Raw genomic sequence first — 55,817 nt, 5'->3', positions numbered from 1 at the left:
TTCACACGAAAGACCATCCTGATCGGGGGCACCGCTTACGCCGGCGAGATGAAGAAGGCCGTGTTCTCGATCCTCAACTATGTCCTGCCGCCGCTTGGCGTCATGCCGATGCATTGTTCCGCAAATATCGGCTCCGATGGCGATACGGCGATCTTCTTTGGCTTGTCGGGGACCGGCAAGACCACGCTCTCAGCCGACGCCAGCCGCATTTTGATCGGTGATGATGAACATGGGTGGTCGGACACCGCTGTGTTCAACTTCGAAGGCGGTTGCTATGCCAAGATGATCCGGCTGTCGGCCGAGGCCGAGCCCGAGATCTTCGCAACGACAAAACGGTTTGGGACCATTCTCGAAAATGTCGTGATGGATGCCGACACGCGCCAACTCGACCTCGACGATGCGACGCTCGCCGAAAACACGCGCGGAGCCTATCCGATCGATTTCATCCCCAATGCGTCGCACGACAATATGGGGCCGGTGCCGCGCAATCTCGTGATGCTGACCGCCGATGCGTTCGGCGTTTTGCCCCCGATCGCCAAGCTCACGCCCGCGCAAGCGATGTATCACTTCCTGTCGGGGTACACCGCCAAGGTCGCCGGGACCGAAATTGGCGTCACGGAACCCGAAGCCACCTTCTCGACCTGTTTCGGCGCGCCGTTCATGCCCCGTCACCCCTCGGTCTACGGCAATCTCCTGCGAGATCGCATCGCCAAGGGCGCTGTCGACTGCTGGCTCGTCAACACGGGCTGGACCGGCGGGCAATATGGCACGGGCCGGCGGATGCCGATCAAAGTCACGCGGACCTTGCTCAATGCTGCTCTCGATGGGAGCCTGAACGATGTTGAATTCCGCCAGGATCCCAATTTCGGTTTCAAGGTCCCGGTAGCAGTCCCCGGCGTTGACGATGCCATCCTCGACCCGCGGTCGACCTGGGCGGATCCGGCAGCCTATGATGCGACGGCCGCTAAGCTCGTCTCGCTGTTCGTTGAGAATTTCGGCCAATTCGCCGATGCCGTCGATCAATCCGTTCGGGACGCTGCGCCAGCCGTCGCTGCCTAAGCGTGACAGCCGCTCAATTCCCTTCTGGAGCCGATCGCCCGTCGCACATCATCTGCCGATCGCGTGATCGACGCGCGTTGCGTCTCGATCACGACAATTCTCGCGGTCCCTTGTTTCGGGAGCAGCTGAAGTCTTGGGCCACTGGCTATCGATTCCACAGCGGCTTTAGACGAAGCATCGTACCTGTTCGTGATGTTGCTTGGCGTAGCGCGAATGGCGAGGGTTCCTCGCGCCAAAAGGCGGTTGGCCGGTGCGATCGCCGTGAACCACAATGTGGCGATCGGTCTCGGCACGGCTCGTGGTGATGGCCTCGATCCTCAAGATTCGAAGGGTCGTGGCCGCAGAGCTTCAGGCCGTCATCGCGCTGTGGTGGGTCACCGACCACATTCGTCCGTGGAATAATCCGCAATCCGATGCCGAGCGCGCGCTGGCCACACCGACCTCGACGATCCTTGGCGGTTTTTTGGGCGAGACCCTGATCGCGACAGCAATGGTTGGAAGCGACGGTCATCGCGGTTGGGTGTATTATCTGGCTGTTGCTCCGAGCCATCAGCGATGTGGCTTTGGCGGGCAGATGATGGCTGCTTGCGAGGCCTGGATCGAAGAACTCGGTATTCCCAAGATCCAGCTGATGGTGCGATCCGAAAATCGCGAAACCGTCCGCTTCTACCAAAAGCTTGGCTACGCGATCGGCAGCGTCGTGCTGCTGTCCAAGCGCTTTGAAAGTGACGAGCCCGACACGCGTCCGCATCACAGTTGATTGTCCGCAGCGCGGCACCGCACGGACCAACAGGAGATATTGCCATGGGCATTGCGTATATTATCGATAGCGTGCGGACGCCGCGCGGCATCGGAAAGCCCGGCAAGGGGTCGCTGGCCCATCTCCATCCCCAGCATCTTGGGGCGACGGTCTTGCGCGCGCTCGCCGAACGCAACGATCTCGATACCGCGGAGGTCGACGTTCATCTGCTCGACCAGCACGCAGAAGGGCAAGCAGGGCGGGGACCTCGGTCGCATGGCGGCTCTGCTGGCAGGGTATGATCCAACAAGCAGCGGGGTGACGCTCGACCGCTTCTGCGGCGGCGGAATCACCGGCGTCAATCTCGCGGCCGGGCAGATCATCTCGGGTCTTGCCGACTGTGTTGTCGCTGGCGGCATCGAGATGATGTCGTATCACGCCCAGATCGCGGCCGAAGAGGCCGCCGGTGGTCTTAAACCAATGGGCATGGGATCGGGCAATCCCGCGCTCCAGCAGATCCATCCGCAGTCCAACCAAGGCGTATGCGCGGACGCCATCGCCGCCCGCGAGGGTATCACCCGACGGGATGTCGATATGCTCGGCCTCGAAAGCCAACGCCGCGCCGATGTTGCCATCCGCGAGGGCCGCTTCGCCAAGAGCCTCGTCACCGTTTTCAACGAAGACGGCAGCGTCGCGCTCGACCATGACGAATATCCGCGCCCCGAGACGACAGCCGAGACACTGGCGGGCCTGAAGCCCAGTTTCGCGGCAATCGCCGACCATGCTCTCGTTGAGGGCGGCCCCACGTTCAGGCAGCTGATCAATCAGAAATATCCCGGTCTGGCTTGGAAACCGCGCGCGCGCATCGTGATGGTGGCGAATATGGGTGATTGCCCGACCTTGATGCTCAACGCGCCGGTTCCCGCTGCACGGCGGGTCCTAGAAAAGGCTCGCTTGCGCAAGGAGGATATCGATCTCTGGGAGGTCAATGAGGCCTTCGCGGTGGTGGCAGAGAAGTTCATGCGCGACCTCGATCTCGATCGCGACACGGTGAACGTCAACGGGGGGGCGTGTGCGCTTGGTCATCCGATCGGCGCGACCGGGCCGATGCTGATCGGCACGCTGCTTGATGAGCTTGAGCGCCGCGATCTCAAACGTGGCCTGGTCACCATGTGCGCGGGGGGTGGCATGGCGCCGGCGATCATCATCGAACGCCTCCAGTAGCAACCGGCAACCCGCCCCATCGCAACAGGAAGGGAGACAACAGCATGATCTACTTCTGGATCGGCCTGATCTGTGTGATCCTGATGATCATCTTCATCATCCCCACATTGGCGGGTGGGCGCTGGCATGACCAGCAGAAGGAACTCCGCGATCGCGCAGAGCAAGCGCGACTGGAGCAACTCAAGCGCACCAGCGCAGCGGATCAGGACAACGAACCCCGCCCCTGAGCTTCTCGGTTCGCCCCCCTGGCAGCGGCAGCTTCAATCGCTAAAATCTAATATGATGTTTTATACCTCATCATTGCTACTTCACATACTATCTAATCTGCTTTATATATCTACTATGAAGTGCGTAGCGATCAAGGCGTGGCAACACCTCTGCAAGGGGGTGTCGAAGGCATCGGGTCGGTCAAACCCTGCGACTTCAGCAATGGGTTGCGAGGGATAGATGACGAAACTGAAGAATCGAGCTGCGATCGTCGGCTGGGGCCACACCCCCTTCGGGAAGCTGTCAGGCGAAACCTTGGAAAGCCTCATCGTCACCGCGGCGCGCGAAGCGATCACGCACGCAGGCGTCGATGCCAAAGACATCGACGCCATTTGGCTTGGTCATTTCAACTCTGGTATGGTTCCGGACGCTTTCTGCTCGTCGATGGTGCTTGGCGCCGACCCGGCGCTGCGCTTCAAGCCTGCAACTCGCTGCGAGAACGCATGTGCGTCCGGCTCCGCCGCGCTCTACTCGGCGCTCGACGCCGTCCAGAGCGGCCGGGTCAGGATCGCGCTCGTGGTCGGCGCGGAGAAGATGACCGGCCTTGATACCGCTGGCGTTACGCGCGCCTTGTCGGGCGCGAGCTATCAGGCAGAAGAGGGCGAACTTTCCTTTCCAGCGATCTTCGCCGAGTTCGCCAAAGCCTATGCCGAACGATACGGCGACCCGACCGAAACGATGGCACGGATCGCCGTTAAAAATCATCACAATGCAATGAGCAACCCGTTGGCGCATCTTCGCAAGGAGATGGCACTCGAGTTTTGCCTGACCGCGTCGGAGCGCAACCCCGTCATCGCGGCACCGCTCAAAGTGACGGATTGCTCGTTGATCTCCGATGGCGCCGCTGCCGTCGTGATCGCGCATGCGGATGTCGTGAAGCAGTTGCAACGCGCGGTTGGGTTCCGCGCGTTCGAGCAGGTCAATGACCTCCTGCCAATGTCGCGCAAGGATCTCGCAGCGTTTGAGGGGCCACGCCATGCCTTCGAGCGCGCCTACCGGGCCGCCGGAATAACGGTTCATGACCTGAATTTCGCCGAGGTGCACGACTGTTTCACCATCGCTGAGCTGCTCACCATGGAGGCGATGGGGCTGTGCGCCCCAGGCGACGCCCGCAAGCTTGTTGCCGAGGGACAAACGGAACGAGGCGGCCGCTTGCCGATCAACCTCTCGGGGGGCCTGAAGGCCAAAGGACATCCCGTCGGGGCAACGGGCGTGTCCATGCACGTCCTTGCCGCGCGTCAGTTGACCGGGACAGCGGGCGATATGCAGGTACCCGGCGCCGAGCTTGGCGTGTGTTTCAATATGGGCGGTGGCGCCGTCGCCAACTGCGTTTCGATCCTTGAACCGCTGCGGGCGTGATGAGGAGGACCAGTCGACGTGTATCCCGTGTGGCACCGGCGTCGCGACGCGGGCGAATGTCCCGAACCCGGATCAGTGGAGCAAAGCGAGCCATGCCGTCACAAGCCACGCGGAGCACCATGACTTACTTCTTTTCAACGCCCTTTGATCGTCGGTCTGACGTGCCGCCCCCCAAGCGCAGGAATGACCCGCCGAAGAAAGGGCCGCTTCCGCAATCGGGTTGGGAGGCGGTCGGGCGTGGCGCGCGTGGTCTCTGCCCCAAATGCGCTGGCGCCAAGCTCTTCCCGCAGTTCTTGAAGCCGCTTCCGCTATGTCCGGCATGCGGTCAGGATTGGAGCCATCAGCGCGCCGACGACTTTCCAGCTTATGTGTCAATCCTGCTGACCGGGCACATCATGGCCCCGATCATCATCCTTCTCGTGCGCGACGCGAATCTCTCCAGTGCGGCGCAGGTCGCGATCATCCTGCCCTTGGCGTTGACCTTGATGCTTGCGCTGCTGCAACCCGCCAAAGGGGGTATCATCGCGTTGCAATGGTGGCTGGGCATGCACGGGTTCGAGAACAAACCGGCGGTTCCTCCCTCACAAGACGAGGACCCAACGCTTCCAAAATGAAGCTGGCCGGTGCGACAGTCACCACCCTCGTGCGGAGACGGCCATCCGTGCTTCACTCCTTGTCGATCTCTCGGGACATCGCTTTGCCATCGCTTAAACTGCTCAACCGATATGACGACGCGATCGCGACGGCCCAGCTCCGACTGGATCCCGCGCAGCGCCAGGTCGTGGAACATCTCGGACGGTTCGTTGCCCAGCTGGAAACGCCTGCTCAACGTGGCGGGCTACTGTCTCGTTTTTCGCGTGCGAAGGCGCCGGTTCCTCGCGGCGCCTACTTGTGGGGAGGCGTAGGCCGCGGAAAGTCGATGCTCATGGATTTGTTTTTCGAGTGCGTCGACATCCCCAACAAGCGCCGTGTGCATTTCCACGAGTTCATGCAGGAAGTGCATGATCGTCTTCGTGTTGAGCGTGCCGCCGCGAAGGGCGATCCCGTCCTTATTGTCGCGGAGGCGATGGCCTCCGAAGTTGCGCTGATCGCGTTCGACGAAATGATCGTCACCAATTCAGCGGACGCAATGATCTTGTCGCGGCTGTTCACGCGGATCATCGAGAGAGGCGTCGCGATTATCGCAACGTCCAATCGCCCACCCGAAGACCTCTATAAAAATGGGCTGAATCGCGAACATTTCTTGCCGTTTATCGCGCTCCTTCGGGAGCGGCTCGATGTACTGACGCTTGATGGTCCTATCGATTATCGGATGCAGCGCCTCGGTGGGTTTCAGACCTGGCATGTCCCGAACGGGCCTGCGGCGACGGAGGCACTCAGCCGCGCCTTCTTCCGTCTGACCGACTTTCCGGTCGAAGATCGGGACAACGTCCCGTCGGAAACGATCACGGTCCGCGGGGGACGGGAGATGTTCGTGCCGAAGGCGCTCAAGGGCGTGGCCGTTTTCTCGTTCAAGCGCCTGTGCGGGGAGCCGCGCGGGATACCGGATTATCTCGCGCTTGCGCATCGCTACCACACGCTCATCCTAGTCGGGATTCCTTTGCTGGGTCCCGACCTTCGCTCCGAGGCCGCGCGCTTCAAGCTTCTGATCGACACGCTGTATGAGAATAGCGTCAAATTGCTGGCGGCGGCCGATGCCGTGCCCGACGCCCTCTATAACGCCGACGACGACGCCTTCGAGTTCGATCGCACCGTGTCACGCCTCAACGAGATGGGCTCGCAAGACTATCTCGCCAAAGGACATGGCGCGTGACCAACTTTTCAAACCAAACAGAAACGATGTCAGCACCAATTGAACGACACCTTTCACATCACATGATCGGAGATCTGTCAGATGCTTCATGAAGCGCCAGTAAAAGCCACATTACGCAATAGTTCTTTGTTTATGTCTCGCGCGGAAGGATGTCGCCGTGACGCCCAGGCCCAAAACCTTCCCAACGTCCGAGACCAGCTCATGCGCGCTGCCGCGGCTTGGCAGGAAATGTACGAAAAAGCGGCAAAGTTCGAAGAAATGCAGGCGATGCGTCATTAATCCCCTGGTCGCCACCTGGGATAGGAAGGTTCGGGCACCTTACGGTGATCGAACGCGCCAGTTTTCCGCCATCCGCCCGGGCCGCATGAAAGGATGATCTCGCGGCGCCAATCTTCAGGCGGATAGGCCTCGACTGCCTGACCCAGCAGACAAGCAGATCCGCGGACGCGCCGCTGGCGTCGTCCCAGTCAAGTGGAACGTCTTCCAACGCCACTTCCCATTCGAATGACGGGTCACCTTGGACCAGAACAGTGAGGAATTTGGTCGCCATGATTTTCCGGTTCGCATACTATAGCAATGCCTGGAACGGCTCAACGGTCAGCACGCTCGTTCGGAGGCGTTCAGCCATCGGGGCGTGTCTCGGGCCGGTTTGGCCTTGTGACCCTGTCGCTGCATGCTCAAGCCCGCGGAACCATCGTGGCGACCGCTGACAAGCCCGGGGTCGTCGCCGCTCTTTTTGGCGCGTGGAACTGCGTGCGCAAACACGCCGACAGCGGGTCCGATCGTCTTTTCGAAGCGATTTTGGTGAAACACATCCAGTCTCTGCGGCGAGAAGGAATATGGCCTGGCCGAGCGACCGTCGGGGATCCAAAAACGGGCAAGCCGTTCGTCTCGGAAAGTGGCGACATCCGGTCGTTGCATTTCGATTGGACCTGCGTCCAAAGCGGGATGAGCATCGCGAATCCGCTCAAGCTGACCCTCGACTACACCAAAGCGATGATGGGCTTTCTGTTCTTCGCGCCCGCGCCCCAACAGGTCGAAATAATAGGGCTCGGAGGCGGGTCGCTTGCAAAATATTGTCGCCATACATTACCGCGAAGCGACATCACGGTCGTTGAGATCGATCCAGACGTGATCGCGTTGCGCGATCATTTCTTCGTCCCCGCAGAGAGTGATAGGTTTCGCACCCTGTGCGATGATGGCGCGCGGCATGTCCGTTCGTCCTCCGACAGGCCGGATGTCATCCTTCTCGACGGGTTTACGGCCGGCGGACAGCCCTCGCAATTGTGCAGCACAGAATTCTACCTTCATTGCTTCAGGCGCCTCCAATTGGGAGGACTTCTGGTTGTCAATCTGTGGGGCGACGATCCGAATTGACTGCTTAATCAGGCGCGGGTCGAACATTGTTTTGCCGGCAACGCGGTCAGCGTGCCATCGATCGGCAGTCTCAACCGGACGGTCATTGCCCGCAAGGGGCAGAGTTTATCTTTATCGAAAGCCGCGCTTGAACAGACCATTTCCGCGTTTAGCGGCCCTAACTCAGGATTTCTGCGATCTATCGGTCGGCGCATTCAACAGCAATTGAGGGCACGCGAGCGATAACCGTGGTCAGCAGGGCTCTTCAACGGGGCAGACGATCTCGTCACGAATGTGCGAAAGCGCGGCTTTGCCTTCGTGCCCGGCTTGCTCGTGTTGGGTCCCGGCGTATCGATGGTGACAGTTCTTGGAGGAATTTTGCCAGCAGCTGGGACAGTCGCGTCGAGGATAGCTACAATAGTGGGATGGGACATTTAAATGGTGCTTACAAAATTCCGGCGCGTTAATAATAGGTATGTTAAGTCGATGAAAACATGTGATTCATCAATATGCACATTTTGATAATACAGTTATCACAGGTCCATATTTGACGGCTCTTTATACGGTGCGCTACACATCGCTCCGATGGATCAGCCCTCACACCTCGACGACAACGCCCTATTGACGGGGGAAGCCGTGCCAGCGCCGACGGCGTCGGCCGACGATCTTTCCTGGGCAATCGTGAAGATGCGCGCCGGCGAGCCCATCGTCGTTAACGAAGCGCTGATCGCCGCATATCAGGCAGCGTCTTCGCCCCACAGCATCCGCGCGCTCAAGTCCGACCTTGAGGCGTTCGATCTCTGGTGCCGGCGTCACAACCGCATATCGCTCCCAGCAACTCCGGAGACCGTGGCGGACTATCTTGACGCCCGCGCGGAGAAGGGCAGCAAGCCGGCCTCGCTTGGCCGCTACAAGGCGTCGATCGCCAGGATCCACCTGCTGCTCGATCTCAAGGATCCGACGCCGGCGTCGCTGGTGAAGCTCCGACTGCAGGCGATCCGTCGCCGGCTTGGAACGGCACAGAAGCAGGCCCGGCCGCTGCGGTTCAAGGGGCCGGTGCGCAATGTCGAGCGCGATGAGCCCCGCGGCCTGAATGTGCGGGCGCTGCTCGAAAGCTGCGCGGACGATCTTCCGGGCCTGCGCGATCGCGCGCTGCTGTCGGCCGGTTACGATACCGGGCTTCGCGCCTCGGAACTCGTGGCGATTCAGGTCGAGCATGTCATTGAGGCGATCGATGCCGAGGCGCGGCTGTTGAGCATCCCGCGCAGCAAAGGCGATCAGGACGGGGAGGGGGCAACCGCCTACCTCAGCCCCCGAACGGTGCGGGCGATCGCAGCCTGGCTGGAGGCGGCCGGGATCGAGAAGGGGGCGGTGTTTCGGCGCGTGAACGTGCGGCGCTACAAAGCCAAGGCGGCAGTGCGGGGCCGGTCGATTGACAGCATCTCCGGGCGTGAGACCTGGGATCTGCGCAAGGCTCTGTCAAAGCGGGCGGTGCCAGCGCGGGTCGAGTACGATGTCGGGGAGGGGGCGCTTCACCCTGCGTCGGTCGGACAGGTCTATCGAGCGATGATCCAGCGGGCCTTCGATGCCGGTGCGCTCGCGGATCTGACGGCGGACGATCTTGCTCGGCTGCTCAAGGGGATCAGCGCGCATTCGACGCGGGTCGGGCTCAATCAGGATCTGTTTACGAGCGGCGAGGATCTTGCCGGCATCATGGACGCACTGCGGTGGAAATCTCCTCGTATGCCGCTTTCCTATAACCGGAATTTGGCTGCGGAGCACGGCGCCGCCGGGCGGCTAATGGCGAAGATCGGGTGACCATCGTTAAGACGACAAGTAGTTCAACCCGCGCATCTCAGTGCTTTGCGCCCATCAGGGTGGCGCGTGGCGTAGCGCCTAGGCCACGGTGAACAAGGAATCAGCGCCGGGAACAAGTTCGGATTGGGTCGCTGCACGCCCGAGATCCCGAATCGTCCCAGAAGGGTGAAAGAAGGCAGCGCGGCATGCGCAACTCGCTCCGCTGCCGACCGTTCCGCTTCGGCGAGAAGGCACCGGGGGCGAGAAAACGAAACGCGGGTAAAGGCGTTGGCAACGGCTCCTTACGCATCGCGGTTAAGCCCCCTGCAGCAGCGGTGTCGCTGCCGCTGCGCGTGCGACAGTAACGCTGAATCCTGCCGGGCTGGTCGTCATCGTGACTTTGGCATCCAACTGCTTAGCGAGCGCCGCCACGATCGTGGTGCCGAGGCCACCATCGGCCTTCGGCGGCTTGTCGGCATCTTTGCCGACACCATTGTCCGAAACGATCATCGTCCAATCGTCCTGATCGATCGCATAGCGCACATCGATCGTTGCTTCGGGGTGATGAATGGGAAAGGCGTATTTGAGCGCATTGATCACGAGCTCGGTGACGATCAACCCTAGGCTCACTGCCTTCGCTGACGGGATCATGCCGGTGTCGGAGCTCACGGTTATCGTTACGGGCTGGCTGTCGCCGATCATCGACGTGCCAAGACCGGTACATAGCTTTTGGAGATAGTTGCCGACCTCGATCTGGTCGATGCCATCGGACATGTCGAGATGCTGCTGCACAGCCGCGACCGACATTACCCGTTGGTGCGCATCCTGGAGATGGAAACGCGTCTCGTCGGAGGAAACCGCCCGCGCCTTCAGCATCAAAATGCTGGCGATGATCTGAAGGCTGTTGGCGACGCGGTGCTTCATCTCCTGCAGCAAAACCTCGTTCTGCCGCCGCAATTCTTCCGAGCGTTTAAGCAGGGCTTCCTTCTCCTGTTCGATCGCGCGCCGTTCGGTCACGTCGCGAAAAGCGAGAAGAATCGCCATGGTATCGCTCTCGTCGTACAGGACTTTGCGGGCGTTAAGCAGCATGATGCGGTGGCCAATCACCGGAAAATCGTGATCGACCTCAAACCCGTCCATTGCTACTCGTTCAGGCAATATCGTCTCGAGCAGCAACCGCAGCGCGGGAATGTCCCATTGCCCATGGCCAAGAGCATAGAGCAGGCAGCCCTGCGTCTGCCCAGGCGCAACCTTGAAAATCTCGTAGAAGGAGCGGCTTGCCTCAAGCACCCGTAGATCGGCGTCGAGGACGAGAAAGGGCTCGGGGATCGTGTTCACAATCGCATGAGCGAGCAGATTCGCCTCTTCGAGGTTCCGCACAGGAAGTGTTGTCGGCACTCCGGTCAGCCCGTTGCGATGTTGAGGGAATCGGCAAACGTCATTGTCCGGCCTTGCACTTGCAGGCGAAGGCACGATGATCCCTCTGTCACAGGACGCCTGCAGAGGAGGTCGGGTGATAAATCAACCTACCACGCTGCCGACGCCTTGCCTATGCTTACCCTATTTTAGGCGACGACATTGGATCTTCGAGCTTGCTATCGGTGGTCCCGCATGCGCGCTCGGTCATCCGATCGGAGCGACTGGCCCCATGCTGATTGGCACGCTTCTCGACGAGCTGGAGCGTCAGGAAGCCAAACGCGTGAGTATCGGACATTCTGGTCGATCATTGCCGTGGCAGTCTTTCGCCAAGTCTAGCAATGCTCCGCGCATGGCGTTGAGCGCATCGGCCTTCCGACCGAGGTCTGCGGCGCGCGATTCCGCCAGCGCCTTGACCTCGGCGCTGGCGCGATCGCGATCGGACCAGAGATCGAGCAACACGCGGATTTCCTCGATCGGAAATCCCAGATCCCGGGCATTCGCGATAAACTGCAGGCGATGTATGTCCGCTTCCGAATAGTCACGATATCCGCTGTCACGTCGCGGTGGCGACGGGATAAGCCCGATCTTCTCGTAGTGGCGGATCATCCGCTGCGAGACCCCGCTCGCCGCCGCCGCGCCGCCGATGTTCACAGCTTTACCCGATTGAGACGCAGCGCGTTGGTGACGACGCTGACCGATGACAGGGCCATCGCGGCAGCGGCGATCACTGGCGACAGAACGATGCCGAAGACTGGGTATAGAAGCCCGGCGGCAATGGGGACGCCAGCCGCATTGTAGATGAAGGCGAAGAACAGGTTCTGGCGGATGTTGGCCATCGTCGCCTCGCTCAGCCGTCGCGCCCGCACGATGCCATTGAGATCGCCCTTGAGTAGCGTTATTCCGGCGCTTTCAATGGCAACATCGGTGCCCGAGCCCATGGCAATGCCGACGTCCGCTGCCGCCAGCGCCGGCGCGTCGTTCACCCCATCGCCGGCCATGGCGACGACATGGCCTTCACGTTGCAGGCGCAGGACGACGGCGCTCTTTTGTTCGGGCAGCACCTCTGCTTCAACCGCGTCGATGCCGAGTTTCCGGGCCACCGCCTCGGCGGTCGTCCGGTTGTCGCCCGTCAGCATGACCACGCGCACGCCCTCCTTCCGCAAGGCGACCAGCGCCTTCGCCGTAGTCGTCTTGATCGGATCGGCAATGGCCAGGATCCCGGCGACCCGGCCGTCAATGGCGGCAAAAATCGCCGTCGCCCCGTCCGCCCGCAACTCATCGGCCCTTGCTGCCGCTGGCGACACGTCGATGCCACTCTCTTGGAGATAGGCCGCGCCGCCCAGAAAGATGCGCTTGCCGTCCACGGTGCCGACCGCGCCCTTGCCCGTGGGCGAGTCGAAGTCGGAGACCTCGGGAACTGGGATGCCACGATCCTTCGCGGCCGCAACGATCGCGAGCGCCAGGGGATGCTCCGACGCCCGCTCGACGCTCGCCGCAAGACGAAGAAGATCGTGCTCCGAAAAGCCATCCATCGCCACGATGCTTGTCACCGAAGGTCGCCCTTCGGTCAGCGTGCCGGTCTTGTCGACGACGATCGTATCGACCTTCTCCATACGCTCCAGCGCCTCGGCATTCTTGATCAGGACGCCAAGGCCCGCACCCCGGCCGATACCGACCATGATCGACATCGGCGTCGCGAGGCCCAGGGCGCAGGGGCAGGCGATGATCAGCACCGCGACAGCGGCTACAAGGCCATGCGCCAGTCGCGGCTCCGGACCCCATATCGCCCATAGTGCGAACGAGAGCAGCGCGACGCCGAGCACCGCCGGGACAAACCAGCCCGCGACCTTGTCGGCCATGCGCTGGATCGGCGCGCGCGAACGCTGCGCGTCCGCCACCATCTGGACGATCCGCGCCAGCATCGTATCGCGGCCAACCTTGTCGGCCCGCACGATGAGCGATCCGGTCTGGTTCATCGTTCCCGCGACCACATGAGCATCGACAGTTTTCGTCACCGGCATGGATTCGCCTGTGACCATCGACTCGTCGATCGAAGAGCGGCCATCCTCAACCACGGCATCCACGGGCACCTTTTCGCCGGGGCGAATGCGCAGTCTGTCGCCCACGGCGATCAGGTCGACCGCGACTTCCTCGTCGCCACCGTCTGCCATGATCCGGCGGGCGGTCTTCGGCGCGAGATTGAGGAGCGCCTTGATCGCACCCGAGGTGCGCTCGCGGGCGCGCAATTCCAAAACCTGTCCGAGAAGCACAAGGACGGTGATGACCGCAGCGGCCTCGAAATAGATCGCGACCGTACCGTCCATCATGCGGAACGCCGCAGGGAATATGCCGGGTGCGAGCGTTGCCACCACGCTATAAGCCCAGGCGACCCCTGTTCCCATCGCGATCAGCGTAAACATGTTGAGGTTTCGCGTCTGGAGCGATGCCCAGCCGCGCTCAAAAAACGGCCAGCCCGCCCAGATCACAACGGGGGTCGCCAGCGCGAACTGGATCCAGCCCGATATCCGCTCGGAGACGAGGTGGTGCAATGCCGGGAACAGATGCCCGCCCATCTCGAGCAGGAACACGGGCACAGTGAGCGCCAGAGCGATCCAGAAGCGCCGCGTCATATCGACGAGTTCGGGACTGAGTCCGGCCTCGGCCGTCGCGACCTCGGGTTCGAGCGCCATGCCGCAGATCGGACAGGCTCCTGGTCCCGGCCGACGGATTTCGGGATGCATCGGACAGGTCCAGATCGCGGTCGTAGACACTTCCGGCTGCGATTGCCCGCCCTTCGAAAGATAGCGTGCCGGGTCGGTAACGAACTTGGCGCGGCAGCCGGCACTGCAGAAATGATAGGCCGTGCTGTCATGTTCGGCGTGATGCTGAGTCGTCGCCGGATCGACGGTCATCCCGCAAACAGGATCGACGGCTTGCTGAGAACCCGCGGGATCGACCGCATTCTTCGCGTGACCCGCGCAGCAGACATGATTTTGGCTGTCATGTGCCGTGGATTTTGGCTCGGACATTCCCGTTCTCCTTATCGACGCCCCCTATCTAGGGTTTGACATCGTGTCAGGGTCAAGGGCCGCGAGTAATTATCTATTTGGCGGCGAGGGGCTTCATCGCGGCGAACTGGCCGAATACACGTACCGCTCATCTACGCCCCTGTCGCGATCAGCGCATCGCGCTGCAGATCAACGGACTGGCGATCGACCTCGCGGCGTTTGGCCGACTGGGCAAGCCGGAGGAGATCGCCGACGCCGTGCTCTGGATGAGCACCGACCTTGGTGCGTTCGTCACTGGTGCATCTATCTCGGTCGATGGCGGACGGTCGCTCTGACCGCGACAAGGCGACTCTGATAGCGTTCTCGAGAGCACATAGGCCATTCTCAAGGTCCTGGGCGGGCTTCCCCACAGAGCGGTCCGCATTATTTGCTCCGTAAGGTCTGATTGATGCCTGCGCGCTCAGCAGCTGGCTGGATAGCAGAATTGGCTGCTCCACGAGAACCAATCCGACACTCGGCAAATGGAGTGACTGTCAGTGTGGAGGGGGCAGCTTAATCTGAAGAGAATCGAGCGGCCTGATGTAGAGCCCCCAATAGGCCTTCAGCGCAGCGATCATCAGTGGAATGGCGCCAAAAATGATGAAGATCAGATCGGCGGGTAAGCGCATCCATTCGAGCTGCCGCGCGATATTGCTGCCAGTGTAAGCGATGCTTCGTGCGTGCCAATAGCCATGTTGCAGCACATCCCATACCTGCAAAACTCCGGCAGGGAACAAGCTCAGGATTACCATCAAGGCGAGCCCGATGTTGCTCCCCCAGAACCCGATGCGGACGTATCTCTCGATGCTCGGCCAGCGCGCGACGTCAGTCGTCTGGCGTAGCACAAACACCATCAGGGCAAGGGCGAGCATGCCGAAGACGCCCATCATAGCGGCATGGCCATGATTGGGCGTCAGGATGGTTCCAACCTCATAATAGCTCACGATCGGCAGATTAATCATGAACCCGAAGACTCCGGCGCCGAGGAAATTCCAGAATCCCACGGCCATGAGGAAATAAAACGTCCATTTATGGGGTAGCGCCGAGGCGACGCCACTTTTGTCGGTTTCGCTGCGCGTCGTGCGGACAAAATCCCATGCGTCGAGCGTCAGCAATGTCAGAGGCACGACCTCCAGCGCGGAGAAAAGCGCTGATGCCGCCATGTTGATCTGGGTCTGTCCTGAAAAATACCAGTGATGCCCCGTCCCCATCAGCCCGCCGAGGAAATAGAGGATCGCGTCGAGATAAATTACCCGCAGCGCTGTGTTCCGGCCCGTGAGGCCCAATTGGAACAACATCAGCGCGACTACGGTGGTTGCGAAGAATTCGAAGAATCCTTCAACCCACAGATGGATGATCCAGAAGCGCCAGGTATCGACCACGGTAAAGTTGGTCTTGGCGCCAAAAAAGAGGGCGGGAACGTAGAAGACGGGGATGGCCAGCGCGCCGAACAGAAACATCCGGGCGATCGGCCGTGCATGGACGTTGGAGACCTGGCTGGGCCGCGCAATCCACCAGAGCAGCGCGAACCACGCCAATAGTCCCACAACGAGCAGATACTGCCAGAAGCGGCCGATCTCGAGATATTCCCAGCCCTGGTTTCCGAACAGGAACCACCAGTCGCCAAGCCACCCGGAGATGCCCGCCCATTCGCCAAGGAGACTGGCGCCGATGACGATGGCGAAAGCCGCGAACAGAAGATGGATGGCTGCGGGCAGCCAGCGGGGTTCGTCGGCGCGCAGCGAGCGGCCCAAAAACAGCGCGGCGGCTACATAGGCCGTTGCGATCCAGAAGATTGCGGTCTGCAAGTGCCAGATGCGCATCAGGTTGCTCGGAAAGATAGTCTCAAGCTGGAAGCCGTAGAAACTTCCTGGATCGGCGCGATAATGCGCAACCGCAGCACCTACGAGCGTCTGCATCAGAAACAGCAAGGAAACGACAACGAAGAATTTGACGAGGGCGCGCTGGCCGGGGCTTGCCTGTCCCGGGATCACCTGCGGCGTGGCGCTATGGCCCCGCGTAATCCAGCCCAGATAATCGAATTTGCCGAATGCAAGCAGTACTGCCGCGATGCCGCCGAGCAGGGCGATCAGACTAAGCGTGCTCCAGAGGAGCGCCCCGGCCGGAGCGACATTGCCAACGCCGGGATCATAGGGAAAATTGTTGGTATAGGAATAATCCGCCCCAGGCCGATCGGTGACCGACGCCCAGGCCGTCCAGCAGAAAAACGCAGTCAAGTCGCGCAATTCTGCCGGATCGGTGATGAGCTTGGGCGCGAGACCGCCGTTGCGCGCTGGGTTGATGAAATAGGATGTCCAGCGGGCTGTCTGCGCGCGGTAGGCAATAGCCTCCGGCGCAGTCAGGCGAAGAGTGTTGCTGGCAGGATCGAAACGATTGGTTTTCAGCGTGACGGCGACCTGACCGCGGATCGACCCTGTCTCGATAGGGGTAAGTGCGTTCAAAGCCTTGGCGAATTGTTGTTGTGCCAGGGAGGTGGCTAGGCTCTCACCAATCTGATGCAGCGTTTCGGCTGAAAAATCAGGGCCAAGATAGGCCCCATGTCCCCAGATCGTGCCATTGTCCATCAAGCCATAGCGCAGAAATATGGCCTGTCCCGAGCGGATCTGATCACCTGTGAACAGGGTCTCTCCGTGAGCATCAATCACGGTATCGGGGATGGGTGGCGCGTTCCGGTAGGAGAGCATGGTGATCGCCAGAAGCCCCACAAAGCCAAGGATCATCACCATCAGGACCGATCGCAGCCACCATTTCGACAAGGGGCTGACTTCAGGATCAAATTTGGGTTGGGCGGCTTCGTCCATTGCGCGTCTCCTGGCGAAACCGAAGGGTTAGAAAGAGTTGAACGGTCCGGCACACGTTCAACATCCGAAATGGGCCCAGCTGACCGTAGACTGATAGACGCCCCGCCATTGGCGGTTGAAGGCAGGGCAGCGCGGAGAGTGGAAGGTGCCTCTCATAAAGAACAGCCGAAAACGGCTGATGATGATCGCAGTTCGCATGCGCTCAGCTTACGGTTGAGACAGTTGGGTGCTCGAACAATATCGTGAGCAGCAAGGCTCCATCTTCAATGCCTTCGATGCCATGCTCCTCGCCGCGATCGAGATACATCCAGTCGCCGATCTCCAGGATGGCCTTCGCGTCTCCGAGCAATACATGCACTCTGCCACGCAGGCAGTGGAGCGTCGCTTGCCCGGCAACGTGGTGCGGCGGGATTACGGCGCCAGCGTGCACGAGGAGGTGGATCGCCTCGAAGGCCTCGGTTTTGACGAGGGCGGTCGTGTGGGCATCATCTCCGCCCACACCCAAGCCTGAGAGATGTACGATCTCGCCGTGCTGCGCGTGATGAAGTGCCATGATCAATTATCTTTCTACCGTTGTCTGAAGCGGTCAATGTCGGCCTGAAATCCATGCGGGCGGGTCGCTGGCAGGAAAGGATTCCCGCGATGCCTCGTCGATTGCGTCGGACTCGGCTTGGCTCTCTTGTAGCTGCTCCACCCTCTTTGTTACGGCCGTTTCCAGCGCAGCGCGTTGCGCGAGAATAGAATCCGTCATCGGTGCGGTGCCTGCAAAATGCTGGGCGACCGCCGCCGCCACATGCGCCGCTAGCGATACATCGGATCGTCCGTGGCAAAGCGCATGGACGGCGTGCGCGACCGCCTCGATGCGTTCGGGATCTATCGATCTGTTTTCGGTATCAGGCACAACGGTCGGACTCCTTCATCGGCTATCTAAAGTGGCGAAAACCCGCGGCTTCCGGCAACCGCACCGATTACGGTAACCAGGCTGAGACCAAGTAGAAGGACATGCGCGCGGTGGAGCAGCCTGAACGCTCCATCCGGAGATCTTGCCGCCCAAACCTCGAACCGGCGACGCAAGATCAGCGGTTCAACGATAAACAGCACCACAAAGAAGATCGACCACACGCATAGCATGGCGTGCATCCACCAGAAATGGAGATCACCGAAGCGATCCCACATTCCTCCGCGCTGGATCATCCACAGGCCGCTTGCGCCCGCGAAGAGAAGCCAGATGCGCGCTTGCGGCGCGAACCGGCTTTCAATGCGGTGAAAGGCAGTCAGCCGCTCCGATGACGGCAGGGCTTTGACCGACGGGATGACCACGGTGGTTGCAAACGCAACCCCGCCGATCCAGCAAATGACGGCCAGGATATGGATCATGCGCGCGATGGTGAGGTCATCCATGTCGGTCGGTCCCTTCAGGCGGCGAGTAGTTCGTCGGCGGGGCCGAAGAACTCATAATGAATTCTGTCCGATGCGACGCCAGCGAGCGACAAGGTGGCGACGAACGCGCGCAGGAACGGTCGCGGGCCGCATAGGTAATAGTCTGCTTCTTCGATCGGCGTATGGGCCGTGAGCCACGGCTCGTCGATCAAGCCATCATGGTCATAGTCCCGGCCCGCAACGTCTTCTGCCCGTGGTGTCTGGTAGAAATTCGTGACGCGGATGTTCGGGTGACCGGTTGCGAGCGCGTGGACGTCATTGGCCAGTGCGTGGGTCGAGCCATCCAGTGTTCCATGAAGATATTGGACGGGAAGGTCAGGATGCTGTTGCGCTATGGCTTCGAGCATTGCCACCATCGGGGTCAGGCCGACTCCGCCGGACATCAGCACGACCGGGCGTTCGGGATTGTCCGTCAGGAAGAACTCGCCTGCGGGCGCGGCCACCTTGAGCACGGTGCCGGGCTTCGCCTGGTCGTGCAGCCAGCCCGAGGCGAGACCCATCTGCTCGCGTTTGACCGAGATACGATAGGTCTCGCCATTGGCTGCTTGTGAAATGCTATAATTGCGTTTGACCGGAGGATGCCCGGGAATCTCGAGCCAGAAGGTCAGATATTGACCGGGCTTGTGGCGAATAACCGGACGCCCATCGGTGGGGCGCAGGATGAACGAGGTGATGACGCTGCTCTCGGGACGGACCTCGTCGACCGCGAACGTGCGCCAGCCCGCCCAACCGCCGTCGGCCGTGCTGTGCTCCTTGTAAAGCCGCTCTTCGCGTGCAATCAGGATATGGGCCAGGAACCAATAGGCTTCGCCCCAGGCAGCGAGAATCTCTTCGGTGGCGGCATCGCCGAGCACGGCCTTGATGGCACCGAGCAGCGCTTCACCGACATGGGGATAATGTTCGGGCAGGATCTGCAGACCGACATGCTTTTGCGCAATCCGCTCGACCGCTGGGGCAAGAGCGCCCAGATTCTCGATGTTCGCCGCATAAGCGAGGATCGCGGCGGTCAAGGCTCGTGGCTGTGACCCCGCGTCACCATGGTGCGACTGGTTGAACAGGTCGCGAATCTCGGGATTTTCGAACATCCGCGCGTACATCTCATGGACAATATCGAGACCATGGGCTTCGAGTGCGGGAACCGTGGCTTTGACGAGCGCGATCGTGCGCTCGCTGAGTGTCTGTGACATCAACGTCTCCTGTCGTGATAATGGGGTAGGCTGGGGCGGGCGGGGTTAGCCGCCCGGCGGTTCACTGTAGAAATCGACCCGCATCTTCATCGCGCCGATTGGTTCGACAAAATGGGGCTGTTCGGGAAGCAATGGTCCCGGGGTGTCGGGATCAAGCAGAAGTTCGGAAGTCGGCTCGAGATAGGTCAGTTTCACTGTGCCTTCGAGCACGCGAACCATGCCCCAGACCCCGGCCTTGGTCGTGTGTCGCGCGCGCAGCGCCGCAGGGAGGCTGGTCTCGTCGAACACCGGGGTTGAGCGATAGGGTTCGGCCATGTCAGGCTGCCAACCGAATGTCGTCGGCGTGGTCCGGATAGGGCGCCACCGCCGCATGGTTGACCGGCAATCCGGCTAGTTCGTTTGCAAAGCTATGATTGATATCGCGGTGATGTGCCTCATCGGCGCGGACCAGGAGCACCACGTCGCGCAAGGTCGCATCGTCTCCAAGCTTCCAATAATGCCGCGCGATTGCTGGCGCCGGGCCATTGGGGGAACGGCCCTCGTCAAGTTCGGCGAGATAGAGCGTGTAGCTGATCACCGCCTCTTCCTCGAAATATCCGACCACGCGGTGTGCGGTCTTGGCGCTGACCAGGTAGAGCGTGAAGAAGGCGAGGTAGAAGACCCACTGAACGGCCAGAATCACGAGCCGCTCGAACATCGTCGGCTTGGCCACCTCGATGAAGGTCATCAGGTGCATCCGTTCGTTCTCCGCTTCCTCCATCAAGGTGCGGATCCAGCCCTTGTCATCGCACATGCGCCGCAGGCAACGCAGGTGCGTCAGCGTTGCGCCGACCATGCCCGGCACCGCCGCTACAGTCTCAAGCACGATGGCACGGTGGCCGTAGCGCTTGGCGAAGAATGTGTCGGCCGTGAACCGCAGTATCTTGGTGAAGGCCAGCGCGATGCGATCGGACGGACCGCGCGGTTTGCAGTGGACGCTAAGGTCAACAAAGGGAGCGGTTGGCATGACGGATTCCTTGACGGTCAGGCCGCCGCGCGGTCTGGTTTGGTTTTTGTATCGAGCTTGAAGAAGAGCGCCAGTTGCAGGCTTTCTGCGATCCGCGCGGCCTTGCTCTGCAGCGCAGCGGCTGCACCGGGCTCCAACACCTCGGCCGTGGTGCTGTTCCAAAGCGCCAGCCAGCGCTGGAACAGCTCGGGACTTATGCGCGTCCGGTGCTTGAGATGCGCGGCCACGGGGTTGCCCTTGTAGCGGCCAGTGGTCAGCATCACCGACGACCAGAAGGTAACCAGCTTGTCGAGATGTTCGGGCCAGTTTTCGATCGCATCGTTGAAGATCGGACCCAGCGATTCGTCTTCGCGGACGCGCTCGTAGAACAGGGAGACAAGCCGCTTGAGGCCTTCCTCCGTGATCTCATTCCCGTCGTCCATCGACCGACTCCAATTCATGTATCAAGAATGCATCTATAAGGCGGCTTTGAAAGATGCAAGAGAAATGCATATATGAATGCAAGGAGATTGCATGCGGCTTACGCGCTACACGGACTATGCCCTGCGGGTGCTCATTTACCTGGGCGCGCGGCCCGATGCGTTGTGCTCCATCGCCGAGATATCGCGCGCCTATGACATCTCGCAGAATCACCTGATGAAAGTGGTCAACGATCTGGTGAACGCGGGCTATCTGGCCAGTGCACGGGGCCGCTTTGGCGGCATCAAGCTCGCCAGGCCTGCAGTGGAAATCAAAGTGGGCGCGGTCATACGGCACACCGAGGATGGTTTCGACCTGGTCGATTGCGGTGAGTGCATCATCGCCCCGGCTTGCGGGCTGACGGGCGCTTTGCGGCAGGCGCTGGCCGCGTTTCTAAACGTGCTGGACGGTTACACGCTGGCAGATCTCATCACAAAACCGGCAGAACTTGGGATGCTATTTAGCGCCGCAAGGAATCGGGATTTGCCCCAGACCGGTTAAAATGGGGTGTTGTGGCCATTGCGAACCGCCAAGCCGGTTCAGCGATGCTTTGCCATATAGTCTGCAAGGACGATCGCGTGATTGTGTTGCTCGTCATGGGCTGCGTACAGCAGAATGCCGGGCCCCCGATCGAGCAGTGACGCCAGTTCAGTGACCGCAGCGCCGTTGGCATCCAGCTCCTGGCAATAGCGGCGGTTGAATTCAGCCCAACGCTGCGGATCATGACCAAACCATTTGCGCAGTTCAGTACTCGGGGCGATACTCTTGCACCACGACGTTAAAGCTGCCGTGTCTCGTCCCAGACCGCGGGGCCAGAGCCGGTCGACAAGGATCCGGCTACCATCGCTTTCAGCGGGAGGAGCATAGACGCGTTTGATCCGGACTGGGGGTGGGATAGCCATGGGCCCGGCTCAGGTTTTCGTCTCGGCGATGCACTCTTCCGTGCGCTGGATATTCTCGACATGGCTGGCCCTCATCTCGCTCAGAGCAGCATGCAGAATATCGTCGCGCACGCGTGGAAGCAGCTCTTCTAGCTTGCGCACCACCCAGGCCTGGCCGCGATTGAGGAACGCGAGTCGTTCATGTGAATCGGCGATGGCCATGGCCTTGTCATAGAATGCGCCACAATGCGTAGATGGGATCACCCCAATACGCTTGATCTGGGCAGACAGCATCCCGCACCACTTTGCTTCATCCTCATAGACCGCCTTTATCAGATGCTTCGTCGGCGGATGACGGGCGTCGTTTGCGCTTTCGAGGGTAACACGCGCCCCTGCGCGCTCGGCCTCTAGCAAGACATTGAGCGCGGCAGCGATCTCGTCACGGCCACCATAGCCCATGTAGATGTCATCGCCTTGGGATGCATAACATACAGGGGAGGCAGGCTCGTCGTTCATGACGCAATAGCCGCAGCGGCCCGCAAACCGGTTCTAATGCGCGCCATGACGCCTTCGTCGGCCTTGGTGGAATGCACGGCATAGGCAGAATAAGAGAACTCGGGACTATCGGGCACCAGCGCGAGCCGGCCTTCCTCGAGATAGGACCGTACGAAGCCTTTGCGGAAGTAACCGGTTCCACCGGTGGCGAGGATATAGTCGAGGGCCAGCGGACCGTAGCTGATTGCAACGACGGAATTGGGTTGATCGGGATACGCCGCCTGATAGCTCGCAGCGAATTCTTCGCCCCAGTCGATAAGGACATGATCTTCAGCGCCTAGCACCCGATCGGTAGGCGTGGTGCGCACCAACACCAGTTTTTCTTCGAAAAGCAGTTCTGCAATCACACCGGGGCGGCGTGGTGCGCCATAGAGGATCGCGACATCGAGAGAGCCATCCTGGACCTGCTCCATGAGACTTCCCGCGCTATCGATCTGCGTGCTTACCGCGAACTCGGGACATTCGCGGCGCATCCACAACAGCCAGTGACGTAGCAATGGGCTCCACAAGCTGAGCTCAGCGCCGATGGTCACCACGCTCTCGCGCCCGGGAGGCAATGCGACCGACCTGCGCGCGCGCTCCCACACTTGCACAAGGGTAGTCGCAAATCGCAAGAATTGCTCCCCGGCCGGGGTAAGCTTCGCGCCTGATTTGTTACGGATGAAGACCGGCCGATCGAGCTGCTCTTCGAGCACGCGGATTCGGGCACTCACCGCTGTCTGGGTGAGATTGAGATTGGCAGCCGCGTTCACAAACGTGCCCGTTTTCACAACTTCCAGAAATGTCCGCGCAACTCCGATATCCATCCAGCACTCATTTTCTGGTTAAATAACAATTATATTCATTTGCATGATGACAATAGCAGGAGGAACGAGGGGTCGGCAAGGAGGCACGCCACCATGAAATATCCCGGACCGATCCGGCCTGCTCCGTCGTCGCGCCCTTTTCGCCGCTGGTGGCCGATCCTTTTAACGGTCGCGTGCGCTGCAGGAGGGCAGCTCATATACTGGCTTTGCGCGAGCGAAATCGTCAGTGCGGATACGATTACATTGGCGATCGTGATCGCGGTCCCGGTCGCGGCGTTTTTCCTCGCCGACGATGGCGCCAGGGCTCTTTTCCGCCGACCTACAAGCCAACAAGATGCCGTGCCGCCCTTAAAGCGCTCGTTGCTTCCACCAATCGGTCAAATGACAGACCTTCCTGTCGCCGGCGCGAAACGGCCCAAGGCAAAACCTCACAGCACGCACCTACGCGATGACCGGACGGTGACGAAGCCCCTCGCGATCGACGGTAAAATGCGTGATCCGACAGAGCGTGGAAGCAGCATGCCGGCATCGCCACATATTGGGCATCATCCATGGAGTTAACTGTCATGCCATTTACGCTTCCCCCACTTCCCTTCGATCGGTCCGCTCTTGAACCTGTGCTCTCGGCTGAAAGCTTTGACTATCATCATGGCAAACATCACAAAGCCTATGTCGATAAGGTCAATGGTTGGATCGACGAAAAGGGTCTGGCGGGTAAAACGATCATCGATATTGCGGCGTTTGCGAAAGAAGGTGGTGACAAGCCGCTGTTCAACAATGCAGCCCAAGTCTGGAATCACAGTTTCTTCTGGCAATGCCTCGCACCCATGGACTCGACCAAGCCGTCGGAGAAGCTCTTGAAGATGATCGAGAGCGACTTTGGTTCGCATCAAAATTTAATTCAAAAACTGGCGGCTGAGGCTGTCGGTCACTTCGCGAGCGGCTGGGCCTGGCTGATACTCGAAGGAGACAAGCTCAGGATCACATCGCTTCACGATGCCGATACGCCGATCGTGCACGGCATGACGCCGTTGCTGACCATCGATGTCTGGGAACACGCCTATTATATCGATTACCGCAACGCACGACCAAAATTTGCACAAGAACTGCTGTCTAAAGTGGTCAACTGGGATTTCGTTTCGCGCAATCTCGACGGGGCGGGTGCGGCTCGGGTCGACCAGACCCAATAAGCGCCTCGGTTTTTTTCCGCAAAAATATCGCTGCAAACAACCAATAACATTCGTTTGTTGGAGGCGTATTGCGCGCGGATAAGGAGCCAAGCAAAAATGAGGAATGAGCATGAGTATTCAGCTCGGACAATTAGCGCCTGATTTTGATCAGAACAGCACCGAAGGACGCATTCGTTTCCATGAATGGCTTGGAGACTCGTGGGGCGTTCTCTTCAGTCATCCCAAGGACTTTACGCCGGTTTGCACGACCGAGTTGGCCGAGGTTGGTCGGCTCAAGTCGGAGTGGGACAGGCGAGATGTCAAGGTTATCGGCCTCTCGATCGATCCTGTCGAAGCGCACCGCATCTGGGAGGCCGATATCGAGTCTACTCAAGGGCAGCAGGTCAACTTCCCGATGCTCGCTGACAACGATCAAACGGTCGCGCAGCTCTATGGCATGATCCATCCGATGAGCGATCCGACCGTCACCGTGCGGTCCGTCTTCGTCATTGATCCGCTAAAAAAAGTCCGCCTCATCCTCACATATCCGCCAAGCACGGGGCGCAATTTCGTCGAGATTCTGCGGACGATCGACAGCCTGCAATTGACCGACCGACGCAGCGTCGCGACGCCTGTGAATTGGAAGCCTGGCGACCCAGTCATCGTCTCTCCGAAACTGTCGGACGAGGAAGCCTCGCGACAATTCCCACAAGGCTACGCGACGCTCAAACCATATTTGCGGATCGTCGATCTCGAGGGAGGTTCGGCCGGTGAGCAACCCGCTGCAGCCTGAATCAGTCGTACAAGCCGGCAATGATGATATCGCCGATTTGCTTGAACGAAACCGGCAATGGGCGGGCCGGAAGACCCAAAGCGACCCTCGCTTTTTCGCACGCCTCGTCGGTCAACAGAGCCCGCGATATTTCTGGGTGGGTTGTTCAGATAGTCGCGTTCCAGCAACCGAGATTGTCGATCTCGATCCAGGCGAAATGTTCGTCCACCGCAACATCGCCAATCTCGTGCCGGCCAGCGATACCAATTTCAACGCCGCTCTTTTGTTTGCCGTCAATGTGCTCCGCGTCCGGCATGTTCTGGTGGTGGGGCATTATGGCTGCGGGGGCATTCGCGCGGCTCGAAATGCCGTTGCGAACGACGCAATCGGTTCGTGGCTTGCACCCGTCAGAGCCCTATACTGGCAACATCGCACTGCGCTTCATGCTTTACCGGATGAGCAGGCACGCGAGGATCGACTGTGCGAGCTCAACGTCATCGCCCAGGTTGAGCAGGTCTGCGCCAATGCTGTGGTCGAGCAAGCATGGCGAGATGGTCACGACCTGACGGTACATGGGCTTATCTACGCTATCGGCGACGGCCTCCTGCAAAGTGTTTGCGAGCCAGTCTCGCGCATCCCCGTGGGTAAGGCTCATGTCCGCGACGATGATGATGACGAGAATATATTGTGAGCGATCAGACGCTCTGTGCTGCAGGAACCTCGAACCTGGCCCGAGAATGCCGGGATCTCGCCCACCTTTGCGAGGCGACAAGCGCGGCCAGCCGGGAACTGGACGGTCGAATTGCCCGAACGGTATTTCCCGGACTGGTGGATCTGGAAGAACTTGAGATAGCGGTTTGGCGCTATGGCGACGGTAGCCGCGTTCGCGCGCTACGATATTCCGGCGAGAAGGCAGCGGCGGCGACCCTCGTTCCACCGGGCCACTGGATGGAACGCGATGCGGATCTGCCCGATCGCATCTGGATCTACGGGCCCGGCAGCGACGATGCAGTTTCGGCGAGGCATGTTCTGGAACCGCTGGCGATATCCGCCGCGTGCTTGCGCATGCACGCGCGGCTCAAGGGGATGTCACCGTCAAGGTGATTATTCTCATTCCGTCATTTTGATCATCATCCCCCTTCTGGAGAAAGAGAAATGCTCATCACCGTCTATCACGGCGTTGACGTCGGTACCGCCAAAGACAAGGGCGCAATGCATTTTGACGCCCTGCCTTCGTGCGGTGAAGAGGTCGAGATCGACCGCAAGGCCTACGTCGTTGGCAGAGTGTGGCATCTTCCGAGCGCCCGCTTTGCTGGCGCGAAGCTCGCCATTCTGATAAACGAGGCAGTCGATGAAGCGATCATGTCGCGCACGCCTGCCTTGGCCAGCGCCTAGACCGTGCGCTCGTGGCTTATATCGCCGCAGTGGCTACCAGTTCTGGTTGTCGGCTTGGCTACCTCCGCAGTATATGCTGGCACCCCTGAGCATCCGGCCGCTCCGACTTTGCGGTTCGCGGACATTGAGACAGCTTTTGGCCAAACGGACCAATTGCCGGCAGCGCAAGCTGCTGTCGCCGCCGCCCTACCGATCGGCATGCCGCTACCGGATGCCCAAGCGATATTGGTGCGTGCTGGTGCGCGCTGCCAGCTGCAACGCCGTAATCCTGAAGTGATCGAGTGCGTCTACTCCCAGAGGACCACTATCGATGATTATTACGCTGCGGACATCGTCTGGACGACGGCGCTGCACGGCGAAGGCGCGCGGGTCGCACAAATCTCGATCCGTCGCGAACTTGATAAGCACTGATTCCCGAGAGGCTTCTATGCCGTTCTACAGTGCAGTTTCTGGCGCTTTGCTCGACGGACTGACAAAACGGGCACGACCGGTTTCCGATTGGCGATGCGCGCTGCGTGCCTTCAACAGATCCTGGCGGGAAAGAATGCCGACGACGCGGCGGCTGCCCGGTTCGACGATCGGTATCCGGCCGACCCCGGAATCGACCATGAGGTCGGCCACCACGCCGATCGGCGTCGCGGGGTAGGCGACAAGAAGCGATGCGTCGGAGAGCGTTTCGGCAAGGCTGGTATCGGCGGGATGCTCGCCAACCTGCCACCGCAAGGCATCCGTTCGGGAGACGAGGCCAAGCAGCGCATTATCGTCATCGACAACGGGATAGCTACGATGATCCGCACCATCGGCAAAGAAGGTTGCGGCCGTAGCGATCGTCATTGTACCCGGAAGCGTGGCGGGATCGCGTGTCATCAATTGAGCGGCTTGCACGAGGTCCAGTGGATCAACGCTGTATTCCTGGAGAATGTGGCGACCCCGCCGCGCAATTTTTTCGGTCAGGATCGATCGACGCATCAACAGGACGCTGACGGCATATGCGCAGGCTGCCGCCGTGACGGTAAGCGGCAGAGCGTCGAAATGGCCCGTGAGTTCAGCGGCAAAAAGGGCGCCGGTAATGGGCGCCCGCATGGCACCACTCATGATGCCTGCCATGCCGATCATGGCCCAGAAGCCGGGGCCACCTGGCAGGAGATGTCCGAGCAGACACCCGGCCGCGCCGCCCAAAATCAGCAACGGCGCCAGCACACCGCCCGATGTCCCCGAACCCAGCGCTACGAGCCAGACGACCGCCTTGACGACGAGCAGCGCAACGACGACCCGCGTTGTCAGCGACCCGTCCAGCAAGGCCTGGATGCTCTGATAACCTGCGCCCAGCACATGGGCATCGATCAGGCCGCCGAAACCAACCACGATGGCGCCGATTGCCGGCCACCACATCCAGTGAACTGGCAGTCGGTGAAACAGATCCTCGACGCGGTAGAGGGATGTCGAGAGCAGGGCCGCCTCGAGTCCCACGACAATACCAACGCCCGCCGCCGCCGCGATTGGCCAAAGGCCCGTCGGGGTGAGCGCGACAAACGGAAACATGGCGCCGCTGCCAATCAGCCAGGGGCGCCATGCAAACGCAACTATAACACCGACCACGACCGGCACGAAGCTGCGGGGTTTCCATTCGAAGAGCAGCACCTCGATCGCCAGCAGAATCGCGGCGAGCGGCGTACCAAAGATCGCCGTCATCCCGGCTGCGGCGCCGGCCACGAGCAATGTCTTGCGCTCGGCCGCGCTCAGATGAAAGCATTGCGCGAACAGCGATCCGATCGCGCCGCCGGTCATGATGATCGGTCCTTCCGCGCCGAAGGGGCCGCCGCTGCCGATCGATACCGCAGACGAAAGCGGCTTCAGGATCGCGACCTTGAGCGACAACCGGCTCTCGCCATACAAGATCGTCTCGATCGCCTCGGGGATACCATGCCCACGAATTTTATCGGAGCCATAGCGGGCCATCAGCCCGACGATCAGGCTCCCGATGATCGGAATGGCGATGATCCACAATCCGACGGTGGTATCGGTTATAGACACCGATTGCGCCGAAAGCCGCCCAAACCAGAACAGGTTGGTAGCGATCGCGATCAGGCGGATCAGGATCCAGGCGCCGAGCGCGCCGCCCGTGCCGACGACGAGCGCCATGGCGGCGAGCATGAGCATGCGCCAATTCGCGCTATGGTCGGCCAGACGATGTGTTTCTGATATGGCTTTTGCTGCGGACGTCATGAATCGCCTTTGATACGGTGTGGGCGATCCGTTATATCGCAGTGCGATATAATTCAATGGGTGAGATGGGGTTGCATGACAAATAGCGTTGCGTTGACGGATGAGGATTACATTGCGCTGGCCGACTTTCGCCATGCGTTGCGTCGTTTCCAGGCATTCAGCGAGGCGAATGCGACGAATGTTGGTCTCACGCCCCAACAGCATCAGGCCTTATTGGCAATCCGCGCGGCGTCTCCGGCCGAGGTGACCGTCGGCATTATCGCCGAGCGGCTTATCCTCAAGCCGCATAGCGCAACCGGACTGGTTGATCGACTGGAGGCGCTTGAGCTGGTTACCCGGCACGAGGCAAGCGTCGACCGCCGTCGGGCAATGCTTCGGCTCACACCTAAGGCGGAAACGATGCTCGCTGCTTTATCTGCGACCCATTGCGAGGAGATCCGTCGGCTGAAACCTCTCCTTGCGGATCTATTGGCCAAATTCGGTTAGGGTGGCTCCACGCAGGTAAATCCACAAAAATATTGCTATTAACCGGCAATAATACTCGTTTGTCTTATGCTCATGTTACCGTCAACCTGTTCGCATACGAATTGCCCCCCAATAAACGCGCCCGGAGAGGATTCTGCTTTGGCAGACCGGAGCGCGCGGGGGCCACAATGTTGAGGTTGTGCAGATAATGACGAAAACCGACTCTCCAGGGCACATCCAGATCCTGGGACAAAGGTGTCTCGCTCGGGAGTGTCCCGCCGCGAAGTGAGCGAAGGGCGCCAGCGCAATGACTGAGAATCTTTCCCCGGGGCGCCCTGCTCTGGAAACAATCGCTGCCTCGCATGGAGTCGCGAGCGATACGGCCTTCGGCGCGGTAACGCCGCCGCTCTACATGTCCAGCACCTATACGTTCGAAGGCTATGACCAACCGCGTGCTCATGATTATGGCCGATCCGGCAATCCTAGCCGCGATCTGCTCGCCGACGCACTTGCAAAGCTTGAGGGTGGCGCGGGGGCCGTCATTACCTCGAGCGGCATGGCCGCGATCGATCTTCTTCTTGGTCAATTTGGCCCCGATGATCTCGTCCTCGCGCCTCACGATTGCTACGGCGGCACCTATCGCCTGTTGAATGCGCGCGCCGAACGCCGCCAGTTTCAGGTCGTCTTCGTCGATCAGTCGAATGACAGGGCACTCGATGCCGCGCTTGAGGACGTGCCGGCCCTCGTTCTGATCGAAACCCCGAGCAACCCCCTCATGCGGATCGTCGATATAGCGGCGATCGCCGCCAAGGCCAAAAGTGCCGGTGCCGCGGTTGCTGTCGACAACACCTTCCTTTCGCCCGCGCTGCAGCGACCGCTGACGCTCGGTGCCGATTACGTCATTCATTCCACGACCAAATATCTGAATGGCCACTCCGACGTTATCGGTGGCGCGATCATCGCGGCTGATCCCGCACAGGTCGAGGTGCTGCGTAAATGGGCGAATGTCGTCGGCTCCATCGGCGCGCCCTTTGACGCCTGGCTCACCTTACGCGGCTTGCGTACGCTGTTTCCTCGCATCGAACGGCAGCAACTGACCGCAACCGTGATCGCCAATCATCTCGAGCATCATGCTGCAGTGGCGCGGGTGCATTACCCGGGTCTCAAATCCCATCCAGGCCACACGATCGCCCGCCGTCAGCAAAGAGGCTATGGCGCGATGCTCAGCTTCGAGCTTGTCGGTGGTGTCGAGGCGGTCCGTCGCTTTATATCGCATGTTCGTATGTTCACGCTGGCGGAATCGCTCGGAGGCGTCGAAAGCCTCGTCGCACACCCTGCGACGATGACCCATGCAGATATGGGTGATGAGGCCCGCCGCATCGCTGGCATCAGCGATGGCCTGCTGCGTCTGTCGGTTGGCCTGGAAGATGAAAGGGATTTGATCGCAGGGCTCGATCTTGGGTTGTCCGCATGTTGAAGCGACGACTCACCGCCGAATTCGACCACTAGGCGAAAGGAGGCGAGCCATGCCCACAGCTGTCATACTCATCGATCTACTGGGGCTAATTCTGATCGTTCTGGGATTCCATCTGGCGTTCCGCCAGAATCTGGTGCGCCGATGGTGGTCAGTGCTGCGCCATGAATGCCATGCGCCGGCTCGCTTAACCGCTGACCGATGAGGATCCCGCCCGCTATGCAATGCGCATTTCTGGAGTGATGATCCTTGCTTTTGGTGTCGCGATAACCCTCCTGTTCACGCTTTCCCACCTCCGCTGAGGTCGCTGGTGATGTTCACCCCAAATGCGCGTGGAGACGTACCGCAATATATTTGCGCTATGCCATAAATATTTTGAACTTCGGAGACCGGCTTCCGTGAGGCAATAGGCGCTCGTCTTCGGACGATGTTCTCACAATGACCGTCGCTTTTGCCGTCGGTCTGTACAGCGACGCGATAGCCATCTTCATGCCAGTACAGACTAGCGCGGGCGCAGCGCAGCCCTTCTTCGCGATCGACTCTCAGAAGTTTCTCTTTTCCTTCAGCAGTTATATTGCTGCAGCGGCTACGCTTGCGATCGCCTTTTCCGCAAGCTTGCCGCGCCCATGGTGGGCACTTCTCACCGTCTACGTCACCGCGCAACCTATGGCAGGGGCCTTCAGGCCCAAGATCTTCTATCGTCTCGGCGGTATAGTGACGGGTGCTGTGGTTACGGTCGCGCTAGTTCCGAACCTGCAGAATTCGCCCGAGCTTCTGATATTATGCCTGGCGGCCTGGACAGGCTTTTGCATCTATCTTGCCGTTCTCGACCGTACGCCGCGTGCCTTCCTGTTCCAGATGGCAGCGTTCAGCTCAGCCGTGATCAGTTTCCCTTATCTCGACGACCCGGGTAATATCTTCACCACAACCATATCCCGGGTCGAGGAAATGACGGTGGCCATCGTGTGCGTTTCGATCGCGCACGCCCTGCTCCAGCCATGGAGCGCCACCCCGGTCATCCGCAGCAAGGCGGAAGCGTTTCTCGCGCATGCGTCCCGCTGGACCGCCGAGGCGCTTGGAAGCCGCCATACGGCGCTGGAATATGAGCATCGTCGGACCCTTGCCGCCGACGTGACCGAACTTGGCATGATCGCCATCCACCTTCCGTTTGATCAACGCGCGGCGCCAGCAACGCGACGGTTGGTTCTGAGCCTGCAAGAACGTCTGGCAACGGTGCTGCCACTGGCATCGGCTGCAGCAAACCGGCTCGACCTTCTGCGGGAGCTTTCGCCGCTCGACGCCCCGCTTGAGGCGCTGATTGACGACGTCATCCTCTGGCTTGGGGGCGTGATCGACACGCCTGGCGCTGTTGAGCGTGCGCTTGTTGATCGGTGTCGATCCCTGGCAGCTCTTCATGAACAAACAGCCGACTGGGAGGGGCTTTTGGTCGTCAGCGTCTGCGAGCGCGTGGCTGAGTTTCTGGAAGCGCTGGATGACAGCCGCCGGCTCGTCCAGCAAATTGGGGGTGCGCCCGAAGGGCCACAGCCTGTCACGCCGGAAACGGTTAGCGAAAGCTACCCGCTTGCGCGGGACCATAGCGTCGCGGCGCTTGCTGGGCTCGCAACAGCCACGGCGATCGCGCTCTATTGCGCAGTGTGGATTCTTCTGGCCTGGCCCAATGGATCGGCCACGGCTGCCTTTGCCGCGTTAATCACCTGCTCGTTCGCGGTGCAGGACGACCCGGCGCCCGTGATTGGCCGTTACCTTGGCGCGACGCTGATGACATTCCCTCTGGCGGCGCTCTACCTGTTTGCGATCTTGCCGCGTGTCGATGGCTACGGAATGCTGATCGTCACTCTTGCGCCAGCGCTGCTCTGGATGGGGTATATCCAAGCCGACCCGCCGCGGTCCGCACGGGCTTTACCGATGTTTTCCTGTTTCATCGTCGGCCTTGGTTTTCTGGCGCGCTTTCAGGCGGACTTTGCCGTGTTCATCAACACCGGGCTTGCCCAGGTGGGGGGTGTCGTGACCACGCTCGCCGTGACCAAGTTGTTTCGTTCGACCAATGTGCTGTGGACGGCGCGCCGGATCGTACGGGGAAATTGGGCTGATCTCGAGCAACTCGCTAACATTCGCAGACCGTTCGAAGCCGAACGCTGGACGGGCCTGGCAGTCGATCGGCTGGGACAGATCGCGGCGCGCATGGCGGTTGCGCCCGCCGGCGATGCGCTACACGAGACCGATGGTCTTGCCGACCTGCGTATCGGCCGGAACATCATCCCGATCCGGCGCGCGCTGGTCGCCGTGCCCCATGACGTCCGTCACGCCCTCGGCATGGTGCTGTCTGAGACATCCTCCTTATTTCGCGCGCGCCGACAAGCCGGTGAAGCCGTGTCACCCCCGGTGTCTTTGCTTGAAGCGATCGATGCAGCAATCGACGATATGCTTGCGAGCGCGCAGCTTGCGCCACGCCATCAAGCGCTGCTGGCGCTCGTCGGTATGCGGTGCAACCTGTTCCCGGCAGCGCTGCCTTTCGAGAGTGCGCGCGCGCGATGATCGAGGAACTGCATCTCTTTGGCATCTATATGCCAGCCGCGCTCGTCTGGGCGGTTGTAGCGGGAACCCTCGCTTATTGTCTTCGCAATCTGCTGCAGCGCCTCCCTTTCTCCCAATTGCTTTGGCACCCGGGCGTTCTCGAGCTGGCGCTGTTCGCGACGCTTTGGTGGGCTCTGACCTTCCTTGCCGACAACTTCCTCTCCCGTGCTCTGGTATCCTGATATGATCCATCGTCGTTCCCTTCTGCGCACAGCGGTCACCGCGCTGGTGATCTGCATCGTGCTCGCGGCAATCTACGCCTTGTGGATGCGCTACCAGGTTGAACCGCTGACGCGTGACGGCAAGGTTCGGGCCGATCTCGTGCCGGTCGCCGCTGATGTCAGTGGGCTTGTCACCGAAGTGCGCATCCGTGACGATGAGGTCGTGCGCAAGGGCCAGATCCTGCTGGTCATCGACCGCCCACGCTATCAGCTGGCACTCGATCAGGCTGACGCGAACCTGGCGACCCAGCGGGTGAGCCTGGCGCAGGCCGCGCGGGAGGATCGTCGCAATCGTTCGATGACCGAGTTGCTGGCGGCCGAGGTGATCGAGCAGGGGCGGGCGCGGGTCGATGCCCTTAGGACTGGACTGGATCAGGCCATTGCCGCGCGCAATCTGGCGCGGCTCAATCTGGATCGTACCTATGTACGTGCGCCCGTCGACGGGACGGTGTCGAACATGACGCTACAGCCTGGCGTCTACCTGAACGCCGGAAAGCCAGCTGTCGCGCTTGTCTATGGCCAGTCGCTGCGGGTGGAGGGGTATTTCGAGGAAACGAAATTGCCCGCTATCCATCTCGGCGATCCCGCGAGCGTTTACCTGATGGGCGTCGCTGACGAAATCACCGGTCATGTCGAAAGCATCGCCGCCGGGGTCGAAGATCGGGAACGCGCCGGGGGGGAAGCACAACTTGCCAACGTCAACCCGTCCTTCACCTGGGTCAGATTGGCGCAGCGCATTCCTGTGCGAATCAAAATCGACAAAGTGCCCAGTAATGTCCGGCTGATCCCGGGCCAAACGGCGACCGTGATCGTTCATGCCCGCGCTGTCGATGTGCCCGTTCGCCGGAGCCTGCCATGGTGAACCTTCGCCGGCTGCTGGCGCCGCTCGCGCTCTTCTGCCTGTCCGCCTGCGCAACCGTTGGCCCGAATTATCGGATGCCGGACGAGGCCCTCGTCAACGCGCCAAAAGGGCAGGGCGCGTTTATATCCGGCGGGCAGGGGACCACTAACGATCCGCTACCCGATCAATGGTGGAAGCTATTCGACGACCAGGTTTTGAACCGTTTGATCGAACAAGCGCTCATCGCCAACACCGACCTGCGGGTTGCCGAAGCCAATCTTCAGCGCAGTGACGCGCTGCTCGCCGAGGCACGAACCGGTCGAGAGGTCGGAGGCACCGCAAATCTGGAGACGAGCTGGGCGCAGCCTTCAGCAGAAGCGGTCATGCAACATGTCCAACCGCCGGAACATCAGATCTACAATGGCGGGCTTTCGATCAGTTACGACCTTGACCTGTTTGGCGGGATCCGGCGCGGTGTCGAGGCAGCCACCGCCGAGGACGAAGCCGCGGTTGCCGCCCGCGATCTGGTCCGGATCAACGTCGCGGCCCAGACAGCGCAGGCCTATGCCGATGTCTGCAACGCCGGGCACGAGATCGCGGACCTTCGCCAGCTAATTGCTGTACTGGACGAAGACCTGCGCCTCACCCGCCTTATGATTGCGCATGGCCGTGCGCCGAAGTTCGAGCAGGATCGCCAGCTAAGCCTGCTGGCAAACACCAGGGCGCGCTTGCCCCGCATGGAAGCAGGCCAGCGGAACGCTGTATTCCGCATTGCGACGTTGATGGGACGGGTGCCTGCAGAATTCGATCACGGCCTGCTAGGATGTCACGCGCCGTTGGTGCTGCGCTCGCTGATGCCGGTTGGGGACGGACAGGGGCTGCTCAAGCGACGACCCGATGTTCGCGCGGCCGAACGCCGATTGGCTGCGGCGACGGCACGGATCGGTATAGCAACGGCCGCGCTCTATCCCGACATCAAACTCGGGGCTTCGCTTGGCTCCACCGGCGCTGCGACAGACCTGCTATCGTCGTTGACCAATCGGTTTGGCATTGGCCCATTGATCAGCAGGAACATCCACCGAAGCGCAATTCGGGCGCGAATTTCGCAGAGCGAGGCGCAGACACGCGCTAATCTCGCGGCCTTTGACGGCACGGTGCTGAGCGCCTTGCGGGAGGTGGAAAGCGCACTGAACAACTATGCGGCCGATCTTGTGCGACTGGAAGATTTGAAAGCGGCACGCGATGGCGCGGTACAGGTTTCCGAGCGAACGGCCGCTTTGCGGCGGGGTGGCAAGCTGGGAGGTCTGGTTGCGCTGGATGCCCAGCGCAGTCGGATCATTGCCGAGCAAGCCGTTACAGCCGCGCAGACCGATATCAATCGCGATCAGATTGCGCTTTTTTTGGCCCTCGGGGGAGGATGGTCAACACCGTCAAAGCAATGAGAAAACTGCACACGGCGGTTGTTCGCGGCCATGAGATCGACAAAATGCATCAGCCCTGTCTTTGACGGGGTGCAGCAGCGCCTGATCCTGTCTTCGCGCGTCGCGTTATCCAACCAATGTACCCGAGCACGACGAGAGCAGCTACCGCCGCAACGATTAGGCCGGTGGTTGTCACAATATCGGTCCTTTGTTTTAAGCTCCCCCGCGAATTCGGTTCCCTAAAGCTTTGTGTGCCTGTCGTTCAGTCGTTCGAGCATTTTCGTGATGGCAGTTTCGCCTCTGACACCGAGCGCTACTACGGCAACTCGAAGGACTTTCCTGTGCTCCGCTGATCCGGGGACAAGCATCGACGACCGCCGCGTCTTTGCGTCCCGGGTCTCATTCCACACGCGAGCGGCAACCAGTTCGATCTCCTGTCGCTCCGGCAAGCGCGTTTCGTTGATGCATGCCACGATCGCAGGATAGATGGCCAAGGTACGTGGCATTACGTCATCCTTTCAGGTGATTTCGATCCAGGAATTTGGCTCCCCGCGTGGATGGTAATGCGCCACTCTCAGACGAAGGGTGTGCATCGGGACTCGCGTTTCGTCCTTTTGATTTGTGGCGTTCGCGCCAGTCGCCGCCTTCGGCCCAAACGAGCATGCCCGCGATTGCGCTAAACAGAACCACCATGCGCAGGAAGTCGCTCGATCTGAGGGCACCACCAGAAACTGCCACGAGCAAAACCAGCATGGCTGGCGGCCCCCATTCGGGATGGCGGACGACCTTGAAGGCAGTCCAGCCCAGCCATGTAAGCACCAGTGCGGCTGCTAGACCGCCCAAGACTGCCGTGATTGCTTCGAAAGCGATATCAAGCATGTTCATCGAATGTGGACGGGTCAGTTCGCCACCGATTCCGGTGACTCGCTCGACCGCAATCCCCTCCATTTCTGCTTCTCATTATATATCGCGTTACGATATAAATAGCAAGACTGAGAGGGTGAAGTTTCTATCGTTAAGGAAAGGCGGCACCACAACAAGCTGAGCGAACCGACCTGAACGCTGGCAGCATGTCGGGCTACCGTGGTGTTAACGCACGCGATGCCCACGAGGAATACAAACCAGCTAGATTCTGCTAGGGCGTCCTTATGACAACGACACAGCATGCAGCCCTCAAAAGAGGTGCTGCCGACCTTGCGATCGATTTTGGAACAGCGAACACGCGGATCTATGTGCGCGGTTCTGGAATCGTGTTCGAAGAACCCTCGCTTTGCTGCTTCAGCGATGAGACCTGGGAACCGAAGTTGCTCGCTGTTGGTGAAGCCGTCACTCGCATGGTCGGTCGAACGTCGGGGCCGCTTCGCATAGCGCGTCCCTTGGCCCGTGGGGTGTTGAACGACATCGAAGCTGGCCGCGAAATGTTGCGCCATGCGATCCATGCAAGCATCGGTCGCCGTCGACTCCGATCACCGCGCGCGATCATCGGAGTGCCCGCCGATGCGACACATGCCGAGAGAACCGCCTTGGTAACAACCGCCAACGATGCCGGTGTCCGCGTTGTTGAACTGGTGCCCGAGCCGCTCGCAGCAGCGTTCGGGGCGGGACTACCCGTGGAAGAGCCGGAAGGTTCGATGCTCATAGAATGTGGCGCCGGGACGACGGAAGTCGGCGTGCTCTCACTTGGTGCACTTTGCGTTCAACGGTCGGTGCGTATCGGCGGGCATGCCCTAAACCAGGCTATCATCGATCATCTTCATTCCAGGCATAAGTTTCTGATCGGGCAAGAAACAGCCGAACGCGTAAAGCTGGAGATCTCTGAGCGACTCTTTGACGATCAATCCAATACGTCGGATCTGGAATTGAAAGGCCATAACGTTTTGTCGGGAGGCCCCGCTACTTTTTGTGTCAGCGCGCAAGAATTAATCGGCGTTATCGACCGCCATGCGGCTCTTATCGTAGACGTTGTTCGAGACGCTTTGAACGAGACACCGCCAGAGCTATCCCGCGATATTCATGATCGCGGGATCTACCTCAGCGGTGGCAGTGCCTCAGTGAAGATTCTTCAGCATGCTATAACGCAGGCGACAGGCCTGCGAACGCACGTCGCCGACGAACCCCTTCGCTGCGTCGCGAAGGGTCTTGGCGCTATGATGGTCTGAAGTCGGGCAGGGCTCGATCGCGCATCACTGAGTTTTAGCACTATCAGGCTGCTCGATATTCGCGATCGGCCGTCACGGCAGTTCGCCGTCCCGGGTCACCTTGACGATCCGAAGCCGTCGCTCGTGATGTTCGCGATCCGGCCAGAGAATCGATTGACCTTCTGCCAATCCGATCAGGCCTGCACCCACGAGCGTCAGTATCGATATTCGTCCGGCTTCGATGTCTGCGTCAGGCGGAAATACCAGCTTGAGGGTTCGGCGCGTGTCGCTCCCTTCATCGACGAATTCGACCGTCGAAAGCATCGTCACAATCCCGGTTGGCAGCTTTCCTGGACGATGAATTTTGGCGCGTTCAATCTCGGACAGGAGCAAAGCACTGACCTCCGGCTGGCGGTCTTCAATGCTCATAGCCAGGTCGGAGAGGCGGTCAGCTTCGCTGTCCAAAAGATGTATTGGGGGGCGCGCCGCGGGGCGGGTCATGATATGATACTTTCATGTGACGGGCGCGCAAATGCTTGCGCCGCACTCGTATGTATGTGTGTGAAAGGTAGCGACCCCGAACTCGAGCGGGAAGCCGCAAGGGAGTCCGGGGCTATTTGCCGGTCAGGAGTTGACCCGCGTGCGTGCGGACACGCTGCAAAAGATTGACGGTGCTCATCGTTTCAATGTGGAGGTTGATCCAAGGATTGTCAAACGCGGCACCACTTTCTCGCGTTCGAGCGATATTAGTTACCGATGAGCTCAAAATTATCCAAGTCACGCGCCATCAACGGCGGGGATGACATCTCCATCTAGCGCGGCGATTGCGGTTTGATAATAATAGTTATGTTAAATCTAGTGGATTTCTAAGCGTTCAGAACGCTAGTTCTGCCTGCCTCGGCGCGGCTCTTGGCTGTTCTCGTCTGCCGCCAATCAGACCGCGCGCACAGCCTGCCAGAACATAGACGGCTTGGCGCTGCGCACCGCGATTGTGATGATCGACACAATAGCCCTGATAGTGCCGCTTGAGCAAGCCAGCGCGCACCAGCTCCGATACCGCCCGGCTCACATTCGTCTTGCCCGAAGCCCGTACCTGCTCACGGATGGCGCCGTCGACGATCGCGGTGGCCTGATCGACGTCGGCTGGTAATATGCCCGACACTGCCAGATCAGTCCGTATCCGCTCTTCCAGGGCAACACGGCGGGGGTCACGCTGGCCCATCGGGGTCAGCGCATCGCAAAGCCAGTCACGCAGCGGAATGAGACCGCCGCCCTTGGCTACCAACGGCCCGGCGCTACCGTCGGAACGGGAGACCTGCGCAATCAGGTTGAGCACCATGAAGGCATAGCGCGGCCGAGACGAGGATCGCGCAAGCATCTCCAACAAGGACGGCATATCCAGTTGCTGGCGGCTGTCACCGATGATCGGAGCGTGCAACATAACAGGATTGAATCAAGCACATATAGGGGGTGAAGTGAATCCCCCTTTGCAGCAGATTCATCATTTTGTCGGCTGTGACACTTTGCCCGGAGATAAAGTGTCACGTGCGCCCTTTCGTCATAACTCCAGCCGATCCGTACAAAAGACGACCTGTGCTTTTCTTGCGGGGAGTTGGTCGCTGGAAGCATCCGGTCTTGTTTTTCAATAGCTTCGCCGAATGCTGACTGGACGAAACCGCCAACAAAATGCGAGTCGTTCGCATTATGAGCAGTCTCGAAGATGCTGGCCGCTTGGGCGATATCACCGCATTCGACGCCGAATGTCGGCAGGCGACGACGCTCGATCAGCTCAAGTCCTTGCTCGATGCGATTGTGCGCCAGTTCGGATTCCGCTGGTTCGCATTGGTGCACAATGTCGACCTGAAACGCACCACCCGAAAAGCCCTGCTGATAACCACCTATCCGGCGCGCTGGGTCGAGGAGGTAATAGACGCGCGCCTCCATCTTGACGATCCCGTACACGTCGCCTGCGCCAAGACCGTGTCCGGGCTCACTTGGGATCAAATCGGCGATTATATCGCGCCCAATGCCCGCCAGCTTTCGATCCTTGAACGGGGTCGCGCGCATGGACTGGCATCTGGGTTTACTATGCCGATCAGGATGCGCGATGAGCCTGACGCGATGTTTACCGTAGCGCGGCAAGGCGACGAGACGATCTCAGGCCCGGACCTTCTCTCTGCTCGATTGATTGGCACGGTTGCGTTCGACCAGGCTCGAGCCCTTCTCGGTCCCGATGAACTGGCAAACGTCCCGATAGCGCTCAGCCCGCGCCAGATCGACTGCATTGATCTGGTGGCACAGGGCAAGAGCGACTGGGAAATCGGACAGATTCTGGGTCTGAGCCGCGACACTGTCCATGAATATGTCGAAGGTGCGCGCCGGCGGTATGGCGTGCGTCGCCGGACCCAGCTCGTGCTTCGCGCGGTCCGAGACGGACATCTGAACATCGACGCGCTCGTCTAGCAGCGTCGCTCCCCACGATAGCGAATTGGCGCTTCGCGTCTCTCCGACTTGAGGCTCAAGAGGCGGCTGGCGATCAACGCCGCCCTGCATTCCTGCCGTCTTGCACGACCTTCTACCTCCCCTCCCCCCTTTGTGGGGGGATTGCCCGAAATTGCCTCACCGGGTTCAAAAGAGAGGTGATTTTCAACGGAGAGTGGTCGGCGCATTTTAATGCAGCGGCGCTGAAAAGCGGAGAAATCAGATGCAGCGCCTGCGCCTTGCCCTTGCCGTGCCGATCGTGGCGATGTCCGCCCAGGGGGCTCCTGCGTCCGCCAACGATCTGGGCTGCTAGGTTTTGCTTTGCCTCTCGAACCCGGGCGGTGCGACCCAGTACCCCGCCTGCGTGCCGCCTATGGTGAAGCTCTGGGAGCGTCTGGCATTGGGCGGTTCATTCCCCGGCTGCTCCGGTGGCGGCGTTGCGAAGACCAAGGTCTATGATCGTGATTCCGCTTCGCGGCGCCGGGTGGTGATGACGTTCACCGACGGGCGGCAGCAATCCTATTCGCTTGCGAATATTGAAAGCTTACCAGTGTCTCCCAGCGAACCCGGGACCACACCACAGTGATCCTCGAGCTCGCAACCGTGGTCGGACTGGCGCAGCAATGCGCACCATCAGTTGCGGTCGAAACGCTTGTGTCGGTCGTCCACACCGAGAGTCATTTCAACCCTTACGCCATCGGCGTAAATGCGAAGGGCATCGCTGCACCACATCCCGGCGATCGGGCGTCCGCCGCCACAGCCGCGCGATCGCTGATCGCCCGCGGCTACAACATCGATCTTGGCCTGGGGCAAATCAACAGTGCAAATCTCAGGTGGCTTGGCCTGTCGGTCGAGGACGCCTTCGATCCCTGCCGCAATCTCGCCGCAGCCGCACGCGTGCTGGCTTCCAACTATCTCAGCGTCGCGCGCTCCAGCCCTTCTACAGAGGCGGCCATCGCGATCGCCATGTCGATGTACAACACGGGTAGTCGTTCCCGCGGGTTTGGAAATGGCTATGTCGGCCGCGTCTATGCGTCGTCGAGTGTCGTCGTGCCAGCGATCAGGCGTCGAGCGATCCCAGAACCCGCCGCTTTGCCCGCGCGCGTGACGCCAGAACCCTCATTTACGCAACCTTCGGCGGGTGTTCGCTCGCCGCGTGTCCTAGAGGCATGGGACACCAGTGCGGGGGCGCAGACGGCATCATTGATGGTCTTTGGGGGAGCATCCAACAGTTCACCGAAAGGACAAGCCGAATGACTGCCTTAGCGACCAATTTCAAGATATGGTTGACGCCGCGCCGGCGCACGTTCGCGCAGTATCTGGCATTGTTTGTCGCGGTCATTGCGGTATCGCTCCTGCTCACCGATCCGGCCCATGCCCAGGCGGCCGACGGCGTCACCTCGATGGCTGAGAACATCAAGACCTGGCTGACCGGCACGTTTGCCAAAACGATCGCGGTGATCGCCGTCGTCATCGTGGGTTTCATGTTCTTCACCGGACGAGCGAGCCTGGGGCTCCTGGTCACCGTCATCGTCGGCATCTTCATCGTGTTCAGCGCGCAGTGGATCGTCGATACCATCACTGGCGGCGCGTGAGTGCGCTGGGATGGAAGACGAAAAGCTTAGGGAAGAAACGCTCTTCCTGGCCGTGACCCGGCCGACAATGTGGTTGGGCGTTCCGATCGAAGCGTCTCTGCCGATCGCGCTGGCGGCGTGCCTGACGCTCATCATCACCGGCAACCCGCTTTACGCCTTCGCCCTAGCCGGAGCCTTTCTGGCCATAGCCAGGCTAATCGTGCGACACGACGCAAACGCCTTTCGCCTCTTGTGGCTCTGGACAATGACAAAGGCACGCTGCCGCAACCGGGGATGGTGGGGCGGCAGCTCCTACTCCCCCCTGCCGGTCGAGGGGGCGAAACGCCGGGGCTTTGCACATGGCTAGTCGGGCCAACTCGTTGGGCGGCGCTGCCGCCCGGACGCCGTGGCGGATCCTCAAGAACGAGGCGGACCCCGCGCGCTATCTCCCTTATGCGCGGCATATCGACGACAGCGTCATTGCGCTCGACGGGCGCGACCTCATGATGATGTTCAAGCTCGACGGCCTCGCATTCGAGACCGCCGACCCAACCCATCTCAACGACTGGCACGAAAAGCTCAACGGCACGTTGCGCAACATCGCCGACGATCGCATCGCGATCTGGACCCATATCGTCCGCCGGCCAATCACGGACTATCCCGAAGGCGAGTTTCGCTCGGCCTTTGCGGCCGATCTCGATGCAAAATACCGCGCGCGGGTGACCGCCAAGCGCATGTTCGTCAACGAGCTCTACCTGACGCTCATCATGCGTCCATCCGTTGGGTCGGCCGATCGTACCGGCGTGCTGCTTCGACGTCTAGCATCGGCACGCAAGGAGGGAACTGAAGTCGACGAGGACGAGCTTGCGCGCTTCGAGGATAAAGCGCGTGACATTGAGAAGCTCCTCGCACGCTGCCGGCCCCAACGCCTCCGCTTGTACGAGCATAATGGCCTGATGTTCTCGCAGCCGCTCGAGGTGCTCGAACTGGTGATGATGGGCCGCGCTGGCAGGGTGCCCCTGGTCCGAGGCCATCTCGGCTCCGCCATCTATGGGGAACGGGTGATCTTCGGTCGCGAGACGGCCGAGGTGCGGGCGCATGACACGAGCCGGTTCGTCGGCCTTTTCGGGATCCGCGAATATCCGGCCATGACGCGGCCAGGACAGATGAACGCGCTCCTCAGCCAGGATTTCGCGTTCGTCGTCACACAGTCCTTCGCGTTCATGGGCAAAGCGCGGGCCTCGGAGCGCTTGCGCCGTCGGCAGAACCAGATGGCATCGACCGAAGATGCCGCTGCGAGCCAAGCGCTTGAGCTGGCCGACGCGGCCGATGATCTTCAGAGCAATCGCTTTGTCCTGGGCGAACATCATTTCTCGCTCGCGGTTTTCGGTGAAAATCAAAAACGCCTGGCCGAAAATCTCTCGACCGCACGGGCCGCCCTTGCCGACGCGGGTCTGGTTGCCGCTCGGGAGGGTCCGGCGCTGGAGGCCGCCTTCTGGTCGCAGCTTCCTGGCAACTTCGCATGGCGTGCGCGGCCTGCGGCTATCACGTCACGCAATTTTGCTGCGCTCTCGCCATTCCACACTTTCCCAGCTGGCAAGCCCGATGGCAATCATTGGGGCGCCGCGATCGCGTTGATGAAGACCGCGGCTCAGTCTCCCTTCTATTTCAACTTCCATGTGAACGATCTTGGCCACACGCTGATTATCGGCCCGTCGGGCGGCGGCAAAACCGTCGTCCAGAATTTCCTGATGGCGCAGCTGGAGAAAACCGGTGCGCAGCAGATCTTCATCGACAAGGACCGAGGGGCCGAGATCTATGTGCGGTCATCCGGCGGCACCTATCTGGCGCTGCGCAATGGGGTGCCGACCGGGTTTGCACCGCTGCGCGCGCTTGAGCAGACCCCGGGCAACATCGTTTTCCTCGGCAGGCTGATCCGTCATCTGGTGACCCCATCGGGCAAACAGCTCGGCGTCACGCAGGAGAGGATGATCGACGAGGGCATACTCTCGATCGGACGCCTTCCCCCGAAGGAGCGGTCCATTCTTGCGCTTCGTCAATTGCTCGGACAGCGCGATCCGGAAGGGATAGGCGCTCGGCTTGAGAAATGGTCGCGCGGCGGCGCACTTGGTTGGGTGTTCGACAATGACCGGGATGAGTTGACTCTCGAGGCCCGATTCATCGGTTTCGACATGACGGATTTTCTGGACAATCCCGAGATCCGCGCGCCGCTGATGATGTACATGTTCCATCGGATCGATGCGCTGCTAGATGGCCGTCGCCTCGTGATCGATATCGACGAGTTCTGGAAGGCGCTGGGCGATGATGCGTTCCGCGCCTTCGCGCAGGATGGCCTGAAGACCTACCGAAAGCAGAATGCCTTTCTGGTGTTCGGGACGCAAAGCCCGGCTGACGCTCTGCGATCGGACATCTCGCATAGCATCATGGAGCAGGTCGCCACCAAGATCCTCTTGCCCAACCCCCATGGCCGGGAGGTTGATTATATCGATGGACTCGGCCTCACCCGCGCCGAGTTCAAGCTCATCAGAAACGATCTAATCCCCGAAAGCCGGCGGTTTCTGGTCAAGCAGGGTCACGATTCCATCGTGGTGGAACTGGATCTCGGCGGCCTGTCCGACGAGCTGGCCGTGCTCTCGGGCACCACCGAAACCGTCGGAATCCTCGATCAGGTTCGCCGCGAACATGGCGACTATCCCAGCCAATGGCTGCCCGTCTTTCACGAGCGCCGCCGTGCCACCACCAGAAGGAAAGGATAAGGTCATGAGAGCAATTCGAGCGCTGGCGGTTGTCGGCGGATTGGCGATCTCGGTGCCGGCGTTCGCGCAGGGCATCCCGGTCTATGATTCCAGCACGTTCCTGCAGACGCTCTCGACGGTGAAGAACACCCTGTCCATGATCGAACAGGGGAAGCAGCAGATTTCCCAGGCCACCGACATGTTCAACAGCGTCAACAAGCTGACGAACGTCAATCAGATTGCCTCGTCTCTGAACACCGACGCCGTTCGTCACCTCTTGCCAAGCGAAGCACGGGACATTCAGCGCCTTATGTCTTCGGACACGACAGGCCTAGGCAGTCTTGGATCTTCCGCAGATCGGATTCGCAGCAATTACCGGGTCGATCTTCCTGCGCTCCGCCCTGACGCGACCGCTTTCGAGCGTTCAAGCCGCGATTCAATCTCCCGCAATGGCGAAATGGCAGCGCGTGACGCGGCGATTGCCGAGGCAGCATATGGCGTCACCGCCCAGCGAACGACGGGTCTTGAGGAACTGCGCTCGTCGCTGGACACTGCGTCTGACGCGAAGGACGTGATGGATATCCAAGCCCGTGTCGGCGTGGAGAATGCCCACATTCAGAACGACGCGGTGCAGCTTCAGGCGCTTCAAATGCGGCAATCTGCTGAGGCCAGGTTGCGCTCCCAACGGGATGACGAGGCCGGGCTCGCCAAGCTGGAGCAGAGCCTGGGCCGCCGACCATGAAGCGGATGGCTGCGTTCGTCCCAATCATGGCTGTCATCATCATGACCGGTTGTGGGCAGCCTACCGGTAAGGCGGACCTGAAATCTGACACCAAGCTGCGATCTGAAATCCTCGCTGCGTGCGCCAATGGCACGCACACCGACGCCCAGGAGTGCAGCAACGCGAAAGACGTCGAAAACGCCGACAAACTCGAGCGTTCGCTGGGTCACAAATAGGCGGGGAATTGGCCATGGCGTCCACACTCTTCGCGGATATCTACACCAACATCGACGGGAAGCTCGATCTCTTCCTGAACGAGCGTCTCAACAACGTCATCGATGTCGTGCGGGGACCGCTGGCGCTTGGCTTGGTCATCTACATCGCGCTGTTCGGCTATATGGTGATGCGCGGTATCGTCAGCGAGCCTTGGGGCGAGCTGGTGTACCGGATGGTGAAGCTCTGCCTCCTCTATGTTGCAGCCACAACCGTCGCCTACTCCGAGTGGATCACGAATCCGCTCTTTCATGGGATGCCGGACGCCATCTCACAGGCGCTGGCGGGCAAGACCATCACTAGCGTCGGTTCGGTGTTCGACGATTATTTTGGTCAGGTAGATTCCCTCGTTTTGATCATCCGAACCGAAGCCGCGACCTATCTCGACATTAATCCGTGGAAGCTCGTTCTACTCACGCTGGCGGTGGCGATTTACGGATTGGCGGGCCTCTCCGCAGCAATCGGATTTGCGATAACCGTGTTCGCGAAGGTGGCGCTCGCCATCGTGATCGCGCTTGGTCCGATCTTCATAGCGTTATCGCTCTTCGAAACCACGCGTCGCCTCTTCTACGGATGGCTCGGGCAGGTATTCAACTACATCGTCCTAATGGCGGTGATCATCGCAATCACTGCTCTGATCACCGATCTTGGTGCCACGGCGCTGACTGCGGCCGAAGGCACGCCGGACGTGACGATCGGCGCTGTCTTGTTTGCGGTCTACATCTTCCTTGGGACGATATTCTTCTTTCAGGCCCCGTCGATCGCGACCGGCATTGCGGGGGGCGCTGCGGCCGGCGTCGGCGCTTTTGCCGGCTCGGCCTGGGGAACCATGGCGGCACCGTTCCAGCAACGCCGCAGCGCTCGCAACAGTCGCAATCTCGAACGTGCCGCCCAGCGCGGTGGTTCGGTGAGCCGCGCATGAGGAAGGAAGCCCCTTTGACGAGAACAACCACGATAGTCCGCGCGCTCCGGCGATCAGCCGTCGTCATCGCACTGATCCCGTCACTCGCCCAAGGGGCATCGGGGCCAAAGAAACTACCCGTGTGCAACGGCAAACATCTGCGCGAGGTGAACATATACGGGAGCGTTCTGCCGGGCTCGCCGCTCCCGGCAATTGTGGCACCCCCTGCCCCGCCGCCCGTGCCGCAGATCAAACAGCCCGTTGATGCCGGCACGCCGCCCCCGCCCGTTCCCGCCTCCCGTCCCGAGAAAACGTCCGCGCGCGCGATCCCTGGCATCTTTAGGAGTTGCTGATCATGCGGAGCCAGACCGAAGGCGTGCCGGCCAAGGACGCCGAACTCTATTTCGGGCATGCCCGATCCTGGGATCAGGACCGTCAGCGCAAATCGTTGCGATCCGAACGCATCGCCTGGGTCGTGGCCGGCTTGGCGCTGCTTGCCGCGACCGCGGAGGGCTTCGCACTTGCGGGCCTTGCCCCGCTGAAGACGGTCATGCCGTACATCATTCGCGTCAATCAGACGACGGGCGCGGTTGATGTGCAGACTACCCTCACCCAGAAGCCGATGCGCTATGATGAGGCGGTCACGAAATTCTTCCTCGCACAATATGTCAGGGCGAGGGAGAGCTGGTTGCCGGCGGCGGCCGAGGAGAATTTTCGCGCTGTTACCATCCTGTCCGAACCAGGCGAGCAGCAGCGCTGGGGCAGGTTTTTCAGCTCGAACAACCCCGCGAGCCCACAGGTCGTCTGGGGCAAGGGTGCGGTCGTCCAGGCCCGCGTGCGCAATATCGCCTTCATTAACGATCGTGTGGCCAACGTCCGCTTCACGCGGAAGGTGCAGACGGACACCGATACGCAGAGCAGCGACTGGATCGCGACCGTCACCTTCCGATACACGAATGCGCCGATGGCGGAGGGCGACCGCTATCGCAATCCATTGGGCTTCCAGGTCGAGAATTACCGCGCGGACCCTGAGGTGGTGCGGTGAAGCGCCTTCTCTCCATCGCGAGTCTTCTCGCCATAATTGCGACACCTGCCCTCGCGGAGGACACCCCGCGCGGTGGCCCGGCGGATCCGCGCGTGAAGTTCGTCGAATATCAGGAGACACAGGTCTACCGGATCGTCGGCACATTTCGGACGGCGACCCAGGTGGTGCTCGGCGCCGATGAGACGATCGAACATGTTGCGCTTGGCGACACCATCTCATGGGAAGTGGCGGTTGCCGGACATATCCTGTTCCTGAAGCCCCGCGAGCGGGCGGGACCGACCAACCTCATCGTCACGACCAATCGCGGCGGCGAGCTGCGCAACTACGCCTTCGAATTAACAGCACGCCGGGGACCGATCAGCAGCGGGAGCCGCGACACATTCTTCCAGGTGCGGTTTCGCTACCCGCGCGATGAAGCCGATCGCGCCGCTCGCATGCGCGCCACCCAGGAGGCGCAGCGCGTTGCCGTGCTGCAGGCGAGTGCCGTTCGGGGCGCCCTTGACCACGGCGTCATCGATGGACCGCGCAATCTGAACTACAAGGTCCAGGGTGCCAGCGATCTTCAGCCGTCGGAGATCTCCGACAACGGCCAGTTCACGGTCCTGCGTTTCCCCGGCAACCATGAAATCCCGGCGATCTATTTGGTGCGACCGGACGACTCGGAGTCCTTGGTCCCGTTCGATGTCCGCGACGAGTTCGTAGTCGTCCACGCCGTGGCGGCTCAACTGCGCCTGCGCCGGAACCGGGAGGTGCTTTGCATCTATAATCTCGCGCCGACACCTTATGGCGTCGATCACGGCACCAACACCGCATCGCCGCATGTCGAGCGCACCATACAAGACCCGAAGGAGTGAGTGCGATGGACGAGATTGCGGCCGAGGCCCCTCTCCGCCCGCAGGGCGATCCAACACCTGAACGCGACGAAATCATCCGCGAACGCGGTATCGATCCGATCGGTGGGATGACGCCGGCAAAGCGGAATACCGCCCTGATCTTCGCCGGGACGGCGATGGTGCTTGGCATTTTGTGGGTGAATTCGGGACCGAGCAAGACGGGCTCGAGTTTGATGGGAAAGCCCGAGGCAATGGCCAAACGACCCGATCTCGCGGCGCGCGAAACGGTCGCCTATGATGCTGTCGCAGCGAAACCCAAGCCGCTCGGCGCCGTGGGCGCTGACCCCAACGCGCCTGTCCTTAATCCTCCGCCGACCGTTGGCCCAGATGGACAGATCGTACCGGCACTACAACCCGGAGCGCAGCCAGCGGCGGCAGCGCAGAACACGCGCCAGAACCTGGCCGATCAGGCGCGTCGTTCAACTTTGATCGCCTATGGCGGCCGCGACGCGCTCCAAGCTCCAGCGGGTTCTAACGGGGCTGGCCCCGACACCGGCAATGCGGGCACAGCTGGCGACGGCTCGGCCGATCCGGCCGCCCGCAGCGCGCCCAATGCGCTCGATGCACTTCGTCAGAGTTCGGCCGTTGGCGAGGCACGCGCCTCGATGCTGCCCAATCGCAACTATCTCGTCACAGCCGGCACGCTGATTCCCTGCATTCTGCAGACCGCCATGAATTCGGCGCAGCCAGGGTACACTTCGTGCCTGATCCCGCGCGACGTCTATTCGGAGAACGGCCGCGTCGTGCTGATGGAGAAGGGCACCAAAGTCCTCGGCGAATATCACGGCGGCATCCAGCAAGGGCAGAACCGCCTGTTCGTGCTGTGGACGCGCGCCGTCACGCCGCAGGGCGTGCGCATCGACCTGGCTTCGCCGGGGTCGGATGCCCTTGGCCGCGCAGGCATCGCAGGGTCCGTGGACACCTTCTTCTGGGCGCGCTTCGGTAGCGCACTGCTACTCTCGCTGGTCGACGACGCCGCCTATATCGCGGGGCAGTCCGTCTCCGGCGGGAACAACAATTTCAACAACACGACGCGCACGCCGAGCGAGGGGGCGAGCATCGCGCTCCAGAACAGCATCAACATCCGTCCGGTGCTGAAGAAGAACCAGGGCGAGGAGGTCGGGATATTCGTGGCCAAGGACTTCAACTTCGCCGACGTCTACAATCTCGAGTTGCGGCGCTGAGGATGAGCGATACCGCTGTTCTGCGCCATTATCTCGCGCCGATCCTGCCGCTGCTGGAGCCGGTCGAGGTGACGGAGCTTGTCATCAACAAGCCCGGCGAGGTTGGCATCGAGGACCATCTGGGCTGGCATTGGCACAATGTCGCCGAGCTCGATAGCGAATGGCTCGCGACGCTCGCCGTCGCAGCGGCAAGCTTCACCCGGCAGGATGTGAATGCGGAGACGCCGATCTGCTCGACCATCTTGCCAGGGGGCGAGCGCTGTCAAATCGTCATTCCCTCGGTGACGCCGACTGGCGCGCCGTCCTTCACTGTCCGCAAGCCTTCGCGCGTAACCCTTGCGATCGACCAGCTCGCAGATTCGGGGCTGTTCACGGGCACGCGCGCCGCCGCGCAAGGCCTTGGCGAAGTCGATGCGCAGCTGATCGCGCAGCGCGATGCCGGCGATTGGCCAGCTTTCTTCCGAACGGCCGTTGCCGCCCGCAAGAACATTCTGGTGAGCGGCGCGACCGGCTCGGGCAAGACGACCTTTGCCAAGGCGCTGATCCAGCTGATCCCGCCGGACGAGCGGCTGCTCACGATCGAGGATACGCGCGAGCTCGTCGTCGAGCATCGCAATGTCGTGCACATGGTCTATTCGAGCGAGCGACAGGGGCTGGCGAAGGTCGGCCCCAAGCAATTGCTCGAGAGTGCGCTGCGCATGCGGCCCGATCGCATCCTCTTGCAGGAGCTGCGGGACGGCACCACCTTCTTTTACCTGCGCAACGTCAACTCGGGCCATCCAGGTTCGATCACGACGGTCCATGCCGGCTCGGCGATGGGTGCGTTCGAGCAGCTCACCTTGCTGGTGAAGGAATCCGAGGGCGGACGCGATCTGGCCCGCGACGATATCCGTGGGCTCTTGCACATGCTCGTCGACGTCGTCGTCCAGACCCGCAAGCGCGCCGGAAAATTCGAAGTCGAGGAGGTGTATTTTGATCCGGCTGTCGGACGCACGACCGCTCACTAAGGTTGCAATTGTTGCGGCAATGCTCGCGGTGACCTTTTTGGCGTGCGCCCTGTGCGCGGTGCTGGTCGCCCTCGTCGGCCTGAACCAGATCGGCCCGCGCATGCAGATCTCGGCGATACCCGTCTGGCTCTGGTATTACCGCGGCGATCCGCTCCTGCATTTGTGGCTGGCGCGCGGTGCGTTGGTCAGTGGTGCCATCGCATTCGTCATCCTGCTCATCATCCTGAAGCGAGGGCGCACGCTCCATGGCGAGGCACGGTTCGCGCGTGAAAGCGAAATCCGGCGTGAACAGCTGCGCAGCAACAGTGGGATCATCGTCGGGCAGAAGGGCGGCCGCTATCTCGTTTTCGGCGGCACCGAGCATGTCCTGCTCGAGGCGCCGACGCGCGCCGGCAAGGGCGTGGGCGTGGTGATCCCCAATCTCCTGAGTTGGCCAGACTCGGTGGTGGTGCTCGACGTGAAGCGCGAGAATTGGGACATCACCGCAGGTTTCCGGGAACGGCATGGCCAGGCCGTTTATCTGTTCGACCCACTCGATCCCGACGGCCGGAGCGCCCGCTACAATCCCTTGAGCTTCATCGACCGGCTCGACGACACCGATGTGATCAATGAACTGCAGAAGATCGGCGGCATGCTGTTTCCGGCCCCGGAAAAGGCTGATCCGTTCTGGGCGGAAGCCGCGCGGGCGGCTTTTGTCGGCGTCGGCGCGCTCGTCGCGGCCAATCCCGCCCTCCCCTTCACGATTGGCGAAATCTATCGGCGACTGACGACGGGCGACCCCAAGGTCGAACTGCCGAAGGTCGTCGAAGAGGCCCAGCGGCGCGGCCAGCGGCTGAGCCAGGCCTGTGTGTCGGCGCTGAGTGACTTCACCTCCGCGTCGGACAACACCTTCTCCGGTATCAAACAGACAATCACTTCGAAGCTCAATCTGTGGCTCAATCCCTATGTCGATGCCGCAACGTCGGAGACCGATTTTGATCTGCGGCAGGTCCGGCGCGAACGGATATCGATCTATCTTGGGGTGTCGCCCGACAATATCGACCGCATCGCGCCCGTGTATAACCTCTTCCTCCAGCAGCTGATCGATCTGAATACGCGGGAACTGCCTGAGAATGGCGGCCGCGTGCCGGTGCTCATTCTGCTCGACGAATTCGCCCGCCTCGGCAAGGCGCCGGTCATCGCATCGGCTTTTTCCTACGTTGCAGGCTACGGGCTTCGCCTGTTGCCAGTCATCCAGAGCCGATCCCAGCCCCGCGGTATCTATGGCGCTGACGTTACCGACGAGATCATCGCCAATTGCGGACTGGAGATCGTGTTCACGCCCAAGGAGTTGAAGGTCGCCAACGAACTCTCCGAGCGGCTTGGCTATTTGACGATGAACGTCAAATCGAAGAGCCGGACGATTCATGGCCTGCTCGCCAATCGCAGCATATCAGAATCAGACCAGCGCCGTGCGCTGATGATGCCGCAGGAATTGATGCAGATGCCCAAGGGCGAGCTTCTGCTGATGCGCGGCGGCATTCCGCCGGTTCGAGGTCGCAAGATCGAGTATTTTCGCTCGAAGCGCTTCACGAGCCGGATCAGTGACCCACCCAAGGTCGCGCCCCGTCCAATCGCGATCAACGCCGTGTCGTCGCCCACCGAATTGGCAGGGGAGGCGAGCAGCAGTGATCCTTTGGCACAAGCCCTTAGCGCGAAGAAGGCAGCCTTGTTGAGCGACGGTCCGGCGATCGCGCCGACAGAGCGGGCGGAACCTGGCATGCGCGCGCTCACCGGTGATGAACTGTCGGGCTTTGCCGAAATCACCGATGACATGTTGGTGCTGGGCGACATGGTGGATCTACCACCGCCCGGTGACGAACAGGCCGCTATCGCTTTTGTCACGGCGATGACGGCCCGGGCCGTTCTCGAACCCGTGGGTGCCGGCGCCCAATCTCCAGCATTTGTGACCGAGAGGCGTGACCATGGCAGAGAATGATTCCAAGCAACCCGGTACGACCCGGACCATTGCCAACAGCGTTGGCATGGATGACGCCGAACGACGCAAGACGTCGGCACCTGGGGCGGCTGCGCCGGAAAAATCTGCGCCCGGAGGACCAAAGGATGCTCCCACTGAAGCGCCTGGTCATGCCGGCGCTGTCGGTGCGTCACGAAGTGCGCCCAAGGTGCATTCCCTCGAGGCGGGCGATGTGCCGGATAGCGTGCGGAAGCGCTATTATGCCGACAAGGCAAAGTGGTCGGGCGAGCCCGCCTTTTTCACGACGGCGCAAGCAAAGGATCCTGCGTTTCGCGATCAGGGGCGGCGCTTGGTCACAGCAACGGAGAGCCAGGAGGTCGTCAAGGATCTGGTGGCGATCGCGCAACACCGTAACTGGGATCGGATTCACGTCACGGGCTCGGAAGAATTTCGGCGATCGGTCTGGATCGAGGCTAGTCAAAAGAGGCTCGAGGTCCGTGGCTACAAGCCCAATGATCGCGATCTCCAGGAGCTCGACCGGCTGCGCGGGGAGACGAGCCGCAATACGATCGCGCCCATGGCAGCCCGTGAAGTCGATGTCGTCCGTCGGTCAACCGGGATGGACCGCCAGAGCGACGGCAGTGGGCTGGAACGACCGGATGCCCGGCGCGGCGATCGTGGCAGCACGCCGAACGATCGTGCGGCCGATAGCCAGATGCGCGTGATGGAAGCGGTAATCCGACGGACGTTGTTCGACAATCCCGAGGCGGTTGCGCGGGTGATGACAGTCGCCCGCACGCAGCTCGATGCGCATATCGCGGCGGGGCGGAACATCCGACCGGCAATAGTCAAGGATGCCGCCCCCAGCATCAGGCAGGATGTGGTCCGCGGCCGCGACCCAGCTATGCCCCCCAACCCTCGTCCCGGTCGCGAGCCCAAGCCTCAGGAACGCAGCCGCTCCCGGTGACTGGGAATCGGTCTTTTGTGCTGTAGCCCCTCTGCGACAAACGGGTCCGGCGATCGCCTCCTGGTTTAAGAACCGGCACATTTGTTCGGCTTGGCCGGTCATTGATCGTGACTGATAAACCACGAGGGGTGCAACTCGAGCCTGCCGAATATATACTATGCGCGCGACCCGTCCCGCAGAATGCGACAAACTTGCCAGGTAGTAGAATCACCGTTATATCGAACGCGCCGGACATCGCTCACAGAGGCTCAAATTGCGCGAAGGATATAATCTCAAGACGCTTGGACCTCGGGCCGCCCAGCTGATCGTCGAACTCAACGAACGCCGTCAGCCGATCTTTTCGCTCGCCGACGTCACAGAGATCACAGGTCTGAGCCCGTCATCGGCACGCAGCCTCGTTGCCAACACCGAAGCGCGCGGCATCGTCACGCGCCTCAAGCCAGGCCTCTATAATCTGGTGCCCTTCGAGCGGGGCCGCGACACAGAGCATGTGAGCGATCCCTACCTCATCGCGAGGACTCTGGTTGGCGACGCGCCCTACTTCATCTCCCACGGCAGCGCCCTCGAGCTGCACCGCATGGTCACCCAACCGCAGTTGGCGATCATCGTCTCCTGCGCCAAACGGCTGCGCCCGCAGCACATCCACGGGTATGAGTTCCGCTTCGTCGACGTCAAACCAAAGGATTTCTTCGGCCTGACCGAGATCTGGATCACATCCGAAGAGCAAGTGAGGATCAGCGATCCCGAGCGGACCATCATCGATGGTCTCGACCATCCCCAATATGTCGGCGGCGTCACGGAGGTCGCCAAGGGGCTCTGGATGAAGCGCGATACGCTGCGGGTCGAACTGATGATCGACTACGCGCTTCGCCTCGGTGTCGGCGCGGTGATACGCCGCCTGGGCTATCTGCTGGAATTCTACGGACTGGCCGATGCGGCCGCATTGGAGCCGCTGCGCGCGCGGCTGACCCCGACCTATCAGCGTCTCGATCCCCTGTTCCCCAATGAGGGCCGGATGCTGGCACGATGGCGCATCCGACTCAACGTCGAGCCCGACGAACTCGATATAATCCGGAGCAGTTGATGATTCCCCAGCGCGATCTCTCCCGTATCGCCAACGGCCTTCTCAAACCGCGCGGCCGCCGCGTGCCCGAGGCGGTGATCGAACGCGACTATTGCTTGGCCTGGTTCCTGACCGGTCTGGCCCAGCATCCTCTGCGCGAATTTCTCGCCTTCAAGGGCGGGACAGCACTGCGCCGCTGCTGGTTCGAGAATTACCGCTTTTCCGAGGATCTCGATTATTCGCTGATCAAGCCGATCGAGCTGGACGCTATCCTCTCCGGCCTGGACGAGATCTTTGCCATCGTCGAGGCGGCGTCAGGGATCAACATGACCTACGACCGGCCAGACCGGCACGGCCATCAGAACACCCACACCTTTTATCTGAGTTACAAAGGCCCCCTGCCCGCGCGTAGCGACGTAAAAGTCGATATCACGATAAACGAAGTGTTCTGCTTTCCGCTGGCCGAGCGCCCGATCCTGCGGACCTTCGACGAATTTGCTGACCTGCCGGAAGGCCCGACCATTCTGGCCTACAGTCTGGCGGAGATTTTCATCGAGAAGCTGGCGGCCCTATCGGACAAGGCTCGCACTGAGCCGCGTGATCTCTACGATCTTTGGAATCTGCTCGAGGAACGTGACATCCGACCAGCGGAATATCTCGGCGAGTTCACCCAAAAGCTCGCCCTTCGGAAACGCTCGCCGAATGGCGTAACCGCCGCCATTGCCGACAAGGAAAAGCGCTTAGGCACGCTCTGGACGGGACGTTTGCAACAACAGATGAGCGATCTGCCCCCCTTCGAAGGGGTGTTTCGGGAGGTGATGCGTGTGCTGCGCGAGGCGGAGCTCCCGGAATAGGCAGTCGACTATGCCGGGTCATCATGATCGAAGTTGAGAAAATCGGTCATGCCCGGAAAGGCGGCCGCAACCTCGTGCGCGCCGTCTCCAGTGCTCACAATCTCAAACGGCTCGATCGTAACATGGGGACCGGTGCGCGGCGACAACTACGATGGCCGGTTGAGCGGCGACTATGATGGCCGGTAGGA

General features: G+C 60.9%; 58 protein-coding genes and 2 pseudogenes (1 of these 60 running past the window's edge). 42 read left to right on the top strand and 18 right to left on the bottom strand.

Translation table 11 applies throughout. The features are described from left to right. From ACODSN_RS13165 to ACODSN_RS13120, 10 genes and pseudogenes are all read left to right on the top strand, one after another. Positions 1-1,059, top strand: partial view of a phosphoenolpyruvate carboxykinase gene (locus tag ACODSN_RS13165; protein ID WP_489055945.1) — the 3' portion only. It extends 543 nt beyond the left edge of the window; 1,059 of the gene's 1,602 nt are visible here — the last part of the coding sequence; its start codon lies beyond the left edge, outside the window; the stop codon is at positions 1,057-1,059. A 304-nt stretch (positions 1,060-1,363) separates the two neighbouring features. Continuing rightward, positions 1,364-1,819, top strand: a complete 456-nt coding sequence (locus ACODSN_RS13160) for a GNAT family acetyltransferase (RefSeq protein WP_489055944.1) — start codon at positions 1,364-1,366, stop codon at positions 1,817-1,819. A 44-nt stretch (positions 1,820-1,863) separates the two neighbouring features. Continuing rightward, positions 1,864-3,022 (top strand): annotated as a pseudogene (locus ACODSN_RS13155) (acetyl-CoA C-acyltransferase). A 44-nt stretch (positions 3,023-3,066) separates the two neighbouring features. Further along, complete coding sequence (locus ACODSN_RS13150; protein ID WP_489055943.1) at positions 3,067-3,249, top strand: hypothetical protein; 183 nt, start codon at positions 3,067-3,069, stop codon at positions 3,247-3,249. Positions 3,250-3,469: 220 nt separating this feature from the next. After that, the gene (locus tag ACODSN_RS13145; protein WP_489055942.1) at positions 3,470-4,648 is read left to right on the top strand and encodes an acetyl-CoA acetyltransferase; all 1,179 of its coding nucleotides are present in this window, start codon (positions 3,470-3,472) and stop codon (positions 4,646-4,648) included. Between the two features lie 119 nt (positions 4,649-4,767). Further along, positions 4,768-5,262 (top strand): DUF983 domain-containing protein, encoded by a 495-nt coding sequence (locus tag ACODSN_RS13140; protein WP_489055941.1) that lies wholly within the window; start codon positions 4,768-4,770, stop codon positions 5,260-5,262. Continuing rightward, positions 5,259-6,461 (top strand): cell division protein ZapE, encoded by a 1,203-nt coding sequence (gene zapE, locus ACODSN_RS13135; protein WP_489055940.1) that lies wholly within the window; start codon positions 5,259-5,261, stop codon positions 6,459-6,461. Before ACODSN_RS13140 ends, zapE begins: the two co-directional genes overlap by 4 nt. 81 nt (positions 6,462-6,542) lie before the next feature. After that, on the top strand, positions 6,543-6,740 hold the full coding sequence (locus ACODSN_RS13130; protein ID WP_489055939.1) for a hypothetical protein: 198 nt from the start codon (positions 6,543-6,545) through the stop codon (positions 6,738-6,740). A 378-nt stretch (positions 6,741-7,118) separates the two neighbouring features. Further along, positions 7,119-7,838, top strand: a complete 720-nt coding sequence (locus ACODSN_RS13125; RefSeq protein ID WP_489055938.1) for a fused MFS/spermidine synthase — start codon at positions 7,119-7,121, stop codon at positions 7,836-7,838. A 666-nt stretch (positions 7,839-8,504) separates the two neighbouring features. Then, the gene (locus ACODSN_RS13120) at positions 8,505-9,635 is read left to right on the top strand and encodes a site-specific integrase (protein ID WP_235955124.1); all 1,131 of its coding nucleotides are present in this window, start codon (positions 8,505-8,507) and stop codon (positions 9,633-9,635) included. Positions 9,636-9,929: 294 nt separating this feature from the next. On the opposite strand, the gene ACODSN_RS13115 is transcribed toward ACODSN_RS13120, so the two are convergent. The 3 genes from ACODSN_RS13115 to ACODSN_RS13105 all read right to left on the bottom strand — a co-directional run bounded on the left by ACODSN_RS13115 (position 9,930) and on the right by ACODSN_RS13105 (position 14,062). Further along, the gene (locus ACODSN_RS13115) at positions 9,930-11,012 is read right to left on the bottom strand and encodes a sensor histidine kinase (protein ID WP_169574382.1); all 1,083 of its coding nucleotides are present in this window, start codon (positions 11,010-11,012) and stop codon (positions 9,930-9,932) included. 285 nt (positions 11,013-11,297) lie between these two features. Continuing rightward, a complete protein-coding gene (gene cueR / locus ACODSN_RS13110) occupies positions 11,298-11,684 on the bottom strand; it encodes a Cu(I)-responsive transcriptional regulator (protein WP_137903125.1) in 387 nt (128 codons plus the stop codon). Next, a complete protein-coding gene (locus ACODSN_RS13105; RefSeq protein WP_340266546.1) occupies positions 11,681-14,062 on the bottom strand; it encodes a heavy metal translocating P-type ATPase in 2,382 nt (793 codons plus the stop codon). The genes cueR and ACODSN_RS13105 overlap by 4 nt, the downstream gene beginning before the upstream one ends. Before the next feature lie 77 nt (positions 14,063-14,139). On the opposite strand from ACODSN_RS13105, the gene ACODSN_RS13100 reads away from it, so the two are divergent. Then, positions 14,140-14,376 carry an SDR family oxidoreductase gene (locus ACODSN_RS13100; RefSeq protein ID WP_235955112.1) on the top strand — a complete coding sequence of 79 codons (237 nt, stop codon included), beginning with the start codon at positions 14,140-14,142 and terminating at the stop codon, positions 14,374-14,376. A 198-nt stretch (positions 14,377-14,574) separates the two neighbouring features. Here the strand turns inward: ACODSN_RS13100 and ACODSN_RS13095 are convergent, their stop codons facing one another. The 8 genes from ACODSN_RS13095 to ACODSN_RS13060 all read right to left on the bottom strand — a co-directional run bounded on the left by ACODSN_RS13095 (position 14,575) and on the right by ACODSN_RS13060 (position 20,957). Then, positions 14,575-16,902, bottom strand: a complete 2,328-nt coding sequence (locus tag ACODSN_RS13095) for a nitric-oxide reductase large subunit (protein WP_340266541.1) — start codon at positions 16,900-16,902, stop codon at positions 14,575-14,577. A 202-nt stretch (positions 16,903-17,104) separates the two neighbouring features. Next, a complete protein-coding gene (locus tag ACODSN_RS13090; RefSeq protein ID WP_133722783.1) occupies positions 17,105-17,455 on the bottom strand; it encodes a cupin domain-containing protein in 351 nt (116 codons plus the stop codon). 33 nt (positions 17,456-17,488) lie between these two features. Continuing rightward, positions 17,489-17,803: a hypothetical protein gene (locus tag ACODSN_RS13085; RefSeq protein ID WP_133722784.1), complete on the bottom strand. Its 315-nt coding sequence runs from the start codon at positions 17,801-17,803 to the stop codon at positions 17,489-17,491. A gap of 26 nt (positions 17,804-17,829) precedes the next feature. Further along, positions 17,830-18,303, bottom strand: coding sequence for a hypothetical protein (locus ACODSN_RS13080; RefSeq protein ID WP_133722785.1), 474 nt, complete (start codon positions 18,301-18,303; stop codon positions 17,830-17,832). Between the two features lie 14 nt (positions 18,304-18,317). Next, positions 18,318-19,529, bottom strand: coding sequence for an NO-inducible flavohemoprotein (gene hmpA / locus ACODSN_RS13075; RefSeq protein WP_137903128.1), 1,212 nt, complete (start codon positions 19,527-19,529; stop codon positions 18,318-18,320). A 45-nt stretch (positions 19,530-19,574) separates the two neighbouring features. Next, positions 19,575-19,844, bottom strand: a complete 270-nt coding sequence (locus tag ACODSN_RS13070) for a TehB family protein (protein ID WP_133722786.1) — start codon at positions 19,842-19,844, stop codon at positions 19,575-19,577. A 1-nt stretch (position 19,845) separates the two neighbouring features. After that, complete coding sequence (locus tag ACODSN_RS13065) at positions 19,846-20,535, bottom strand: alternative oxidase (RefSeq protein ID WP_133722787.1); 690 nt, start codon at positions 20,533-20,535, stop codon at positions 19,846-19,848. Positions 20,536-20,552: 17 nt separating this feature from the next. After that, positions 20,553-20,957 (bottom strand): group III truncated hemoglobin, encoded by a 405-nt coding sequence (locus ACODSN_RS13060; protein ID WP_137903130.1) that lies wholly within the window; start codon positions 20,955-20,957, stop codon positions 20,553-20,555. A gap of 91 nt (positions 20,958-21,048) precedes the next feature. Here ACODSN_RS13060 and ACODSN_RS13055 point away from each other — a divergent pair, with 91 nt between their 5' ends. Beyond that, positions 21,049-21,495: an Rrf2 family transcriptional regulator gene (locus ACODSN_RS13055; protein ID WP_133722789.1), complete on the top strand. Its 447-nt coding sequence runs from the start codon at positions 21,049-21,051 to the stop codon at positions 21,493-21,495. Between the two features lie 38 nt (positions 21,496-21,533). On the opposite strand, the gene ACODSN_RS13050 is transcribed toward ACODSN_RS13055, so the two are convergent. Genes ACODSN_RS13050 through ACODSN_RS13040 form a run of 3 tightly spaced genes read right to left on the bottom strand, consistent with a single transcriptional unit; the run spans position 21,534 to position 23,236 of the window. Continuing rightward, a complete protein-coding gene (locus ACODSN_RS13050; RefSeq protein WP_133722790.1) occupies positions 21,534-21,896 on the bottom strand; it encodes a DUF488 domain-containing protein in 363 nt (120 codons plus the stop codon). A 9-nt stretch (positions 21,897-21,905) separates the two neighbouring features. After that, the gene (locus ACODSN_RS13045; RefSeq protein ID WP_133722791.1) at positions 21,906-22,391 is read right to left on the bottom strand and encodes a DUF6306 domain-containing protein; all 486 of its coding nucleotides are present in this window, start codon (positions 22,389-22,391) and stop codon (positions 21,906-21,908) included. After that, complete coding sequence (locus ACODSN_RS13040; protein ID WP_169574385.1) at positions 22,388-23,236, bottom strand: LysR family transcriptional regulator; 849 nt, start codon at positions 23,234-23,236, stop codon at positions 22,388-22,390. The genes ACODSN_RS13045 and ACODSN_RS13040 overlap by 4 nt, the downstream gene beginning before the upstream one ends. A 566-nt stretch (positions 23,237-23,802) precedes the next feature. On the opposite strand from ACODSN_RS13040, the gene ACODSN_RS13035 reads away from it, so the two are divergent. The 6 genes from ACODSN_RS13035 to ACODSN_RS13010 all read left to right on the top strand — a co-directional run bounded on the left by ACODSN_RS13035 (position 23,803) and on the right by ACODSN_RS13010 (position 26,983). Continuing rightward, on the top strand, positions 23,803-24,426 hold the full coding sequence (locus ACODSN_RS13035; RefSeq protein WP_340266527.1) for a superoxide dismutase: 624 nt from the start codon (positions 23,803-23,805) through the stop codon (positions 24,424-24,426). Positions 24,427-24,535: 109 nt separating this feature from the next. Further along, positions 24,536-25,198, top strand: a complete 663-nt coding sequence (locus ACODSN_RS13030; RefSeq protein ID WP_133722795.1) for a peroxiredoxin — start codon at positions 24,536-24,538, stop codon at positions 25,196-25,198. Further along, positions 25,176-25,868, top strand: a complete 693-nt coding sequence (locus ACODSN_RS13025) for a carbonic anhydrase (protein ID WP_328804677.1) — start codon at positions 25,176-25,178, stop codon at positions 25,866-25,868. Before ACODSN_RS13030 ends, ACODSN_RS13025 begins: the two co-directional genes overlap by 23 nt. Then, entirely contained in the window at positions 25,865-26,281 is a 417-nt protein-coding gene (locus ACODSN_RS13020) for a hypothetical protein (protein ID WP_169574387.1), read from the top strand. Before ACODSN_RS13025 ends, ACODSN_RS13020 begins: the two co-directional genes overlap by 4 nt. A 51-nt stretch (positions 26,282-26,332) precedes the next feature. Continuing rightward, positions 26,333-26,572: a hypothetical protein gene (locus ACODSN_RS13015; protein ID WP_133722797.1), complete on the top strand. Its 240-nt coding sequence runs from the start codon at positions 26,333-26,335 to the stop codon at positions 26,570-26,572. Positions 26,573-26,680: 108 nt separating this feature from the next. Then, positions 26,681-26,983, top strand: a complete 303-nt coding sequence (locus ACODSN_RS13010; protein ID WP_340266519.1) for a hypothetical protein — start codon at positions 26,681-26,683, stop codon at positions 26,981-26,983. 24 nt (positions 26,984-27,007) lie between these two features. Here the strand turns inward: ACODSN_RS13010 and ACODSN_RS13005 are convergent, their stop codons facing one another. Next, complete coding sequence (locus ACODSN_RS13005; RefSeq protein WP_334685374.1) at positions 27,008-28,798, bottom strand: chloride channel protein; 1,791 nt, start codon at positions 28,796-28,798, stop codon at positions 27,008-27,010. Between the two features lie 75 nt (positions 28,799-28,873). Here ACODSN_RS13005 and ACODSN_RS13000 point away from each other — a divergent pair, with 75 nt between their 5' ends. The 6 genes from ACODSN_RS13000 to ACODSN_RS12975 all read left to right on the top strand — a co-directional run bounded on the left by ACODSN_RS13000 (position 28,874) and on the right by ACODSN_RS12975 (position 35,836). Next, positions 28,874-29,284 carry a MarR family winged helix-turn-helix transcriptional regulator gene (locus ACODSN_RS13000; RefSeq protein ID WP_033965543.1) on the top strand — a complete coding sequence of 137 codons (411 nt, stop codon included), beginning with the start codon at positions 28,874-28,876 and terminating at the stop codon, positions 29,282-29,284. A gap of 286 nt (positions 29,285-29,570) precedes the next feature. Next, positions 29,571-30,740, top strand: a complete 1,170-nt coding sequence (gene metB / locus ACODSN_RS12995; protein ID WP_033965542.1) for a cystathionine gamma-synthase — start codon at positions 29,571-29,573, stop codon at positions 30,738-30,740. Between the two features lie 486 nt (positions 30,741-31,226). Next, the gene (locus ACODSN_RS12990; RefSeq protein ID WP_169574459.1) at positions 31,227-33,293 is read left to right on the top strand and encodes an FUSC family protein; all 2,067 of its coding nucleotides are present in this window, start codon (positions 31,227-31,229) and stop codon (positions 33,291-33,293) included. Beyond that, complete coding sequence (locus ACODSN_RS12985; RefSeq protein ID WP_169574389.1) at positions 33,290-33,514, top strand: DUF1656 domain-containing protein; 225 nt, start codon at positions 33,290-33,292, stop codon at positions 33,512-33,514. The genes ACODSN_RS12990 and ACODSN_RS12985 overlap by 4 nt, the downstream gene beginning before the upstream one ends. 1 nt (position 33,515) lies before the next feature. Further along, on the top strand, positions 33,516-34,415 hold the full coding sequence (locus tag ACODSN_RS12980) for an efflux RND transporter periplasmic adaptor subunit (protein ID WP_169574390.1): 900 nt from the start codon (positions 33,516-33,518) through the stop codon (positions 34,413-34,415). Continuing rightward, positions 34,409-35,836 (top strand): efflux transporter outer membrane subunit, encoded by a 1,428-nt coding sequence (locus tag ACODSN_RS12975; protein WP_489055937.1) that lies wholly within the window; start codon positions 34,409-34,411, stop codon positions 35,834-35,836. The genes ACODSN_RS12980 and ACODSN_RS12975 overlap by 7 nt, the downstream gene beginning before the upstream one ends. 489 nt (positions 35,837-36,325) lie before the next feature. On the opposite strand, the gene ACODSN_RS12970 is transcribed toward ACODSN_RS12975, so the two are convergent. After that, positions 36,326-36,763, bottom strand: coding sequence for a hypothetical protein (locus ACODSN_RS12970; RefSeq protein ID WP_033965537.1), 438 nt, complete (start codon positions 36,761-36,763; stop codon positions 36,326-36,328). 200 nt (positions 36,764-36,963) lie between these two features. Between ACODSN_RS12970 and ACODSN_RS12965 the strand changes: the two genes are divergently transcribed. Then, positions 36,964-37,974, top strand: a complete 1,011-nt coding sequence (locus tag ACODSN_RS12965; RefSeq protein WP_169574391.1) for a rod shape-determining protein — start codon at positions 36,964-36,966, stop codon at positions 37,972-37,974. Between the two features lie 72 nt (positions 37,975-38,046). Here ACODSN_RS12965 and rnk read toward each other — a convergent pair whose 3' ends face one another. Both rnk and ACODSN_RS12955 read right to left on the bottom strand, forming a co-directional pair. Continuing rightward, on the bottom strand, positions 38,047-38,454 hold the full coding sequence (gene rnk, locus ACODSN_RS12960) for a nucleoside diphosphate kinase regulator (RefSeq protein ID WP_169574392.1): 408 nt from the start codon (positions 38,452-38,454) through the stop codon (positions 38,047-38,049). A gap of 373 nt (positions 38,455-38,827) precedes the next feature. Next, positions 38,828-39,394 carry a hypothetical protein gene (locus ACODSN_RS12955; RefSeq protein WP_489055936.1) on the bottom strand — a complete coding sequence of 189 codons (567 nt, stop codon included), beginning with the start codon at positions 39,392-39,394 and terminating at the stop codon, positions 38,828-38,830. 263 nt (positions 39,395-39,657) lie between these two features. Between ACODSN_RS12955 and ACODSN_RS12950 the strand changes: the two genes are divergently transcribed. From ACODSN_RS12950 to ACODSN_RS12870, 17 genes and pseudogenes are all read left to right on the top strand, one after another. Further along, positions 39,658-40,416, top strand: a complete 759-nt coding sequence (locus ACODSN_RS12950) for an autoinducer binding domain-containing protein (protein WP_489055935.1) — start codon at positions 39,658-39,660, stop codon at positions 40,414-40,416. 241 nt (positions 40,417-40,657) lie between these two features. Further along, a pseudogene (locus ACODSN_RS12945) lies at positions 40,658-41,020 on the top strand (hypothetical protein). Further along, positions 41,017-41,691, top strand: coding sequence for a lytic transglycosylase domain-containing protein (locus ACODSN_RS12940; RefSeq protein WP_489055934.1), 675 nt, complete (start codon positions 41,017-41,019; stop codon positions 41,689-41,691). Before ACODSN_RS12945 ends, ACODSN_RS12940 begins: the two are co-directional and overlap by 4 nt. Then, a complete protein-coding gene (locus tag ACODSN_RS12935) occupies positions 41,688-42,029 on the top strand; it encodes a TrbC/VirB2 family protein (RefSeq protein ID WP_489055933.1) in 342 nt (113 codons plus the stop codon). The genes ACODSN_RS12940 and ACODSN_RS12935 overlap by 4 nt, the downstream gene beginning before the upstream one ends. Positions 42,030-42,039: 10 nt before the next feature. Next, entirely contained in the window at positions 42,040-42,375 is a 336-nt protein-coding gene (locus ACODSN_RS12930) for a VirB3 family type IV secretion system protein (RefSeq protein ID WP_489055932.1), read from the top strand. Further along, complete coding sequence (locus ACODSN_RS12925) at positions 42,368-44,785, top strand: VirB4 family type IV secretion/conjugal transfer ATPase (RefSeq protein WP_489055931.1); 2,418 nt, start codon at positions 42,368-42,370, stop codon at positions 44,783-44,785. The genes ACODSN_RS12930 and ACODSN_RS12925 overlap by 8 nt, the downstream gene beginning before the upstream one ends. 4 nt (positions 44,786-44,789) lie before the next feature. After that, positions 44,790-45,506, top strand: a complete 717-nt coding sequence (locus ACODSN_RS12920) for a TrbJ/VirB5 family protein (protein ID WP_489055930.1) — start codon at positions 44,790-44,792, stop codon at positions 45,504-45,506. A 5-nt stretch (positions 45,507-45,511) separates the two neighbouring features. Next, positions 45,512-45,721 (top strand): EexN family lipoprotein, encoded by a 210-nt coding sequence (locus tag ACODSN_RS12915; protein WP_489055929.1) that lies wholly within the window; start codon positions 45,512-45,514, stop codon positions 45,719-45,721. Between the two features lie 14 nt (positions 45,722-45,735). Continuing rightward, positions 45,736-46,680 (top strand): TrbL/VirB6 family protein, encoded by a 945-nt coding sequence (locus tag ACODSN_RS12910; protein ID WP_489055928.1) that lies wholly within the window; start codon positions 45,736-45,738, stop codon positions 46,678-46,680. Positions 46,681-47,014: 334 nt separating this feature from the next. Beyond that, positions 47,015-47,704: a VirB8 family type IV secretion system protein gene (locus ACODSN_RS12905; RefSeq protein WP_489055927.1), complete on the top strand. Its 690-nt coding sequence runs from the start codon at positions 47,015-47,017 to the stop codon at positions 47,702-47,704. Then, positions 47,701-48,558 carry a P-type conjugative transfer protein VirB9 gene (gene virB9 / locus ACODSN_RS12900; protein ID WP_489055926.1) on the top strand — a complete coding sequence of 286 codons (858 nt, stop codon included), beginning with the start codon at positions 47,701-47,703 and terminating at the stop codon, positions 48,556-48,558. Before ACODSN_RS12905 ends, virB9 begins: the two co-directional genes overlap by 4 nt. Before the next feature lie 5 nt (positions 48,559-48,563). Continuing rightward, entirely contained in the window at positions 48,564-49,781 is a 1,218-nt protein-coding gene (gene virB10, locus ACODSN_RS12895; protein ID WP_489055925.1) for a type IV secretion system protein VirB10, read from the top strand. A 2-nt stretch (positions 49,782-49,783) separates the two neighbouring features. Beyond that, on the top strand, positions 49,784-50,788 hold the full coding sequence (virB11, locus tag ACODSN_RS12890; protein ID WP_489055924.1) for a P-type DNA transfer ATPase VirB11: 1,005 nt from the start codon (positions 49,784-49,786) through the stop codon (positions 50,786-50,788). Between the two features lie 19 nt (positions 50,789-50,807). Then, a complete protein-coding gene (locus tag ACODSN_RS12885) occupies positions 50,808-52,766 on the top strand; it encodes a type IV secretory system conjugative DNA transfer family protein (protein ID WP_489055963.1) in 1,959 nt (652 codons plus the stop codon). Next, positions 52,753-53,712 carry an LPD7 domain-containing protein gene (locus ACODSN_RS12880; protein WP_489055923.1) on the top strand — a complete coding sequence of 320 codons (960 nt, stop codon included), beginning with the start codon at positions 52,753-52,755 and terminating at the stop codon, positions 53,710-53,712. The genes ACODSN_RS12885 and ACODSN_RS12880 overlap by 14 nt, the downstream gene beginning before the upstream one ends. 253 nt (positions 53,713-53,965) lie before the next feature. Then, on the top strand, positions 53,966-54,796 hold the full coding sequence (locus tag ACODSN_RS12875) for a type IV toxin-antitoxin system AbiEi family antitoxin domain-containing protein (RefSeq protein WP_489055922.1): 831 nt from the start codon (positions 53,966-53,968) through the stop codon (positions 54,794-54,796). Next, the gene (locus tag ACODSN_RS12870) at positions 54,796-55,629 is read left to right on the top strand and encodes a nucleotidyl transferase AbiEii/AbiGii toxin family protein (RefSeq protein WP_489055921.1); all 834 of its coding nucleotides are present in this window, start codon (positions 54,796-54,798) and stop codon (positions 55,627-55,629) included. The genes ACODSN_RS12875 and ACODSN_RS12870 overlap by 1 nt, the downstream gene beginning before the upstream one ends. The last annotated feature ends 188 nt before the right edge of the window (positions 55,630-55,817 follow it).

Source organism: Sphingobium sp. FG11 (assembly GCF_057809915.1).
Note: the sequence above shows the minus strand (reverse complement) of the source record. Positions and strands in the feature narration are given on the sequence as shown.

What these genes read in the sequence shown, in the direction of transcription:
- ACODSN_RS13160 (WP_489055944.1), top strand. Translation starts at nt 1,364, where the DNA reads ATGGCCTCGATCCTCAAGATTCGAAGGGTCGTGGCCGCAGAGCTTCAG.
- ACODSN_RS13150 (WP_489055943.1), top strand. Translation starts at nt 3,067, where the DNA reads ATGATCTACTTCTGGATCGGCCTGATCTGTGTGATCCTGATGATCATC.
- ACODSN_RS13145 (WP_489055942.1), top strand. Translation starts at nt 3,470, where the DNA reads ATGACGAAACTGAAGAATCGAGCTGCGATCGTCGGCTGGGGCCACACC.
- ACODSN_RS13140 (WP_489055941.1), top strand. Translation starts at nt 4,768, where the DNA reads ATGACTTACTTCTTTTCAACGCCCTTTGATCGTCGGTCTGACGTGCCG.
- zapE (WP_489055940.1), top strand. Translation starts at nt 5,259, where the DNA reads ATGAAGCTGGCCGGTGCGACAGTCACCACCCTCGTGCGGAGACGGCCA.
- ACODSN_RS13130 (WP_489055939.1), top strand. Translation starts at nt 6,543, where the DNA reads ATGCTTCATGAAGCGCCAGTAAAAGCCACATTACGCAATAGTTCTTTG.
- ACODSN_RS13120 (WP_235955124.1), top strand. Translation starts at nt 8,505, where the DNA reads ATGCGCGCCGGCGAGCCCATCGTCGTTAACGAAGCGCTGATCGCCGCA.
- ACODSN_RS13105 (WP_340266546.1), bottom strand. Translation starts at nt 14,062, where the DNA reads ATGTCCGAGCCAAAATCCACGGCACATGACAGCCAAAATCATGTCTGC.
- ACODSN_RS13095 (WP_340266541.1), bottom strand. Translation starts at nt 16,902, where the DNA reads ATGGACGAAGCCGCCCAACCCAAATTTGATCCTGAAGTCAGCCCCTTG.
- ACODSN_RS13090 (WP_133722783.1), bottom strand. Translation starts at nt 17,455, where the DNA reads ATGGCACTTCATCACGCGCAGCACGGCGAGATCGTACATCTCTCAGGC.
- ACODSN_RS13080 (WP_133722785.1), bottom strand. Translation starts at nt 18,303, where the DNA reads ATGGATGACCTCACCATCGCGCGCATGATCCATATCCTGGCCGTCATT.
- hmpA (WP_137903128.1), bottom strand. Translation starts at nt 19,529, where the DNA reads ATGTCACAGACACTCAGCGAGCGCACGATCGCGCTCGTCAAAGCCACG.
- ACODSN_RS13070 (WP_133722786.1), bottom strand. Translation starts at nt 19,844, where the DNA reads ATGGCCGAACCCTATCGCTCAACCCCGGTGTTCGACGAGACCAGCCTC.
- ACODSN_RS13065 (WP_133722787.1), bottom strand. Translation starts at nt 20,535, where the DNA reads ATGCCAACCGCTCCCTTTGTTGACCTTAGCGTCCACTGCAAACCGCGC.
- ACODSN_RS13060 (WP_137903130.1), bottom strand. Translation starts at nt 20,957, where the DNA reads ATGGACGACGGGAATGAGATCACGGAGGAAGGCCTCAAGCGGCTTGTC.
- ACODSN_RS13055 (WP_133722789.1), top strand. Translation starts at nt 21,049, where the DNA reads ATGCGGCTTACGCGCTACACGGACTATGCCCTGCGGGTGCTCATTTAC.
- ACODSN_RS13050 (WP_133722790.1), bottom strand. Translation starts at nt 21,896, where the DNA reads ATGGCTATCCCACCCCCAGTCCGGATCAAACGCGTCTATGCTCCTCCC.
- ACODSN_RS13045 (WP_133722791.1), bottom strand. Translation starts at nt 22,391, where the DNA reads ATGAACGACGAGCCTGCCTCCCCTGTATGTTATGCATCCCAAGGCGAT.
- ACODSN_RS13040 (WP_169574385.1), bottom strand. Translation starts at nt 23,236, where the DNA reads ATGGATATCGGAGTTGCGCGGACATTTCTGGAAGTTGTGAAAACGGGC.
- ACODSN_RS13035 (WP_340266527.1), top strand. Translation starts at nt 23,803, where the DNA reads ATGCCATTTACGCTTCCCCCACTTCCCTTCGATCGGTCCGCTCTTGAA.
- ACODSN_RS13030 (WP_133722795.1), top strand. Translation starts at nt 24,536, where the DNA reads ATGAGTATTCAGCTCGGACAATTAGCGCCTGATTTTGATCAGAACAGC.
- ACODSN_RS13015 (WP_133722797.1), top strand. Translation starts at nt 26,333, where the DNA reads ATGCTCATCACCGTCTATCACGGCGTTGACGTCGGTACCGCCAAAGAC.
- ACODSN_RS13005 (WP_334685374.1), bottom strand. Translation starts at nt 28,798, where the DNA reads ATGACGTCCGCAGCAAAAGCCATATCAGAAACACATCGTCTGGCCGAC.
- ACODSN_RS13000 (WP_033965543.1), top strand. Translation starts at nt 28,874, where the DNA reads ATGACAAATAGCGTTGCGTTGACGGATGAGGATTACATTGCGCTGGCC.
- metB (WP_033965542.1), top strand. Translation starts at nt 29,571, where the DNA reads ATGACTGAGAATCTTTCCCCGGGGCGCCCTGCTCTGGAAACAATCGCT.
- ACODSN_RS12990 (WP_169574459.1), top strand. Translation starts at nt 31,227, where the DNA reads ATGCCAGTACAGACTAGCGCGGGCGCAGCGCAGCCCTTCTTCGCGATC.
- ACODSN_RS12985 (WP_169574389.1), top strand. Translation starts at nt 33,290, where the DNA reads ATGATCGAGGAACTGCATCTCTTTGGCATCTATATGCCAGCCGCGCTC.
- ACODSN_RS12980 (WP_169574390.1), top strand. Translation starts at nt 33,516, where the DNA reads ATGATCCATCGTCGTTCCCTTCTGCGCACAGCGGTCACCGCGCTGGTG.
- ACODSN_RS12975 (WP_489055937.1), top strand. Translation starts at nt 34,409, where the DNA reads ATGGTGAACCTTCGCCGGCTGCTGGCGCCGCTCGCGCTCTTCTGCCTG.
- ACODSN_RS12970 (WP_033965537.1), bottom strand. Translation starts at nt 36,763, where the DNA reads ATGGAGGGGATTGCGGTCGAGCGAGTCACCGGAATCGGTGGCGAACTG.
- ACODSN_RS12965 (WP_169574391.1), top strand. Translation starts at nt 36,964, where the DNA reads ATGACAACGACACAGCATGCAGCCCTCAAAAGAGGTGCTGCCGACCTT.
- rnk (WP_169574392.1), bottom strand. Translation starts at nt 38,454, where the DNA reads ATGACCCGCCCCGCGGCGCGCCCCCCAATACATCTTTTGGACAGCGAA.
- ACODSN_RS12955 (WP_489055936.1), bottom strand. Translation starts at nt 39,394, where the DNA reads ATGTTGCACGCTCCGATCATCGGTGACAGCCGCCAGCAACTGGATATG.
- ACODSN_RS12950 (WP_489055935.1), top strand. Translation starts at nt 39,658, where the DNA reads ATGAGCAGTCTCGAAGATGCTGGCCGCTTGGGCGATATCACCGCATTC.
- ACODSN_RS12935 (WP_489055933.1), top strand. Translation starts at nt 41,688, where the DNA reads ATGACTGCCTTAGCGACCAATTTCAAGATATGGTTGACGCCGCGCCGG.
- ACODSN_RS12930 (WP_489055932.1), top strand. Translation starts at nt 42,040, where the DNA reads ATGGAAGACGAAAAGCTTAGGGAAGAAACGCTCTTCCTGGCCGTGACC.
- ACODSN_RS12925 (WP_489055931.1), top strand. Translation starts at nt 42,368, where the DNA reads ATGGCTAGTCGGGCCAACTCGTTGGGCGGCGCTGCCGCCCGGACGCCG.
- ACODSN_RS12920 (WP_489055930.1), top strand. Translation starts at nt 44,790, where the DNA reads ATGAGAGCAATTCGAGCGCTGGCGGTTGTCGGCGGATTGGCGATCTCG.
- ACODSN_RS12915 (WP_489055929.1), top strand. Translation starts at nt 45,512, where the DNA reads ATGGCTGCGTTCGTCCCAATCATGGCTGTCATCATCATGACCGGTTGT.
- ACODSN_RS12910 (WP_489055928.1), top strand. Translation starts at nt 45,736, where the DNA reads ATGGCGTCCACACTCTTCGCGGATATCTACACCAACATCGACGGGAAG.
- ACODSN_RS12905 (WP_489055927.1), top strand. Translation starts at nt 47,015, where the DNA reads ATGCGGAGCCAGACCGAAGGCGTGCCGGCCAAGGACGCCGAACTCTAT.
- virB10 (WP_489055925.1), top strand. Translation starts at nt 48,564, where the DNA reads ATGGACGAGATTGCGGCCGAGGCCCCTCTCCGCCCGCAGGGCGATCCA.
- virB11 (WP_489055924.1), top strand. Translation starts at nt 49,784, where the DNA reads ATGAGCGATACCGCTGTTCTGCGCCATTATCTCGCGCCGATCCTGCCG.
- ACODSN_RS12885 (WP_489055963.1), top strand. Translation starts at nt 50,808, where the DNA reads ATGCTCGCGGTGACCTTTTTGGCGTGCGCCCTGTGCGCGGTGCTGGTC.
- ACODSN_RS12880 (WP_489055923.1), top strand. Translation starts at nt 52,753, where the DNA reads ATGGCAGAGAATGATTCCAAGCAACCCGGTACGACCCGGACCATTGCC.
- ACODSN_RS12870 (WP_489055921.1), top strand. Translation starts at nt 54,796, where the DNA reads ATGATTCCCCAGCGCGATCTCTCCCGTATCGCCAACGGCCTTCTCAAA.